Genomic DNA, 57,671 nt, shown 5'->3' with positions numbered 1-57,671 from the left:
TCCCAAGAATCAAGTATTAAAAATACATCCTTTTTTATACTTTCAGCCTTTTCTGTTGCCATAATGCTATATGCCCTTTTATCATCATCTCTTCTCATTCTTTTTTACATACCCATTATATTCCAATAATTTTATAGCTCTTGCTGTAGTTCCCTTATCAAAAAACATAGATGAAGCCAATTCCTCCTGAGTTATACCTGGATTATTATAGATTTTAACCAAAAAAAAAGCACTGACCAGAACCAATATTAAATTTACTAAAATGCTTTGATAAGTACATCATGCTCATTTTATGAATTCTAGCTATACTTTTTCCTATATACTCATACTCTTCAGATAACTTTCTCATATATTTCTCCTTAAAAATAGTATAGTTGCATCAGCAACTATACTACCACTATTTTCAATTATATTCAACTACTTTATTTTTTTCAAATTTTTATGAAAAATACACAAAAAAGAGTGTGGAAATTTATTGTAATTTCTACACTCTTTAAACAGCCCTTATATAATTTTTTTAAGATAAAATTATATTGTACTTTCTCTTTCTATTAGTTCGTGCTCTAATACAAAATGAGATTTATCTAATTCTTGCTTATTTAATAACTTAATAAGCATTCTCATAGCAACTGATCCCATATCATATGTTGGTTGTGATACAGTTGTTATCTTTGGATAGAATATTGATGCAGCAAAATTATCGTTAAATCCTATAACGCTTACATCTTTCGGTACTTGAATTCCATTATCTCTTAATGCATTTATAGCTCCCATTGCTATATCATCAGATGCACATACTACACCTTCAAATTTTTTTCCGTTCTTTATAAATTGGTTTATACCTTCATATCCAGTTTTAACTTTTACTGAATCAAAGAAAACTAAGTCTGGGTCAATATTCAAACCAGCTTCTCTCATAGCCTTTTCAAAACCTACGTATCTATCTCCCCATGCATTCATATTATCTTTATCAGTTCCTATAAATGCTATATTCTTTATTCCTTTATCAATTAAAAGTTTTGTACTATCATAGCATCCTTTAATATTATCTATAGTTACACTTGGTAAAACTCCATCTTTATCCTTAGTTTCAACTAATATTGTTTTTAAATCTAATTCGTTTATTAAATCTAAAATTTCATTACTTAGTGAACTACTTATGTAAATTACACCATCAACCATTTTTTCTTTAAGAACTCTTAAATACTCTTTTTCCTTATCTATATCTAAGTCAGAGTTACATAAGATGACATTATAATCATATATGTTTGAAACATCTTCAGCACCTCTTACTATTTCAGGGTACAATTGGTTAGATATGTCTGGAATTAAAATCCCTATTGTTTTTGTTCTTTGAGTTTTTAAACTTCTTGCTACTATATTAGGTCTGTATCCTAATTTTTTTATTGCATCTAATACCTTCTTCTTAGTATCTTCATTTACAACATCGATATCATTTAAAACTCTAGAAACGGTTGCAATTGACACTCCTGCTTCTCTTGCAACATCTTTAATAGAAGTAGCCATGTTTATTCCTCCTTTAAATTTCCTAGATAATTTTATTATACTAATATATTACATTATAAATCAATAATATATACATAATTAATTATTTCCATTGTAATTTATTACAACAATATCTTTTTACTAACAAAAAACAAACTAGGAATCTAAGCTTTTCTTAGATTCCTAGCCAGATATTAATACTATCTTACAACTACTACAGTCATATTTAATGTTTCACCATTAATAACTGTTTCAGTATAATCAGCATCTTCATTATAAAGAACTTCTTCAGTTAAAGTTTCCTTCTTTATAGTACTTTCAAATTTCTTTATAACTTCTAATAACATATCATTTCCTGATACATAAAGTTTAATTTTATCTGCAACTTCAAATCCCTTATCTTTTCTCATGTTTTGAATCTTAGAAATTAATTCTCTTACATGACCTTCTTCTTGAAGTTCTGGAGTAATAGTAGTATCTAATACAACTCCTAAATTACCTTCTCCAGCAAATGCATATCCTTCTAATCCTTGCATTGTAACTAAAAGATTTTCATTTGTAAGTTCTATTTCTGTTCCGTTAACATCTATTACTTCACTTCCACCATTTTGAATCTTTTGAGCTAATTCCATTTGATTCTTTTCTGAAATTGCTTTTCTGATTTGAGGAATTAATTTACCATATGCTTTACCTAACACAGGTAGATTTGGCTTAATTTCAAAGTTAACATATTGAGAAAGATCTGCTCCTAGTTCAACCTTCTTAATATTTAATTCTTCTTTAACTATATCTCCATAGTATTCTGGAAGAACGTTTGTTGAAATAAGCATTTCTGAAAGTGGCTGTCTGTTCTTAACATTAGCAGCGTTTCTTGCGCTTCTTCCAAGCTTAACAAGAGTATAAGCTAAATCCATTTCCCTTTCTAATTCAGAGTTTATTTCACTTTCATCAGCTACAGGCCATGTAGTTAAATGAACACTTTCTATTGCATTTTCATCTAAGTTAACAACTAAATTCTGATATATTTCTTCACTCATAAATGGTACGAATGGAGCGGCAACTTTAACTAAAGTAGTTAATACTCTATATAATGTTACGTAAGCAGCAATCTTATCATCAGTTAATTCTTGAGACCAGAATCTAGCTCTGTTTCTTCTTACATACCAGTTTGATAATTCATCTGTAAAATCTTCAATAGCTAAAGCTGCTTGAGTAATCTTATAGCCATCTAAGTTTTCTTCTACAGTCTTAATTAATGTATTTAATTTTGATGTTATCCATCTATCCATTACGTTATCTGATACAAAATCAGCATACTTAGTTGGATCAAATTTATCTATTTCAGCATATAAAACGTAGAATGAGTAAACATTCCATAATGTTCCTAAGAATTTTCTTTGAGTTTCTGCAACATCATCAATTGAGAATCTTGTTGGAAGCCATGGTGCACTTGCAGTATAGAAATGCCATCTTGTAGCATCTGCTCCTTGACTGTTTAATACTTCAAATGGATCTACAACATTTCCCTTAGACTTAGACATCTTAAGTCCTTTTTTATCTAATACATGACCTAATACAATACAGTTTTCGAATGGGTTTGTATCAAATAAACATGTTGAGATAGCCATTAATGTATAGAACCATCCTCTAGTCTGGTCAACAGCTTCTGATATAAATTGAGCTGGGAAGTTAGCTTCAAATTTTTCTTTGTTTTCAAATGGATAGTGCCATTGAGCAAAAGGCATTGATCCTGAATCAAACCAACAGTCAATAACTTCGCTAGTTCTAGTCATTTCCTTACCACAATCAGGGCATACCATCTTAATTGCATCTACATAAGGTTTGTGTAATTCGATTCCCTTACAATCTGTAGTAGATCTTGCTTCTAATTCTTCTCTGCTTCCAATGCATTCTTTGTGACCACACTCACATTGCCATATTGGAAGTGGAGTTCCCCAGTATCTATCTCTTGAGATACCCCAGTCAATAACATTTTCAAGGAACTTACCGAATCTACCTGTTCTAATGTTATCAGGATACCAGTTTACCTTATTGTTATTTTCAAGTAACTTATCTCTCATTTCAGTCATTCTTACGAACCAACTATCTTTTGGATAGTATAAAAGTGGTGTATCACATCTCCAGCAGTGTGGGTATGAGTGCATGTGTCTATGCTTATCAAATAATTGATTATGTTCTTCCAAGTAATTACAGATACTTTCATCGCACTTCTTAACAAATTTACCAGCCCATGGAGTAACTTCTGGTACAAATTTACCATTTGTATCTACCATATTAACAAAAGTGATTCCGTTCTTTTTAGCAACAAGACTATCGTCTTCACCGTAAGCAGGAGCGATATGAACTATACCAGTACCATCTGTTAATGTTACATAATCTCCATGAATTACTTCAAATGCTTTTCCTTCAACTTTAGCGAAAGGCATTAATTGTTCATATTTAACTCCAAGTAATTCTTCACCTTTAAATTCTTTGATTATTTCATATTCTCTTTCGCCCATAACTTTTTCAACTAAGTCTTTAGCTAAGATATATATTTCATCTCCAACTTTTACTTCACAGTATGTATATGCTTTGTTTATACATAATGCTAAGTTTGAAGGTAATGTCCAAGGAGTTGTTGTCCATGCTAAGAAATATTTATTTTCTTCTCCAGCAACCTTGAATTTAGCAGTTGCAGTTAAATCCTTAACATCTTTATATCCTTGAGCAACTTCGTGAGAAGATAAAGCAGTTCCACATCTTGGGCAGTAAGGCATTACCTTATGACCTTTGTATAAAAGCCCTTTATCCCATAATCTCTTTAATGCCCACCATTCTGATTCAATATAGTTATCATGATAAGTTACATATGGATCATCCATATCAACCCAGTATCCTATTTGTTCAGACATTTTTTCCCAAAGACTTACATATGAGAAAACACTTTCTTTACATTCTTTAGTGAATTTTTCTACACCGTAATCTTCGATTTGTTCTTTTCCTGAAATTCCAAGTTTCTTTTCGATTTCAAGTTCTACTGGTAGTCCATGAGTATCCCATCCAGCTTTTCTTAAAACTCTGTAACCTTTCATTACTTTATATCTTGGAATAATATCTTTCATAACTCTTGTTAAGATATGACCTACGTGTGGCTTACCGTTAGCTGTTGGAGGTCCATCAAAAAATGTGAAATGTTCTCCATCTTGATTAGAATCAAAACTCTTTTTGATAATATTTTTTTCATTCCAAAGTTTTGCAATATCTTTTTCCATGTTTACAGTGCCTCTTGAGGCATCTACTTTTTTATACATGTTTATAATTCCCCTTTCTTTTTTTTCTAATGTATACATTTTAATCATAATTTATAAAATGAGACCACTTAGTATCCATTATTTCCATTATGAGTACTTGCTAAAACATAAAAATGCTTTTAAACGTAAAAAAACTCCATCCCACAGGACGAAGTAATATTCGCAAACCACCTAAGGTTAACATTCAATTCATATTAAATGCTTCAATTCAAGTACATTCATACTCTATCCTTTAACGCAGGCTCATACGTGATAACTTAATAAGCTAAAAAAGCTTTTCGGCCTCCAACTCCTAGGTGATTTTCCTTTAAAATTACTACAGCTTTTCACCTTCCAGCTGCTCTCTGAAAAATAAAATTTAAAGTACTTTTCCTAATCATAGTCTTTTATTGTAATCATTATATAGTAACAAATTTTAAATGTCAATTAATGCTTTTATATTTTTCTGATTAATTGTATTTATGTATAAATATCCAAATATGTATATTTTATTTAAAGTATACATTGTATCATTCTTAATTGCATATAAATATTACACCTATAACAAAATATCTTATTTATAAAAAATAAATAATATCTATTTTTTTAGGAGGCATATATTATGACTTATAAGAATTATAGACAAGATACCGATGATAATTTTCTAGCTAACATTTATTCTAAACCTTCAGATTTAGAATGTTTTAAATCCCATATCTTATTTAAACTATTTTCTTTCTTGTTGCCTATATTAGGTTTCTTTTTATATTTATCATATAAACCCTACAATAGATACAATGCTTATTCTATATTAAGCTGGGCTATTTGTGGTATTATAATATGGATTATAATATATATTGCTGCTATATTTTTAGGAATATTATTATGCCTATAAAAAAATATCACAGTAAAAATAATTTGCTACTGTGATATTTTTTATTTAGTAGAATTTAATTGTGTAATACAATAGTTATAGTATGCATTAATTTATTAAATATACTACTTAGTTGACCATATTTATATATAGTGATTTAATTAAATAAAAAATTTAATTAATATACTAGGAGAATAATCATGAATAATAATTTAAATGAAGCTATTTTAGATAAATTAACAAAAACTTGTAGATGTAGAGCTATTTCAAGAGCTACAATTAAAGAAGCAATAAAAAATGGTGCTTCAACTTTTGAAGAAGTTTCAGAAGCTACTGGTGCAGGAAAGGGTTCTTGTAAAGGTGCAAATTGTAAGTACAAAATAGAAGAACTTTTAAAACAATATGAAGAAAATGGTTCTTTTTAATCTAACTTAAATTACATAAATATACAAAATGGATATTGCAAAATACAATATCCATTTGTTTTTCCTAAATTCTTATTCTGCCATCTTTATATTCTGGTACTATATCAATAATATCTTTCTTAATACAATAATTAATATCATCATCTAGTCCTAAAGATCTCATAACAGAATAATGAGTAGCTTCTTTTACATAACTTATAATATCCGTATTACTTTCATAAATCATATTTGCTGTTTTTGCAATATCAGTAAGCTCTACATTCTTTCTAATCTTTAATATTTCATTTATTATATATCCTGAACATATATAATCATCCATAGAGAAATTACCGTTTGTTCCTGCATTCACAATAACCACATCTTCATTTATTTCTGCTAATTTCTCTGCAACAGCTTTTCCATTTATCATTGCAGCTATAAAAATTCTTTTTGCCGCACCACACTTTGCTAATGTTCTAGTTCCATTAGTAGTAGTCATAAGTACGGATTTATCTTTTACTACTTCTTTTGTATATTCTAAAGGAGAATTAGATAAATCAAATCCTTCTATTTTAACAGCTTTTCTTTCTCCTCCTAAAATATACTCATCTCTATTAAGAGTATCTGCATATTCTTTAGATTCTTCTATTGTTAAAAATGGAATTACTTCTTTACATCCATTACTTAATGCTGTTGTAATTACAGATGTGGCTCTAAACATATCAATTACTATTGCAATTTTATTTTCTAACTTACTTTCATTAATATCATCAGCTGATATTATAATATCTATCTTCATAATATATTCTCCATTTCAGCACTAAAATTATTTAATATATTTATTTAAAGTTTTTTCCTTGCCATAAATTATTATCTTCAAATGCTTTATCAATAGCATTAAGGACTTCCCATTTTTTCAAACTCCACATAGGACCTATAAGTTCATTTCTTGGAGCATCTCCTGTAAGTCTATGTACTATCATTTCTTCTGGAAGCATTGATACACTCTTTGTAATTAAATCTATATAATCCTCTTGAGATAAAAATTCAAGATTACCATTTTCATATTCTTTTACAAGAGCTGTATGTTTCATTAAGTGAAGAAGATGAATCTTTATTCCCATAGCTCCACTGTGTGCTATATAGTCAATAGTATTAAACATATCTTCTTTAGTTTCACCTGGAAGTCCAAATATTGCATGTACTACAGTATCTATATTTCTTTTCTTTAAATCTGATATTGCTTTATCAAATGTTTCAAGCATATATCCTCTATTTATTCTCTTAGCTGTTTCATTATTAGAAGTTTGTAATCCTAATTCAACCCATACGTATAGCTTTTTATTCATTTCTTCTAATAAATCTAGAACCTCTTCATCTAAACAATCGGGCCTTGTTGCAATAGCTAAAGCTACTACACCTTCTTTTTCTATTGCCTCATTATATTTTCTTCTTAATTCATCAACCGGTGCATATGTATTTGTGTAAGCTTGAAAATATGCTATATATTTTCCACTTTTCCACTTATGAGCCATCATAGTTTTTACATCATCAAATTGCTTTGATATAGAAAAATCTCTATCTCCAGCAAAATCTCCAGATCCTCTTGCGCTACAAAATACGCATCCACCTTTACCTACTGTTCCATCTCTATTAGGACATGAAAATCCCCCATCTAATGAAATCTTAAATACTTTTTCACCAAATTTTTCTCTTAGAAAGTGATTTAATGTATGATATCTTTTTCCATTCCAATCTTTCTTATCCATGCTTTCTCCTTTCTTATATTTTTAATCTATAAACTAACTTCAATTATTTACTGATTAGTAACGTACAAATTAGAATTAAATTTAAAAATACAAATTATATAATTTTAATGATTATTTATATGCTACTATATTCCACTCAATCTCTTTGTTACAAATTAATTTTACCTTGTAACATAAAAAATGTACATTATGAAAAGAATCTATATATTGTTTTATACCTTATGAAAAACTATTTCAACCACAAAACTAACTAATAAATATATATTCTTATATATTTATTTAATAGAATAATTCTAAAGTAAAGCCTATATATTAATACATAGATATATTTCAAGGAGGAACACAAGTGAAAGATGAATTAACTCGAATATTTCAAGTAGCTACTGTTTTCATTGGTACAATAGTTGGTGCAGGGCTGGCCTCTGGAAAAGAAATAACTGAATTTTTCACCCAATATGGCTCAAAAAGCTTTTTAGGTATTATGGGATGTGGAATATTCTACATAATTATGAGCTCAATAATTTCAAAAATAAGTATAAATAACAACTTAAATTCTTATAGTGAGGTTATAAACTTAATAAGTCCAAATTTAATAGGAAAATGTACAGGCTTTATAACTACTCTATTTTTGATTTCAAGTGCCTCTATCATCCTTGCTGGAAGTGGTGCTTTAATCAATCAGTTTTTTGGTATTCCGAAAATACTCGGCTCATTGATAATGCTTTGTATAGCTGTATTTTTTTTACTTAGAGGTACAGATGGCCTTATAGAAGTTAATTCATTTATTGTACCTGGGCTTGTATGTACAATGACATTAATCACATTTTTATACTTCTTTTTCTGTAGGGATACACTATCACTAACTAATATAGCTAATTTTCCTGCACGAAAGGATGGACTTTTACTTTCTACAATTCTTTATGCTGGATATAATACTCTATCAGCTTCAGGTGTTATTGTACCTTTAAGTAATACTATGAAAAAATCCAAAACTATGATAACAGGAATAATATGTGGTGCTATAGGGCTTACACTTTTATGCTTTATGATAAATTTATTATTATACATCAACCAGCCTTATATATATAACTATGAAATACCCCTATTATTTGTTGCAAATAGATTTGGTAATATAATACAAGCAATACTTCTTATTATAATATGGCTTGAAATGTTCTCTACAGAAATATCTGATGTATATTCTATAAGCAAAACTATTGAGCAGGCTTTTAATATTGATTTTAAAAAAGCTATTTTCCCAGTTATAACAACTGCTCTTATAATATCTCAATTTGGTTTTGGAAATCTTATAACTAAATTATATCCTCTATTTGGCTTATTAAGTTTAATATTTATATCTCAATGTTTGTTTTTCTTTTTTAAAAACAATAAGAATATGACAAGAAAAAATATTTAAGCAATTAACAACATTTAATTTATGGTATGTTATACTTTTATTGAACATTATGATATGTGTTATATTAATTAATATTTTAAATAAATCAAAGGATTGAAATAAATGATTAGCTTAGATAGTTTAAACGAATGTACATTATGTCATAGAAATTGTAAAACTAATAGAAATGATAAAAAAATTGGATACTGCAAAGCATCAGATAAAGTCATGATTGCACGTGCTGCACTTCATATGTGGGAAGAACCTCCTATTTCTAGTGAAAATGGATCAGGTACAGTATTCTTTTCCCATTGTAATTTTAATTGTGTATTCTGCCAGAATCACGATATAAGCCAAGGTCATGATAAATCTAACTGCTCAGTTTCTGGAGTAGAAGTATCAATTGAAAGACTTTCAGATATATTTTTAGAACTTCAAGACCAAGGTGCAAATAACATTAATCTTGTAACTCCTACACACTATGTACCTCAAATAATTGAAGCATTAAAAATTGCTAAAGATAAAGGATTAAAGCTTCCTGTACTCTACAATACTAACAGTTATGATTCCCTTGATACAATTAAATCTTTAGAAGGATATATAGATGTATATCTTCCTGATTTTAAATATTTTAACGACAAATATGCCATTAAATATTCTAAAGCCCCAAACTATTCAGAAAATGCAGTAAAAGTAATTGACGAAATGGTAAGACAAACTGGTGAAGCAAAATTTGATGATAATGGTCATATAATAAAAGGTGTTATAGTAAGGCATCTTATGCTTCCAGGCCTTCTTTTTGATTCAAAAAAAGTTATAGATCTTCTTTATAATAGATATGGAGATAATATTTATATAAGTATTATGAATCAATATGTACCTATGTTTAATGCCTGTGATTATCCTGAAATAAATAAGAAATTAAATCCAAAACATTACGATTCACTAATTAGTTATGCAGCTGAAATTGGAGTTAAAAATGGATTTATACAAGAATCAGGTGCAAATACAGAAGAATTTGTTCCATCATTTAACCTTGAAGGAGTTTTACCTGTTAACAGTTAACAGTGTTCAGTTAGCAGTTATGGTGCAAATTCTCCTTAAACTATTAATTGTTAACTGATAACTAAAAATAAGAGGGGTTTCCCTCTTATTTTTTATTTAATAATAGAATTTTGGTACTTCTCTTTCATCTCCAAAATTAGGTATAACAGGTGGTATAAATACTGATTTTTCTACACTACATCTTAATTCAGCTATTTTGCTCACACCAACATATACATCTGATATTTTATACCATGTTGCATAATCAATACTTCCTGTTTGTGGTAAATTAAATACACTCTGAAATACTTTTATTGAATCAGCCATTTTTTGAGTAAAGTTACCATCTTGTGATACTTTAGGTATTAACGGATAATTTACAGATATTTTATTGATCTGTTCCTGAATCATTTTAACAGGCCGTCCCTGTGAACCTACTGTTAAATTATATCCTGGATAAGATTGTGGGCTACCTTGAACCTTCTGAGCTGTAGTAAGTTCAATATCATTTCCATAATAATACTGAAGTATTTCATATGGCAACCTACCTTGGCTCCCCAAATCCTTACTTCCCCACTGACTTAACCATTCTGGACAATTTACTTTCTTTCCATCACAATATTGTGTTAATAACGGTTGTTTCTTTCCAATTCTTCTTATATAAGTAGAAAATAATTCATCAACAATTTGACTTATACTCTCATATATATTTCTTCCATAATCAAATGCATGGTCATATGCAGTTGAACTTGTAATATCAAAATTTTTTCCCTTTCCTCTATACCATTCTGTGTAAATTCTATTTAACGTAAATGAAACTATACAAAATACATTGGCTCTTATAGTACTTTCAGGCCAAGTTGAATATATTTCACATGAAGCAACATTTTTTATATATTCTTTATATGGAACCTTATAATTTGGTGCTGAAGCATCATTAGGACTCCCCTGATGTACTACTATATATTCAGGAACAACAGGCTGTGCAAGTACAACTCCTGAAGTTGGTTTAGGTAATGGTTTATCTACTTCCTCTGGTATTTTAGGAGGAAAATTTCCATTCAACGTATTAGCTTGTATATCAACAACATCAGTAGTTGATGTTTGTCCATTGTTAATTAAATTACATCTCTGATAAGCTACTTGTTCTGAAAATATCTGGCATCCAAGAATATTGAGTGTTTCAAATCCACTTCTTTCAACTCTTATATCATACAAACTATAAGGAACTTGATTGCTATTTTCATTTAAAGAATATTCCACAGGTGGTGCATCTAATTCTATAATATCTGTTAATCCTATATTATTAGTTGTTAATTCAAAATTTTGTGTGGTTTGATTTGTACTATCAACTGAATCTACTGATTTTCTAACACTCACTTTACATTTATCTACAGGAATATAATCATCACCATTAAAACACTGAATTTTCAGTCTTCCCTTACTTGCCATACTAATCTCCTTAACAGTTATCCTCAAATATTATATGCCTTCATTTTTTTAATGTTTCCTAATAATTAATTAATTGTAAAACTAATCGAACAAAAATAAGAGGGAAATACCCTCTTATTTTTGTTTAGTAATAAAATTTTGGTACTTCTCCGTTATTATCTAAACCAGGTATAACAGGAGGTATAAATAATGATTTTTCTTCATCATATCTTAGTTCTGCTATTTTAGTTACACCAACATATACGTCTGATATTTTATACCACGTTGCATAATCAACAACTCCAGTTTTAGGAAGATTAAATATTCCCTGAAATACTTTTACTGAATTCGCTGTCTTAGGTCCCCATATACCATCTTGCGCTATCTTAGGTATCAAAGGATAATTTTTAGCTATTCTATTTAGCTGTTCCTGAATTGTTTTAACAGCCTGTCCTCTAGCTCCATACGATAAATTATACCCTGGATAAGATCTTGGACTACCTTGAACCTTCTGTGCAGTAGTAAGTTCAATATCATTTCCATAATAATATCGAAGTATTTCATATGGAACTCTTCCTTGATCGCCCAAATATTTACTTCCCCACTGACTTAGCCATTGAGGACAAGTTACATTCTTACCATCGCAATATTGTGTTAATAAAGGCTGTTTCTTTCCAATTCTTCTTACATAAGTAGAAAATATCTCATCAACTATTTTGCTTATACTTTCATAAATATTTCTTCCATAATTAAATGCATGGTCATAAGCAGTTGAACTTGTAATATCAAAATTCTTTCCTTTTCCCCTATACCATTCTGTATAAATTCTGTTTAATGTAAATGAAACTATACAAAATACATTTGCTCTTATTGTAGTTTCAGGCCAAGTTGAATATATTTCACTTGAAGCAACATTTTTTATATATTCTTTATATGGAACTTTATAATTTGGTGCTGAAGAATCATTAGGGCTTCCTTGATGTACTACTATATATTCAGGAACAACAGGCTGAGCAAGTACAACTCCTGAAGTTGGTTTAGGTAATGGTTTTTCTTCTGCTTCAGGTATCTTAGGTGGAAAATTACCATTTAAAGTATTTGCCGGTATGTCAATAACGTCTTCTCTTGAATTGTATATATCATTCCTATTAAAGCCACTTCTATTGCTCCTTAAATTGCATCTTTGATATGCTACTTGTTCAGGGAATATCTGACATCCACGTATTAAAAGAGGGTCAAATCCATTTCTTTCAACACTTATATCATATAAACTATATGGAACTTCATTGCTATTTATATTTAAAGAATATTCTATAGGAGGTGCATCTAATTCTATAACCCCAGTTAATCCTATATTATTAGTTATTAATTCGTAATTTTTTGTAGTTTCATTTGTATTATCAGGAGAGTCTACTGATTTTCTAACAATTACTCTACATTTATCTACAGGAATATAATCGTCTCCGTTAAAGCACTGAATTTTTAATCTTCCTTTACTTGCCATATTAGTCTCCTTAAAAGTTATCCTCAACTAATATATGATTTTATTTTTTTAATAGTTCCTAATAATTAATTTTAGGAATTCTAAAAAATAAATTTCCTTTATTTAATTCTAAATACTCATCTTCTTGCACATCTTGTATCAATTTATTGAATTCTGTATAAACATGATTTTTCTCTAGGTTAATATTATCTCTTATTTCATTCAGAACTTTTTCACTTCTTAAGGAATCAAAAATATTTCTTATATCCAGTATTCCGTATCCCCAATCAATATTAGGATAGATATCTCCCTGACGCATTTTAGCTCCTCTTATAATATAGCTAATAACTTTTCTAGCACTAATATCTGGATCATTTCCTTCTACTATTGCCCATTGAAGAATAATAGCGCAACATCCTGCAAGTACAGATGTTGCCACAGATGATCCACTTGCTGTTGTTGTTCCTCCTCCTGATTGTGGAACCAAAGCATTTACTCCTCCAGCTACAATATCTGGTTTTATTCGACCATCTCTAGTATATCCTCTTCCAGACTGTGTAACTGTTGAATTTAAATCCTGATTATAAAATGCTGTTGCTACAACTCCTCTTGCAGTTGCTGGAATTGTTAATGTAGTTCTTTGTATAGGATCAAAAAACCTTGTATCTTCATCTAATAGTTCTCTTTGTGGCATCCAAGCCCAATATCGTCCATCTACTATCTTTTCTCCATAAAGTCTTATCTGCCATGTACCTTCTCTTATATTTTTAAATCTTATTATTATAGTTTCATCTGAATTAGCTTCATCTGGAAATAAATATATAATGTCGACTGTTGTTCCTTCATATATAAATTTATAATTATTCAATTCTTTTATTCTTACATAAACTTCATTTAAAACTTCACCTGAAGGCGAAACAATTCCAATGTTCACTTTATCTGGTTTTTGACAATATATTTGTAGATTTAAATCATGTTGATTTTTTCCTACTTTTACTTGAATAGTTTTCATCTTCTCGTCAGTTTCAAATTTTCCTTGTATATGTGTCTGTGTGTCTCCTTGATTTCCTGTTCCTACAGTTGCTACAATTCCTACTCGTCTACCTTGAATCTCCAGCAAATTTTCAATAATACTAGTACCATCATGTGCACCAATATTAGTTCCAAATGGGAAATAAATAACCATAGGTCTTTTTAATCTTGCTGCCACTCTTGATAAATATCTTACTGCTAAAATTAATTCAACATTTCCATATGCAACTTTATCTAATGCCACTCCAGCATAATTTAATACAAAATCTCCTACAGGACTTACTTTTACAACCACAAAATCACAATTTGGAGCCGCTCCAATTAAATCCGGATCCATACCACGCCCACCAATAATACCAGCGCTCATAGTTCCATGATTCACTTCATCTCTTGAAGGCACTATAGTATATGGATCTCCACCTTCATTGAATAAGGTGATAGCTTGATTTATATCATCTTCAGTATACTCAGTTCCAAATCTTATTCCTTCAACTTCATCATTTCCATTAATAGTCTGATCCCATATTCTTAAGATTCTTGTCGTATCATCTTCTCTCATGAATTCTCTATTTAAATAATCTATCCCTGTATCTACTATTCCAACTAATACGTTAGTTCCATCTAATGATATATAAGGATTCTTATTAAATAATGCAACTCCACTTGCTTCAACTGGAGATAGAGCTGTTAATGTATATAATTCTGGATTAATAACTCTTTCAATTTTTTTAATATATTTAACCAAATTAGGTATCTGTCCAAGAGGTATCCGTACAACTGAATATGTTTCATTTATTGATACTGCAGACGTATTAGGCAGTTTCTTTATTTCTTGTAAATCTTCAAACGTAAATGTCTCTATCAGTAACCCAAGTATTTCATCTTTATTAACATCTTCAGCTTGAGTTAGCTTAAGTAAATCACTAGGTACTGAAGTTGTGCTTTTAAGTGAAACACCATTAACCATACTATTTTCTAAATTCATATTATTATTAATTAATCCTGTGTCTTGTACGTTATTTTCAAATTCTTCTCTGCTTTTAACTCCACTTATATCATTATTCAAAATCGAAAAGCTTTCTGAAGCACAAATAGTTCCATAGCCCCATAATGAATTTGGATAATTAATATCTGATCTATTTCTCTTTGCACCTTTAACCAAATAATATTTTAACCTTTGACCAAATAAATATGGATCATTGCCTTTTACAATTCCCCATTCAGTAAATAAAGCACAAATCCCTGCGACTTGTGGAGTTGCCATTGATGTACCAGTTTTAGTATCATATCCTCCACCTGGTAATGGCCCAAGAATTTCTTCTCCAGGAGCAGCAATATCTGGCCTTATTTGTTCTAAGCAAGGACTGTTACTTCCTCTTCCACTAAAAGTAGACAAAGTATCGGTTCTCGCATTATAACTTCCAACTGCAATTATATTGGAAACTGTAGCTGGTATACCTAATGTATTAAGCTGACTTGGGTTTAAAAATCTTGTTTTTGGATTGAGGCCTTCTGATATTGGAAGCCATATAGAATATTCACCTTGATAATTATTAGTTACACTTATTTCTATATTCCATGTTCCCTCTACCAAATACTCTGAAGAAATTGCTGAAAGTATAATCTGAGTCTCACTTTCTAATTCAAATGGTTGAGGTCCTGATACATATACGTCATATCTATCTTTTCCTATATTTCCACTAAAATAACCTTGTGTTAAGTTAATACTCCCACTTCTTTGACCTGTAGGTCCAATAATATTTATTGAAATTTCCGACAATATAGGTGTAAAAACATTCATAACTAATATTCTCTCATCACTAGCTACATTAAATGCTTCACTTTGAACTCTATTTAATTTTCCTCCTACATGGTGTCCTGAATCTCCTTCATTACCAGCTGCAATAACAATAGTAACCCTTTCTAAATTTGCCACAGCACTAATATACTGTTCTAATAAACTTTTACCATTATGAGCTCCATTATTTGTGCTTAAACTTATATTAATAACTATAGGCATATCTAGTTCTTTACTTTTATCTAATAAAAACTTTATACCTCTCATTATCTCAGTACTTAATACCCAACTTCCACGCCTACCTTTTACCATAATTATTGAAGCTTCAGGTGCTGCTCCTCTAAATCTATTAGCTACCTTTCCTCCTGAACATGCAATTCCAGCTACATGTGTTCCATGCCCTGTATCATCTCTCTCTGGAACTATGCTATATGGATCAGTTGACTTAATAGCATCATTAATTTCATTCTTATTATAGGTAGCATTATTAGAAGCATCATATATATATTCAATTCTTGTATCTCCATTTTCATCCATAAAAGAAGGATGAGTATAATCAATACCCGAATCAATAAACCCAATAATTACCCCTTTTCCAGTTACACCATAAATTGAACTAGCTTGTAGCACACACGTTTCTCTATTACTATCCAAATCATTTTCATAAAGACTTTTAGGTAATTCTATATATTGAATTTCATTACTGGTAGATAATTCCTGAAGCCTATCGGCTGGTATATTAACTAATGCAAAATTAAACTCTAAATCGTATAAATCACCACCTAGACTTTCAACCAATTTTTTAGCACTTTCTGATGTATATCTATATAAAATAATGATTTCTATTTTATTATCCCCATTATTTTCAATGTTAAGTTTATCAAGTAACCTATATACTAATATTTGAGGTACATTTGCTAAAAGCCCTATAGATGCATCTATTTTATTATTTGAATTATCATTTATTTCAGCTATAATACTCACCTTCTATATCTAACTTCACATACAAAAATATATTATGCTTAACTGAATATTTATGATACTTTTTTATATTTATAAAAAAAGATGATCCATTTAAGAATCATCTTTTAAAAACTATTATTTATAATTTTATTTCAACTCTTTCAAGTTTTGCTATTACATTAACTTCTTTCATTTCTTTTGTTTCAGTAACTAGGCTTCCACCATTACTAATTAAAAGTATCTTTGAATTTCCTAAAACTTTTACTTGTCTTATTTTTCTTTTACCATTGTATCCAAGTAAGAATATACCGTTATTACTTACTTCTTTTACAATATGAGCAAATGCTAAATCACCTTTTAGCATTCTAAATCCACTCATCTCATCATCTTCGATTTCAATATAAAAAACCTTATCTTGTTGGTATCCTTCTATTTTGTTTGAATGTATAGGTAATTCCTTAGTTCCTTTTTGGTTTGCTAATGAATAATTGTATATTGGTACATTTTTAAGTACTGATGAGAATGCCTCTGTCCATACTTCTGAAGTGTTTTGAGTATTTTTTTTAGGAAGTTCTTTAAATATTTTCTTTTCTTCCATTAATGCTTCATCAGTAACAACCATGCTTATATCATTTAAATCAACCTTTAATATTTTAGCAGCTTTATCTATAAATGATTCTGATGCAACTTTTCTTCCCATCTCAACTTCATTAATATATTTTTCGGCTACACCTAATTTTTTAGCTAATGCTTTAGCTGTAAGTCCGCTTTTTTCTCTAGCTTTTTTTATATTTTCTCCTACACGACTCATTTTTAATTGCCCCCTTGTTGAGCTTTATGCCATTCTCTTTCTTCTACTAAGTGCTCTAATAAATCTTTAAAAGTCCATTTTTTAGATTGTTCAGTAACTACAGCTAATACTCCGCCTTCTACAAATCTTCTTATAAACTTAATAGTTTCTCTGAGCTCTTTATCATTATACCCATTGAAAATTAGTGCCTTTTCATCTTTAGGTAACTCATCAAAAGTGTTTTCATTACTTCCACTTCCAAGGATATCAACAATTCTCATCAAAGCATGATCATTAGTAATTTCTTTAACTCTTAGTCTTCTTTTTTGTATTTTATCAAGTTCTTCTTCGGTTAATCCATATGCTAATATACACTTATAATTCATAACCTTTAGACACCTCTTTTCTATTTACAAGTAATTATACTCTACAAACATTTATGTATGAGAAATATATATTAGTCTTCTATTATTTCTGGTTCTTTAGCTTCATAACCTTGTAAATCAACAGTAACAGATTTTATAACTTGATCTTCATATGGTCTATCATACATATCTGTTTTTTGAGCTACTATTTTATCTGCTACTTCCATTCCTTCAATAACTTTACCAAATGAAGCATATTGTCCATCTAAGTGTGGAGCATCTGCTACCATTATAAAGAATTGACTTCCTGCTGAATCTGGATGCATAGCTCTAGCCATCGATAATACACCTTTTGTATGTTTTAAATCATTTTTGAATCCATTAGAAGTGAATTCACCCTTAATTGAATATCCTGGGCCTCCCATTCCTGTTCCTTCTGGACATCCACCTTGAATCATAAAACCAGGTATTACTCTGTGGAATATTAATCCATCATAAAATCCTCTATTTACTAAGTCAATAAAATTATTTACTGTATTTGGAGCTATTTCTGGATATAATTCAGCTTTAATAACTCCACCATTTTCCATTGTAATTGTAATAATTGGATTTTTCATTTTAATTTCTCCCTTCATTTGTCATCTAAATAATTATTTTATTTAAATACTTTACTTAAAACTTATATTATATTTTATACTAAAATAATACTATTTATCTATAAATTTTAAGCGTTAATTAGATTATAGCAGAAATCTATTACTTTATTATCATTAGTCGAATTATAAATTTCAATACTTCCTTTTTCTTTTGAATCAGTAAGCCAATTCTTCTCTCTTAATTTTCTTTCAAGTTCATGTGATGTTCCAAGACCTCCATCTATTAATGGGACATCAGCTCCTACAACTTTTGATAAAGCTTGCTTTACAAATGGGAAGTGTGTACATCCTAATACGACTGCTGCAATATCTTCATTAATATATGGTTCAAATTTTGATTTTAAATAATTTTCTAAATCTTCGCCTTCTAATACTTCATCTTCAACAAATTCAACAAGCTCTGGACAAGGCATTTTAATAATGCTGCACTCATCTTTATATATATCCATAAGTTCTACAAATTTATGCTCTCTTAAAGTCATAGGAGTTGCCATAATTATTATGTTACCTTTTCTATTTAACTTAACTGCTGGTTTAAGAGCTGGTTCTATTCCTATAATAGGAATATCTTTATATTTATCTCTTAAATCATGAATTGCTGCACTTGTAGCAGTATTACATGCAACAACAACAGCTTTTACATTTTTATTTACTAAAAATTCTACTGCTTTAAATGTTAATCTCTTTACATCTTCAACATCCCTAGTTCCATAAGGAGCATTTTTTGAGTCTCCGAAATAAATAAAATTTTCGTTAGGCATAGTGGAAATAGCTTCTCTTAATACACTTAACCCGCCGACCCCTGAGTCTAAAAATCCTATAGGATTATTTTTAATATCCAAAGTGTCCTCACTCCAATTTTTTAAGTTTATCTAATAAATATTTTATTACTTTATTAACAATAAATCCACATACAAATTATTTTAACATCTTTACCAATCGAATTTGCTTTTATAAATATTTATTAATTAAAAAAATTAAGTATCAAGCATGAATTTCTTTTGAAAAAATTTTTTCATCCATAATATATATAATATTATTAGGTTTAATTCAAAATCGTTGACATTATATAAACAAATATAATAAAATTTTTATATATTTTACGAATATTACCACATTTTTTAAAATATTTATTCGATATATAGGAAAGGATGTGAATGTTTTATTACAGTAATTACTGTAATAAACTAAATATGAACAATTTAATTTATACTATTTCTAAAGAAAATCACACTGTTGAATCCATAAAAGAAATTTTAAATAATCATCCTGAAATAAAGTTTGCTTCATTTGTTGGAATAGATCTATCAGGTAATGATACTGATGAAAAAATACCTATTAAACTATTCTTAGATGACATAGAGGCATTCTTAAATGGTGTTGCTGTTCAAACAGATGGTTCATCTGTAGTATTGCCAGGAATTGCAACTTTAGACAATGCAAAAGTTGATATGGTTACAGATTTAGATTGTAAATGGTTTGTAGATTACAATTATGATTTTATAGATCCAGAAACAAACAAACCTGTTGGTACACTTAGAATCCCTTGCTTCTTATATCATAACAATGTTGCAGTTGATTCTAGACATATTCTTACTTCTTCTATTTCTACATTTAAAGAAACTCTTATGAACATTTTCACTAACCATCCTGAAACATTAAAGTCTTTTAATATAACAGCTAATGATATCCAAGATATAGTTATTACTTCTGCTACCGAATTAGAATTTTGGGTTAAAACTCCTAATAATATTGCTCATGTAGATGAATTATCAACATCTCAAGTTTTACACGAACATTATTGGACAAGAACAAAAGGTTCTGTAAGAACTGCTTTAGAAGAAACTCTTATCTTAATGGAAAAATACGGATTTGAGCCAGAAATGGGACATAAAGAAGTTGGTGGAGTAAAAGCTAAATTAAATACATCAGGTGAATTTGATCATGTTATGGAACAATTAGAAGTTGACTGGAAATTCTCTGATGCAGTACAAGCTGCAGATAATGAACTATTTGTAAGAATTCTTGTTCAAGAAACATTCAGAAGAAATGGCCTTGACGTAACATTTATGGCAAAACCAATTGAAAATGTTGCTGGTTCTGGAATGCATACTCACCTTGGAGTAAGCTTAAAATTAAAAGATGGAAAAAGAATAAATATATTTAATGGTCCAAAAGATCATTTTTTAAGCGTAATAGGTTATGGTGCTATTATGGGATTATTAAAAAATTATGAAGTAATTAATCCATTTGTATCATCAACTAATAACTCATTAAAAAGATTAAAACCTGGATTTGAAGCTCCAATATGTACAGTAACATCACTTGGATTATCTCCTGAAAACCCATCAAGAAATAGAACTGTTCTGGCTGGATTAATAAGAGATTTTAATTCTCCAATGGCTACAAGATTTGAACTTAGATCACCAAATCCACACTCAAATACTTATCTTGTTATGGCTGCATCTTACATGGGTATGCTTGATGGTATTGTATACGCAGCAGAAAATAATAAGACTGAAGATGAACTTTTAGCAGAATTATCAAAGAAGGCTGGAGAATCTGCTGATTATCTTGAAAAATCAAGAGCTTATAGAGCTGAAGATAATATATTTGAAGATTTCACTGAAGCTGAAAGAAATAAGTATTTTGGAAAAGCACCTGCAACTGTATACGAAAACTTATCACAATTAGAAAGCAATCCTTCAAAGCTAAAATGCCTAAAGAAAAATGATGTATTTACAGATTCAATAATAAACAGCTTTAAATTGGCATTTATCGAAAGATGGACAACAGAAATAACTCATAGAGTTATTAAAAATTATATGAATGAAATAAGATCATTCAAACCTATTCATTCAGTAGACAAAGCTTTAGATTTAGATATTTCTAATTGGACAAAAATTAATAATTTAAGAATGTATTTAATGAAAGATACTTATAATAGTAAAAGCTTATTCACAAAAATTTCTCAAGCTTTTGAAAATGAAGACTATGCAGATGCTTCAAGATTATACTTAGAATTAGAAGATAAAATGAGCGAATTAAGATCTTTATATTCAATATACGAGAAAAATCTTCTAGATATCTAACTTATTTTGAAAAAATATAGATTATTTTGTATAAATAATCTATATTTTTTTAGGATTTATACTATACTATTTACTTTTATATTATAATTAACACAAATAGTAATATAAGTCCAGGAGAGATATAGTAATATGAGATTAGTTCCTTTAGAATGTATTAGAGAAAATTCACTTCTAGGAAAAGATATATATGATTCAGATGGTCGAATTCTTCTAAGAGCTGGTGTTAAACTTACTGGTATAAGAATTAAAAGAATTAAAGAATTAAAGATATTTTCAGTATATGTTATAGATGAATATAGCTCTGCTGAAATTGAAGATATTATTAAATGTTTTACAACATCACGAACGTTTTGATGGGAAAGGTTATCCAAATACATTTGAGGGAAATGATATAAGCTATTTGGCTAGAATAGTGACTATTGTTGATGTTTACGATTCATTGACTTCTAACCGTCCATATAAAAAAGCAATGTTCCCTAGCGATGCATTAGAGTATTTAATGTCTAATGCCGGCACATTATTTGATTTTGATATGGTTAGTGTTTTCTGTAAAATAATAATTCCATATCCTCAAGGCACTATCGTAAACCTTAGCAACGGAGATATCGGTATAGTAGAAAAAACTTATCCAAATTTTCCTTTAAGACCTTTAGTTAAAATAGTAAAAAGTGAGATTTCATCTAATATAGGATCTAAAATAAATTTAATTAATAATCTTTCAATTGTAATTTCAAGTGTTCAATGTCAAATTTAAAACAAACTATTTTCTATCCGAAATAGCTTGTTTGTATTATGTATATAAAATTAATTTATTCTCGATTGTTTATTTACAAAAGGATTTAAATTGGCAAGTTCTTCTGCCTCTTTAAATGTTTTTGCTCTAAAAACTAATGTCCAGCCATTCTTGTCGTACTTTCCTGCACACATTATGTATTTATCCTCTTTCTTTTTGTAACTTTCTTGCTTATCTATAATTAAACTTCGAATACTATCTACATTTTTACAGTTTACTTTCACAAAAAAATTTCCTGACTGATTCACAATACACATCTCCTTAGCAAACATTTGTTCTTAAATTTATTATACAGAACATATGTTCACTTGTCAATGATTCATTTCATAATTAGTTAAAATATAGAAAAAACCCCATTAAAATATCTTTAACAGGGTTTCTAACTATACTATTTAGCTATATTAAATACTTCTAAATCTTTATTTTGATCTAATTTTTCTAATTCTACTTCAGCTATTGCTCTTAAAGTATCTAATGCTGTTATTACACCTAAGTTTCTTTCTACTGCAGCTCTTCTTATTAGGAAACCATCTCTATTTGAATCATTACCTTTAGTTGGTGTATTTACTACTAAATCAACTTCTCTATTTTTAATAATATCTAATATATTTGGTTCTTCTTCATTTATCTTTCTTACTTCTTCTACATCAATTCCAGCATCTTTTAATAATTTACAAGTTCCTGCTGTTGCCATGAATTTATATCCAACCTTAGATAATTGTTTTGCTATTTCTAAGAATTCTGGTTTGTCATGTTTATTTATTGTAGCAAGTATTTTTCCCTTTTCATTTGAAGGATACATATTAGCTGCTACAAATCCTTTGTATAAAGCTTCTTTAATATTTCTTCCTACCCCTAAAACTTCTCCTGTAGATCTCATTTCTGGTCCTAAACATACTTCTACATTAGGAAGCTTTTGAGTTGAGAATACTGGAACCTTTACTGAAACTAATTCTGGTTCTGGATAAACATCTATTCCATACCCTAAATCTTTTAATTTTGATCCAAGCATTACCTGAGTAGCTAAATCAACTATAGGAACTCCACTTACTTTGCTTATATATGGAACAGTTCTTGATGCTCTTGGGTTAACTTCAATTACATATAAGTTTCCTTCAAATTCTATGAATTGAATATTTATCATACCTTTAATTCCAATTTCTAAAGCAAGCTTCTTAGTAAATTCTAATATCTTTTCTTTTATATTTTTACTTATATTTTGACTTGGATACATAGTAACACTATCCCCAGAATGAACTCCAGCTCTTTCTAAGTGTTCCATGATACCAGGTATTAATACATCTTCTCCATCTGAAATTGCATCTACTTCAATTTCTCTTCCCATTAAGTATTTATCAATAAGTATTGGGTTCTTCTTATCCTTAGCGAAAGCATTTTCTAAGTAGAATGCTAATTCTTCTTCATCATGAGTAATTTCCATACCCTGACCACCAATTACATACGAAGGTCTAACTAATACTGGATATCCTAATCTATTTGCTTCTTCAATTCCTTCTTCTAGAGACCAGATTCCTTTACCTTTTGGTCTAGCTATTCCTAACTTTTCTAGAAGTTCATCAAACTTTTCTCTATCTTCAGCCATATCGATTTGTTCTGCTGTTGTTCCTAGTGTTGGAATCTTCTTTTCACTTAAGAAGTTAGCAAGTTTGATTGCTGTTTGGCCACCAAATTGAAGGATAACTCCATCTGGATTTTCTTTTTCGATTATGCTTAAAACATCTTCTTCAGTTAATGGTTCAAAGTATAATTTATCTGATACATCAAAGTCTGTACTAACTGTTTCTGGATTGTTATTAACTATTATAGTTTCAATTCCTAATTTCTTTAACGCTTTTACACAGTGAACTGAAGCATAGTCAAATTCGATTCCTTGACCGATTCTTATTGGACCTGAACCTATAACTACAACCTTCTTATTATTTGATACTTCAACTTCATCATATTGTTCATAAGTTGAATAATAGTATGGTGATAATGCTTCAAATTCTCCACCACATGTATCAACCATCTTATATGAAGGTTTTATATTCCAAATGTCTCTTAATCTATAAACATCATCAGGGCTTACTTTAAGCATATCTGCTATAGCCTTATCAGAAAATCCTTTTTTCTTTAAGTTGTATAACCATTCTTTATCTAAATCTTCTATCTTACTTAATTTTAGTCTTTGTTCTTCTTCAACTATCCATTTAATTTTTTCTAAGAAGAATTTATCTATTCCTGTAATTTTATTTATTTTATCTATTCTGTAATCACGTCTTAGCATTTCAGCTAAAGCAAACATTCTTTCATCATCTGGTTTCATAACTAATTCTTTTAATTCAGCCATGCTGTATTCTTTGAATTTATTATGATCTAAAGAATATTTTCCGATCTCTAAACTTCTTATTCCTTTTAAGAATGCTTGTTCAAAGTTAGCTCCGATAGCCATAACTTCTCCAGTTGCCATCATCTTTGTTCCTAATTCTCTATCTGCGCCAAAGAATTTATCGAAAGGCCATTTTGGTATTTTAGCAACTACGTAGTCTAATGTTGGTTCAAAGCATGCATAAGTCTTTTGAGTTACTGCATTCTTAATTTCATCTAAACCATATCCAAGTGCAATCTTAGTAGCTAATTTGGCTATTGGATATCCTGTAGCCTTTGATGCTAATGCTGAACTTCTTGAAACTCTAGGGTTAATTTCAATAACTGCATATTCAAAAGTATTTGGATTTAATGAAAATTGTACGTTACATCCGCCTTCAATTCCTACAGCATTGATTATATTAATTGATGCTGTTCTAAGCATTTGATATTCTTTATCTGATAAAGTCTGTGATGGTGCAACTACTATACTATCTCCTGTATGTATACCTACTGGATCAATGTTTTCCATATTACATACTGTAATACAGTTTCCATAAGAATCTCTCATCACTTCGTATTCTATTTCTTTCCAGCCCTTAACTGATTTTTCAAGTAAAACTTGACCTATTGTACTTAATTGAAGTCCTGATTCTAAGATAGTTCTTAATTCTTCTTCATTTTCAGCGATTCCTCCGCCTGATCCTCCAAGAGTATATGCAGGTCTTACTATAACTGGATATCCTATTTTATTAGCAAATTCTATACCTGATTTTAAATCAGTTACTATTTCACTCTTTATAACAGGTTCCCCAATTCTATTCATCATATCTCTGAAAAGCTCTCTATCTTCACCTTCTTTGATAGATTTAATAGATGTACCTATTACTTTAACATTATATTTATCTAATATTCCAGCATCATATAATTCTACTGCAAGGTTAAGTCCTGTTTGTCCACCCATTCCAGCAAGTAAACTATCTGGTCTTTCTTCAGCTATTACTTTTTCAACAAATTCTAATGTTAATGGTTCTAAATAAACCTTATCTGCAACTTCTTTATCTGTCATGATTGTAGCTGGATTTGAGTTAACTAATATAACTTCAATTCCTTCAGATTTTAAAGCTTCACAAGCTTGTGTTCCAGAATAATCAAACTCTGCAGCCTGACCTATTACTATTGGACCTGATCCTATAACTAAAACTTTTTTGATATTCTTATTTAATGGCATTTCCGTAACCTCCTAAAGTGCATACTCTAAAAATTTATCAAATATATATTCACTATCCTTAGGACCTGCACTTGCCTCAGGATGGAATTGAACTGAATATATAGGTAAATCTTTATGCTTCATACCTTCAACTGTTCCATCATTTATATTTACATGTGTTACTTCCATATTATCTGGTAATGTTTCTACAACATATCCATGATTTTGAGAAGTAATATGAACTATATTAGCTTCTAAATCTTTAACAGGATGATTGCATCCTCTATGTCCAAATTTAAGCTTTGTAGTTTTTCCACCTAAAGCTAAAGCTAATAATTGATGACCTAAACAGATTCCTGTTATTGGAGTTTTACCAACCATCTTTTTAATATTTTCTATAACAAAATCTAAATCTTCTGGATCTCCAGGTCCATTCGATAAGAATACTAAATCTGGATTAACACTAAGAACTTCTTCAGCTGTTGCCGTTGCTGGAAATACAGTTAATCTGCATCCTCTCTTTTGAAAGTTTCTTATTATATTTGTCTTTATTCCAAAATCCATTATTGCAACATGTTTTCCTGCTCCATCAATAGTATAGGATTCCTTTGTAGTTACATTTTTAACTGCTTCTGTATTAGAAAATAAATTTAACTTTTCTTTTACTTCATCTTCCTCTAAATCTTCTAAAGTTATTATCCCCCTCATAGTTCCGTTATTTCTTAAAACTTTAGTTAATGCTCTAGTATCTATTCCTTCAATCCCCATTACTTTTCCTTGTTTTAAGAAATCTTCTAATTCTAATTCACATCTGAAGTTACTTGGTAAGCTACATTTTTCTCTTACAACAAATCCTCTTACCTTTACTCCATCTGATTCCATATCTTCAAGATTAATTCCATAGTTCCCTATTAAAGGATAAGTCATAGTTACTATTTGACCATAATACGATGGATCTGTGAGCACTTCTTGATATCCTGTCATACCAGTTGTAAATACTACTTCTCCAACACTTTCTTTTAGGTAACCAAAAGCTTTACCTTCAAAAACCATACCATTTTCTAATATAAGTTTTGCTTTCATGTGCAAGCCTCCTACAATTATTTATTGCTAAAACTACACCTTATGAAATCAGTATATATAAAAAACAGGATAACAAAGAAACTACAGTAAACTGCGCTCTTCACTATCCTGTGCTGTATATTATATAAATTTGACTTCAAAAAATAAGCTATGAAATTCACCTTTGAATTTATAAATATCATAGTTATAATCCCTTTTTGGCCTCACAGGACCAAGTTAAAGTGCATCTTAACTTTATATTAATTTTTCTCTTTTACTAATTCTAGTAAAATTAACACCCCATGTCAAGATTAATAAGGATAGTTTATATGATAATATAGTAAATAATTCTTTTACTTTTTATAGAATTCACTTTTTACTTATATATTTTAACGTATTTAGAATATTATATAAAGTATATTTATTCATTAAAAGGTATATTTATTCACCCTGAAATTTAAACCTTTTTATATTTTACTTTTCTTAATATTAATATAGATAACTAAGTTATATTTTGTTTTTTTATAAAATAATACTATAATCTATAAAAATACAGGGATATATAATTTAATAAAAAAATACCTTAGTTTTTACTAAGGCATTTTTTATTATGTACCACTTAAATATATAGTTTATTAAAATTGTTTAATTATATGTTCTGCAGTATTTACATTAGTTGCTACTGCTGTTTTATGTACATCACATACTCTTAACAATGCAGATACATCTGGTTCATGAGGTTGTGCTGTAAGTGGATCTCTAAAAAATATAACTAATCCAACTTTATTTTCTGCTATACGGCTTCCTATTTGCTGGTCACCACCATAAGGTCCTCCTAAATAGCACTTAACCTCTAAACCAGTAGCTTCTGCAACTAGTCTTCCAGTTTCACCAGTAGCTATTAGTTCATATTTGGCTAAAGTATCTTTATGCTTTTTAGCAAACTCAATCATTTCTGTTTTTTTCTCATCATGTGCAATTAACGCTATTTTCATATTAATCTCCTCTATGTTTACACAATTAATAATATACTCATATAGAATTATACTATATCTGAATATATTATTAAAACATTTTCATAGTTCCAAATAAAGGCATATAATATAATTATTCATTATACGTACTGAATAATCAAAAATATTTCTATTAAATAGCTTAATACTTTACTAAAAATAAAATATATGGTACAAAAAAGTACCATATATTTTTTTACCTTACCTGTCCATTACCATAAATAATATATTTTGTTGTTGTTAATTCTTTAAGTCCCATAGGTCCTCTTGCATGTAGCTTTTGTGTACTTATTCCTATTTCAGCACCAAATCCAAATTCTCCACCATCAGTAAATCTTGTTGATGCATTTATATAAACCGCTGCTGCATCAACTCTTTGAAGAAACTTTTGAGAATTCTTATAACTTTCAGTTACTATAGCTTCAGAATGCCCAGTCCCATATTTATTTATATGAGAAATGGCTTCATCAACATCTTTTACTATTTTTACAGCCATAATATAATCTAAATATTCTTTTCCCCAGTCATCAGCATTTGCTTTTTCAATATCATTTATTATAGCTTGTGACTTTTCATCACCTCTTAGCACTACCCCGTTTTCTCTTAAAGCTTTAACCACAATTGGCAAAAATTCTTCTGCTATCTTTTCATTTACTAATAATTTTTCTGCTGCATTACATACAGAAGGTCTTGAAGCTTTAGCATTTACTACTATATTTTTAGCCATATTAAAATCGCAGTTTTCATCAATATAAATATGACAGTTACCAGTTCCCGTTTCTATTACTGGTACAGTAGCATTTTTCACTACTGATTGAATTAATCCTGCACCACCTCTTGGTATAAGAACATCAATATATTCATTCATCTTCATCATTTCTGTAGCAGTTTCTCTACTTGTATCTTCTACTAATTGTACACTATATTTAGGTAATCCAGCTTTTTCAATTCCCTTAATTAATGCACTTACAATAGCTTTATTAGAGTTAATTGCATCACTGCCTCCTCTTAAAATAACAGCATTTCCAGTCTTTAAGCAAAGTCCTGCTGCATCACACGTTACATTAGGTCTTGCTTCATAAATTATTCCAATAACTCCAATTGGTACTCTCTTTTGTCCTATTTGTAATCCATTTGGTCGTTCCCACATAGCAATTACTTCACCTACTGGATCTTGAAGTTTAACTATATCTTTTAATCCATCTGCCATAGCATTTATTCTATCTTCATTTAATAATAGCCTATCAAGCATAGCATCCGATATTCCTTTTTCCTTGGCATTTTTTAAATCTATTTTATTTGCTTCTATAATGCTATCTTTAGATACTAATAGCTCTTCAGCCATACACATTAATGCGTCATTCTTTTCTCCGACTGTAGCTACTCCTAAATCATAAGATGCTCCTTTAGCCTTTTGCCCCATTAATTCTAATTCGCTCATAATATTGCCCCCTTATAATTGTGAAACAAACAATGTTCCTATATTTTCTCCATTTAAAATTTCTCTTATTATATATGGTTCACTTCCATTAGCTAAAATCATATCTACACCTGCTGCTGTAGCTGTTTTAGCTGCTGCAAGCTTTGTAATCATCCCACCAGTTCCTAAGTTAGAGCCTGCACCACCTGCACATTCTTCTAATTCTGGTGTTATTTCTGTAACAACACTTAATAACTTTGCATCATCATTGCTTCTTGGATCTGAATCATAGAATCCATCTATATCTGATAATATTATTAATAAATCAGCATTTATTAATGAAGCTACTATTGCTGATAAATTATCATTATCACCAAATCTAACTATATTCTCAATTTCATCTATAGAAACAGTATCATTTTCATTTACGATAGGTATAATTTTATTTTCTAATAAAGTTTCAAATGTATTACATACATTGTTTCTAATATGGTCATCTTCTATAACATCTCTTGTAAGTAATACCTGACCAACAATATGGCTGTATTCTCCAAATAACTTACTATATATGTGCATTAATTCACATTGTCCTACAGCTGCTACTGCTTGTTTTTCTCTTATACTTGAGGGTTTTTCTTTTAACTTCATCTTATTTACACCAACACCTATTGCACCTGAAGATACTAAAGTTACTTCTTTTCCTGCATTAACTATATCAGATAATATTCTTGTTAACTTTTCAATTCTTCCTAAATTTATATTTCCATTATCATAAGTTAATGTTGATGTTCCTACCTTAACAACTATTCTTTTGGCTTCTTTTATCCTTTCGCGAAAGCTCATTGTATTAATCCCCCTACAAGTTTATATTTTCTATGTTTTTATCTTACTATACCTAATTTCTCATATCAAGTTTGATAAATTTGAGTAAACTCTCCATATCGCATCTTTAGACTATATTCTTTCAAAAATACCTAGTTAATTATTGGTTTTTTTTATATTAATGAATAAATATTAAAATCTCTCTAAAAATAATACTATCTTTTTTTATTTTTATGTATTAAAATAATATTTACTTGCATATTTATAAGGAAAAAGGTGATAAAAATTAATAAAAATTCAAAATTAAATTTTAAATTATCTTCATTTTTAAAATTTATTATCCCATCACTACTAGGAATACTTTTATTTATGACACCTATTAAAATTGAGGGAAAGTTTACTATTCCAATAGCTTTCTTATCTAATTTTTTAGTTACTAGTGTTGGGGATACACTTCCTCTTATTGCTATAATACTTATTTGTATTTCTGCAATTGGAAGTATACTTATTAAAATATTTAAAACTAAAAATAAAACATTAAACTCATTTTTTAATGTAACTCCCGTATGGATGGTAGGACGTATAATTGGTGCAATTATTTCCATTCTAACTTATTTTACTTTGGGGCCTGAGTTTATATGGTCAGATAGTACAGGTGGAACAGTTTTATTCAGTCTTATTCCATTACTTGTTTCAGTATTTTTATTTGCTGGTATATTATTACCATTATTACTTAACTATGGATTATTAGAATTTGTAGGTGCATTATTTACAAAAATAATGAGACCTTTATTTGACCTTCCTGGAAGATCATCAATTGACTGTATCACTTCATGGCTTGGTGATGGTACTATAGGTATATTATTAACTGGAAAGCAATATGAAGATGGCTTTTATACTCAAAAGGAAGCTGCTATAGTAGGTACATCCTTTTCAGCTGTTTCAATTACATTCAGCTTAATGGTTATTACTCAAGTAGGACTTAGTGATATGTTTGTACCATTTTATTTAACAGTTACATTTGCAGGTATAGTTGCTGCTATTATTACGCCAAGAATACCTCCTTTATCAAGAAAGCCTAATACATATATAGATGGAAGTGCACCAAGAAAAGATGCTGAAACTACTCCTGAAGGTTATACACATTTAACTTATGGTTTAGAAAAAGCAATGATAAAGGCTGAAGAGAATTTTAGTGTAAAACAATTCTTTATTGATGGAATAAAAAATGTAATTGAAATGTGGCTTGGAGTGTTGCCTATAGTTATGGCTATGGGTGGAATTGCTCTAATGATTGCAGAGTATACTCCTGTATTCCAAATACTTGGAACACCATTTATTCCATTATTAAAACTTCTTAGAGTTCCTGAAGCCGCTGCCGCTTCTCAAACAATGATAGTAGGATTTGCAGATATGTTTATTCCTTCTGTTTTAGCTACTAATATTTCAAGTGCAATGACTCGTTTTATAGTTGCATGCGTATCAGTAACTCAGTTAATATACATGTCTGAAGTTGGAGGATTATTGATAGGTTCAAAGATACCTGTTAATTTGAAAGATTTAATATTAATCTTCCTTGAAAGAACTATAGTTACACTTCCAATTATAGTTTTATGTGCAAATATAATTTTTTAAATAAACATAAATAAAAAAATCTACTCAATTTCTATTGGGCAGATTTTTTTATTTACAAATTTTATTTAATACACAATAAATATCTATTATAGTATATAAAAAAATACACATATAAAATGACATAATGTTCCTGCTAGTATAAATAAGTGAAATATTTCGTGTGTACCAAATATTCCTATTTTAATCTTATCCTTTTTTAATGCATATATTACTCCACCAATTGTATACATTAATCCGCCTGTAATAAGCCATATTAATCCAGCTGTAGATAAAACTTGAGCCATTGGATATATTACAAATATAGCAAACCATCCTATTCCTATATACATAACACTACTTAACCATCTAGGGCATGTTACCCAACATATTTTAAATATTATCCCTAATAATGCACAAACTGTTACTGCTAGAAATAAACTCAATCCTATCTGTCCATGTAAAGCAATTAAACAAAATGGAGCATAAGACCCAGCAATTAATATAAATATCATAGAATGGTCTAATCTTTTTAATGCTTTTATCACTTTGTTATTGCCAATTACTGAATGATAAGCTGTGGATGCACTATATAAAAGTATCATGCTTATACCAAAAAATAAAACAGATAAAAATGTAGTAATTGATGTTCCCTTAACATATGACTTAATAATCATTGCTATTAATGCAAATATTGATAATATAGCACCGACAAAATGAGTTAAGCTATTAACTGGTTCCCTTAAATATTTCTCCATTATAATTACCTCCATTTAATTTATGTAGTTTTCAAAACTACATCTTATCATTTATTAAATTATTCCACCTATTTACAAATATATCAATATCCATTTATAGTTATTTACACTATTTATTATTAATTTTCATGTAAATACTTGAAATATCTCCCTGTTTCCATTAATATTGTAGTTATAATACAATACGTAGTTTTTATTACTATGTAAGGAGTGAATAGAATTATGAAAGATTTTAATATTGATCAATTTATAAAATTACAAAAGTCATCTAACAACATAAACTTAGATGATTTTCCTGAAATAGATCTATATATGGATCAAGTCATGCAGCTATTTGAAAGTAAATTAAACTATACAAAAAGAAATGACGATGATAAAGTTCTAACAAAAACAATGATTAATAATTATGCTAAGGCAAATCTTTTAATGAAAATAAAAAATAAAAAGTATACAAAAGATCACCTTATCTTAATGGGATTAATATATAACCTAAAAGGTGGATTATCGTTAACTGATATAAAAACTATGTTTACACCAATTATTGAAGCCTTCGATAAAAATGAAGACTATCCTTTATATGATGTGTACCAGTCATTCTTGGATGCATATGATTTTAATCTAGATGACTTAAATAACTCATCACATAAAATATCTGAAAACATAAAAAAATTAGTAGATTCAAATGAATCTTTAAACGATTTTGAGGAAAAATTCTTATTAGTATGTGCTTTTATTAGTATGAGCAATTTATACAGACGTATGTCTGAAAAATTAATCGATGAGTATTTTTCACCTTCTAAGGAGGATAAATAAATGAAAACTTCTAATGATTTAAAAAGTGAGCTCAAATCCATAAATGGAAAAAGCTATGGAGCTTATAAGAGCTTATCTGATAAATTTAAATTTAAAGACTATATTTTAAGTATAGACCATGTACAAGGAGATCCCTTTGCTTCTCCCTCTAAGGTAAGAGTAATTATGGATCAAAAAGTATCTAAATTCCCCCAAAATTTATTTGATACCTCTTACAAAAAAATAGCTCTTGAAGATTATCTAATACGTTTATTTCATTCGAATATAAACAAATATAGCTCAAGAGTATTTGGTTCAGGAAAAAGTGGACTTATTTCTATAAGTAAATGTGGTCAAGAAATTATTGAAAGAACAGCTATAATAATTTCAGATGAAAAAATTGAAGTAAGATTTGAAATAGGATTCCCAGCTAGAGGTAGAAGTGTTCTTTCAAATGAATTAGAAAAAATTTTATTTAATTTCTTACCTCAAATTATAGATAATACTTTAAAGTACGAAAATTTAAATAGAAGTAATATTCAAAAAAGAATTGAACTTAGTGAAGACCAATATTATATAAGATGTTGTCTTAAAGAATTAAATATTGTGGCATTTATTGCTAATGGTTCAATTCTTCCAAGAGAAAGTGGCGTTTCAAATAGACCATTAAAGAATGGTACTCCTTTTATATCTCCTAAATCACTTGAAGTAGAATTGAATTTACCTAATAAGGGAAAAATTAAAGGTATGGGAATACAAAAGGGTATTACACTTATAGTAGGTGGCGGATATCACGGAAAATCAACTTTATTAAAAGCTCTTGAACTTGGTGTGTATAATCATATAGAAGGTGATGGACGTGAGTACGTAATTACTGACTCAAGTGCATTGAAGGTCAGAGCTGAAGATGGAAGATTTATCAAAAATACTGATATATCATTATTTATAAATAACCTTCCTAATGGAAAAGATACAAAAAAATTCTGTAGCGACAATGCTAGTGGAAGTACATCTCAAGCAGCTAATATAATTGAGGGAATAGAAAGTAATACAAAAGTATTTCTAGTAGATGAGGATACATCTGCAACTAATTTTATGATTAGAGATGATATAATGCAGAAACTTGTAAGTAAAGAACAAGAACCAATTACCCCATTTATAGAAGTAGCAAAAGCCCTTTATGATAAACTTGGAATTTCAACTATTTTAGTAGTTGGAAGTTCAGGTGACTATTTTGATATAGCTCATAAAGTAATACAAATGGATTCATATGAACCAAAAGATGTTACAGAACAAGCCAAATCATTAAGTCGGGGAGTTGTACTAGATAGAATAAATAATTCTAGTTTAAATCTTTCTATTAATTTTGATAGAAAAATAAAAAAAAGTTCTATTGAAAAAGGTCCTAAAGGTGTGAAGATAAAAACTTTAAGTAAAGATGGCCTTTCAATAAATAAAGAAACTATAGAACTTAGATGTGTAGAGCAAATAGCAGACCCTGAGCAGGTTTCTTCTTTAGGATATATAATGAAATATGCTGAAGATAATATAATAAATAATTCAAAAACATTACAAGAAATTGTAATGGAAATTAAAGATTCTATTTCTAAAAAAGGACTTATTTCTATGAGTCCAGTAAACTATGGACTTGGATGCCTTGCTATGCCTAGAGAACAAGAAATAGTTGCATGCTTTAATAGATATAGAAATTTAAAAATGTAAACTCTAACAATATTTTAAAATGCAATTTCAATAGATTGTATGATATAATAAGCAACATAACGTTAAATTTGCTTAATATATACATAAATAAGTTATATTTTTAAATTTAAGGCTCTTAAGCCCTATTATTTAAAATAATCATAGATTTATGTATTAAAAATATTACATATTTAGAAATGAGGTAGAAATATATTGATAAACGTTTCAAATGTTAGTTTAAGATTCGGTGGCCGTAAACTATTTGAGGATGTAAATATAAAGTTCACTGCTGGTAACTGTTATGGTGTTATCGGTGCAAATGGAGCTGGTAAATCAACATTCCTTAAAATATTATCTGGCGATGTAGAACCTAATACTGGTGAAGTAATTATTGCTCCTAACGTAAGAATGTCAGTTTTAGAACAAGATCACTATAAATATGATGAATTCCAAGTTCTTGAAACTGTAATCATGGGTAATAAAAGATTATATGAAATAATGAAAGAAAAAGATGAAATATATGCTAAACCTGATTTTTCTGATGAAGATGGTATAAGAGCTTCTGAACTTGAAGGTGAATTTGCAGAACTTAATGGTTGGGAAGCAGAATCAGAAGCTTCGACAATATTACAAGGTTTAGGAATAGGTACTGACTATCATTTTAAAATGATGTCTGAATTAAAGGAAGCTGAAAAAGTTAAAGTTCTTTTAGCTCAAGCTTTATTCGGTAACCCAGGAATCCTTATCCTAGACGAACCTACTAACGGTCTTGACTTAAAGGCTGTTAACTGGTTAGAAGATTTCCTTGGTGATTTTGAAGGAACTGTTATAGTTGTATCCCATGACAGACACTTCTTAAACTCAGTATGTACTCAAATGGCTGATGTTGACTTTGGAAAGATAAAACTTTATGTTGGTAACTATGATTTCTGGTATGAATCAAGCCAATTAGCTCTTCAAATGGCTAAAGACCAAAATAAGAAGAAAGAAGAAAAGATTAAGGAACTTCAAGACTTTATCGCAAGATTCAGTGCGAATGCTTCTAAATCAAAACAAGCTACTTCTAGAAAGAAATTATTAGAAAAAATCACTTTAGATGATATCCAACCATCAAGCAGAAGATATCCATTCGTTGGATTCAAACCTGAAAGAGAAGTTGGTAATGATATATTAACAGTTAAAGATTTATCTAAGACTGTAGATGGTGTTAAAGTATTAGACAATGTTAACTTCATGGTTAATAAAGGTGATAAGATTGCCCTAATCGGTAACGAAATTGCTGTAACTACTTTATTCAAAATATTAGCTGGTGAAATGGAACCAGATAGTGGTGAATATAAATGGGGAATAACTATTACTAATGCTTACTTCCCAACAGATAACACTGAATACTTCGAAAACTGTCACCTTTCATTAGTTGACTGGTTAAGACAATACTCAGATGAAAAATCTGAAAGCTACATCAGAGGCTTCTTAGGAAGAATGTTATTCTCTGGAGAAGAAGCATTGAAAGAAGCTAATGTACTTTCAGGGGGAGAAAAAGTTAGATGTATGTTATCTAAGATGATGCTTTCTAATGCAAATGTATTAATGTTAGATCAACCTACTAATCACCTTGATCTTGAATCTATCACAGCTGTAAATAACGGCTTAAAAGATTACAACAGCAATATTATATTCGCTTCTCATGACCATCAATTCGTTCAAACTATAGCTAACAGAATTATCGATATTAAAGATGATGGAACTATAGTAGATAGAACTATGACATTTGATGAATACTTAGAATTTGCAAATAAAAATTAATTGTATGAGATATAGCTCTTATGGGCTATATCTTTTTTATTATAAACATTAAATAATAACAGATAAAAATAAGCTATATCTAAATAATTTTAAATTATTTAGATATAGCTTGTCTTTAAATTAACTATTTCTATTTAGTATATTTTATGTGTAATAATTCATGAGCCTTTCCATGTCCTGGTACACCCATATAAGTATCATACATTTTTAATATTGCTGTATTTTTATGAGATTTTCTCTTAGTTGCATTTTTATCTTGATTATATAATACAGAAGCTCTTACTGTTTTAATATTAACTTTTTCTCTTTCTTTAGAGTTTACATGTGGTTGCCCACCACCATTTACACATCCACCTTCACAAGCCATAACTTCAATAAAGTGGTATTGTTTTTCATTTAATCTACCACTCTTTAAGAATTCAGTTAAGTTTTTAGAGCCATTAATAACTGCGATATTGTAGTTTTCTCCACCAATTTCAACAGTTGCTTCTTTAATTCCTTCTAATCCTCTTACTTGTGTATATTCAACATATTCTAAATCTTTATCTTCTATAAAATCTTTTGCTGTTCTAAGTGCAGCTTCCATAACTCCACCTGTAGCACCAAATATAACAGCAGCACCAGTATATTCACCCATAGCTAGATCAGCTTGTTCATCTTCTAAGTCTGCAAATTTAATCTTAGCATCCTTTATCATCTTAGCCAGTTCTCTTGTAGTTAGTACAGCATCAATATTTCTCAAACCTTCAAATTCCATTTCTGGTCTATCAGCTTCAAACTTTTTAGCAGTACAAGGCATTATCGTAACTGTGAACACATCCTGTGGATTTAATCCAGATATATGTGGATAATATGTCTTACTAGCTGTCCCAAATATTTGTTGAGGAGACTTAGCTGAGGATAAATTATTCAAAAATTGTGGATAATAGTTTTCAACTTGCCTAATCCATCCTGGACAGCATGATGTAAACATTGGGAATGGTCCATTTTCCTTAATCCTTTCTATAAACTCAGTTGCTTCTTCCATTATTGTCATATCAGCTCCAAAGTTTATATCAAATACTTTATTAAATCCTAATTGTCTCAATGAAGCATATAATTTTCCAGTTACATCTACTCCATATCCCATTTTAAACAACTCACCCATAGCTGCTCTAACTGCTGGTGCCATAGCAACTATAACATGTTTATCTGTATCTTCTAAAGCCTCTTTAACTCTTTCAATATGAGACTTTTCTTTTAAAGCTCCAACTGGACATACAGCAACACATTGTCCACATAGTAAACAGTTTGTTTCATCAAAACATTTATCTTCTATAGCTTGCACTTTTCTTTCTGAACCCTTACCTGCAATTTCTATATTACCTGTACCAGTTTTTGTTTTACAAGCAGCAACACATCTTCCACATAATACACATTTAGCTCTATCAATTACTATTGATTTACTTCTTTCATCAACATATTCAGTCTTATCTGCAACAACAAAAGGTATATTAGCTTTAGCTTTTGATTTAATAACTAATTTTAAAAATTCACAATTTTCTCTTCTTGGGCAAAGTCCACATTTAAATTCATGCTTATCTAATAAAGATGCTACTCTCATTTTAACTCTTTCCTGAGTTTTCTCAGTATTAGTTCTAACAACCATACCTTCTTCAACCTTAGTTAAACATGCAAGTGCCAAGTTATTTTTTCCTTCTATTTCAACAGCACAAACACCACATTTCCCCACATTTGAACATTCTTTTAAATAACATAATGAAGGCACATCTATACCATTTTCTAATGCAGCATTAATAATAGTTTTTCCTTCTTCAACTTGGATATTTTTGTCGTCGATTATTAAATTTATCATCAGCTAAAATCCCCCATATACTACTTTTTTATATTTATGTAACAACATTATATATTTTAACACAACAACCAACCCAATATATACACTTTTTCATATTTTTTGAAAATAAATATTTAATATATTGGGTATTTACTAATGTTATTCAATAAATTTTTATATCCCCTTTTTTATTTCATTTCTATTCCTAATCCTTTTAATGTGAACTTTACTGTAGATTCTATAATTTTTTCAAGTTCAACCTTATCAATATGAATTGATTCATAAACAGCTGCACTACACAATGTCCCAAAGAATTCATATGACATAAATTCTGAATCACCCTGCTCTATTTCATTCATTTCCATTGCTTTCTTTATATTTACTTCTATTTCTTTTATATAATTTCTTATTTTTTCACGTAACTCATCTTGTCTTTTTTCATGTCCCCATAACTGACTCATAACAACTTTAAAGAAATCTGTGTATCCATAAAAAAAACTAAGCTGAGTTCTACTTATTTTTATTAATTTATCTATAGGATTAATATCCTGTTTTTGAATATCCATAACTTGATTTTGAAGTATTTGAATTCCCTCTTCAACTATAAAGTTAAATATTTCTTCTTTACTTACAAAATGATAATATAATGTTCCTTTAGCTAAACCTGCATTTGCAGCTATATCATCCATAGTTGCTCCTCTATATCCTGATTCAGAAAAAATCTTAATTGCAGATTCAAATATTAATTTTTTTGTCTTATTCACATTTATCTCCTCATTTTCTATAGTATATTTCCCTAGCCTATTAGTAATATTATACCATTTAGCATAAAAGTTAACCATCTTTCTATACGAAATAGTCTAATTTTTTGAAATTTAAAGTATGTATGATAGAATTAATGTAAATTATATATTTATATGTTAACTATAAATATACTTTTTGAGAATTTTAATAAAAACGTTATTTAAGAAAGGGAGGATACTTGCTTTAACTAATATTTAGGATTAAGCAAAAGCATATATGATTCAAGTATATAATAGAAAAACCAAATCCTACGAAACTGAGCTTGTTGCAGGAAAAAAATATATTGAATGGACATATGAGTCACCTATGGGGAAAGGTATTACTGAGCTGATTGCTAAAAGAAAAGTTTTTTCAAAAATTTACGGTAAATATTGCGATACAAAATTAAGCTCAAAAAAAATATCATCCTTTGTTGAAGAATTCAATATTGATATGAATCTTTCTCAAAAAAAAATTGAAGACTTTACTTCTTTTAATGACTTTTTTACTAGAGAATTAACTTCTGATGCAAGACCAATAACTAATGATCCAAACACACTAATTTCACCTGGAGATGGTAGACTAAGTGCTTATGAAAATATAAATTTAAATAGTCTTGTTCAAGTAAAAGGACTTACTTATAGCCTTCGTGAACTAATTAAAGATGATTCTATTGCATCAAAGTACGAAAATGGTATATGTTTAATATTACGATTATGCCCAACTGATTACCATCGTTTCCACTTCGTTGATTCCGGTGTAATTGGTCCTAACCACAAAATAAAAGGATCTTACTATTCAGTTAATCCTATTGCATTAAAAAATATTCCTAAACTTTTCTGTGAGAACAAAAGAGAATGGTCTATTCTAAAGTCTGATAATTTTGGAGATATTTTAACTATAGAAGTAGGAGCTACATGTGTTGGTTCTATCATACAAACTTATTCGCCAAATTCTCGTGTAAATAGAGGTGATGAAAAAGGATACTTCAAATTTGGAGGGTCAACAACTATATTATTCCTGGAAAAAGGTAAAGTTAAAATTGATGAAGATATTATACATCAAACACAACTTGGATTTGAATGCGCTGTTAAGATGGGAGAACATATAGGACATAAATAGCTAAAAAAAATGAGTTTATCAAGTTTTGATAAACTCATTTTTTATTAATTACCCTTGTCAATTCCTCTTTGAAATTATCTATATCTTTATCTAAAACTATTAAATTTATATCCATAGCCTTGGCTCTTTCAGCTACACATTCTTTTAATGGTTTTTTAGTAGCAACAAGTATCTTTTTTACTGTATTTCCACCAATCCTCTTACTATATACATCAAGTTCATTTAATGCATTCTCATCATATTTTTGACTATCTTTACATGATATACATATTAATATTGAGTCTTTTACAGCGACTACATCAAGTTCATTTCGTATTTTTTGGTGACCTTCATTCCACATAAATACTACTCCACTTTTTGCTTCATCAACTTCAGTAATTTCCTTGATAACTATATTAGTAAGTACTTCAAGCCACGTTCCACTTTTAAATATAAAACTTTTTACATAGTTCTTAATAAATATAACTTTAATGGTATTTTCAATTTGATTATATTTAATACAATCTATACCCTTTAAATAATTTAATGATTTTATCAGAACTGTTAACTCACGGTCAGTTATATTTTCTAAATTTATTATTATAGTTTTTGGATTCATTGGATCGTGTACAAAAATATTTCCATCATACAATTTAGATTTATATTTATACCACAACTCTAAGTTTCTATAGATATTCTTAGTTATTTCAATAATTTCTTTTTTCTCGCTTAATTCTGAAGAATCCATAACTACATCAGCTCCAGAAAGATTAATAAGATCATCTATCATAATATCCTTAAATTCTTCTTCACTTACATTTATATTTTCACCTAAGCTATACCATTTTTTATTAAGAACATCAACATAAATTATCTTAAAATGTAACTTTATAGCTTGATTTAAAAGTATAAGACTATTAATTCTTTTACCACCAGTAATATTAATAACAGAGTTTTCTAAATGTATTGAATATATTATTCTATTTATAGCTTCAATATCTCCAGTCTTTATTACATAAGATTCAAATTTTATATTTTTAAAATTATCTGCGTAATATTGAAAAACTTTTTTATATACCTCTGAAAACTCTTCATCAATAATAAAAATAACTCTATCTGGTTTTAATTTATCTATAGTTAATAAGGCAGCTTCATTATGAATATCAAATAAATTTACCAATATACTTACATCCATAGATATTATACTCCACTAATCTATATTATTATTTCTGTGTTTAACTTAACCTACTGATAAATAAATATACGCTAAAAACTTTTTTAATTATACATCAAAGCTTTTTTAACCAAAAAATATATTTAAAGGTATTATTTTAAAAATTGAAGATAACAAAAAATGACTTAATCTTAAGATTAAGTCATTTTCATAAACTGGCAGAGCGTGAAGGAATCGAACCCTCAATGTACCGTCCGTAGCGGTAAGTTATATCCGTTTAACTAACGCTCCATATTTTTTACCAACACTCATATATTATCACAAGCTTACATAATAATCAAGTTTATAAATAAATATTATAAGTTTATTAACAAACAAATATTAAAGCTGATATACAATAAAACATATCCCCTTAATATTTATCTAATGACTATTCCATCAGCATTTAAAAAAATTCTATTGACTAAAACTATAATATAATGGTATATTTGTACTTGTAAAGTGTACATTTGTTTTTCATACAAACACACTTTAAAAAGGGGGCTTTTGACTATGAAACAATTTTCACTTATAAAACGTATTTTTTTAGCACTTATACTTGGAATAGGATTAGGGTTGATTTGTAAATCAACCAATATTAATTTTCCAGTAAGAATATTATCTACTTTCAGTACTTTATTTGGTAATTTTCTCTCATTTGTAATTCCACTTATAATAATTGCATTTATAGTTCCAGGTATAGCTACATTGGGAAAAAACTCTGGTAAAGTTCTTTTAGGAACTACAATCTTAGCCTATACATCTACTATAATTGCAGGTACAGCAGCTTTCTTTTTAGGATCTGCTCTTCTACCAAAATTAATTACAAATTCGACCTTATCGGCTGAATCTAATATAAATGTAGACCCATATTTTACAATTAGTATTCCACCTATGCTAAATATAATGTCTGCATTAGTTTTTGCTTTCATCTTTGGAATAGGTCTTTCAAAAATTAAAAATAGTTCATTATTAAAGGGATTTGATGAATTTAGTAAGATAGTTTCAATGATTATCAACAATATATTAATTCCACTAGTTCCTGTTTACATTGGTGCCATATTTGCAAAACTTAGCTTAACAGGTGAAATTTTTACTACACTAAAATCATTTGCTACTGTATATATTGTATTATTTTCACTACAAATATGCTATTTAGTTTGCCAATATTTAATTGCAGGAGCATTAAGAAAAGAAAATCCATTTAAACTATTAAAATCAATGATACCTGCATATCTTACAGCTGCTGGTACTCAATCTTCTGCTGCAACTATTCCTGTTACTTTAGAATGTGCAAAAGAAAATAAAGTTTCAGAAGAAGTTGCTGATTTAGTTATTCCACTTTGTGCTACTATTCATCTAGCAGGAGATACTATAACTATTGTATTAACATCAATTGGTGTTATGCTAATGAAAGGACAGATTCCTACTTTTCAACTAATGATGCCATTCATATTTATGCTTGGTATTACAATGGTTGCTGCACCTGGTGTACCAGGCGGTGGAGTTATGGCTGCTTTAGGTATGCTTGAAGGTATGCTTGGATTTGGAGATTTAGAAAAGCCTATAATGATAGCTCTTCATTCAGCTCAAGATAGTTTTGGTACTGCTACAAATGTTACTGGTGATGGTGCAATAGCATTAATTGTAGATTACTTCATTCAAAAAAAATCAAAAAGTAATAGTGTTTCTAAAGATATTATTCTAGAAACTAATTAATTATATTATCCACAAAAGTACAGCATAAAAAATATTTCATTTATATTTATTATATAAATGAAATATTTTTTACTTTATAATTCCTTTTTAATAAAGCGTGCTATTATTTCAGCCTTTATACTTTTAAATATTATAATCATATAAGTTAAGGTACCAATTATAAATGTTGTTTCAAAATCAACATCTGGTCTTATTATCTCTAATATAGTTACTATTATAAGTGGCAAGGTTGAGGCATATATAACAAGTGACCATAAAGCTCCATATTTAACTACCATTTTCATAAACAAAGCAATAAGAGAAGCTATTGTCACAATAATCAAATAATCTACTAATAAATTTACTAGCATAATTAAAATTTTACTTATAATAAATATAATTGGAAAAATAAAATTTAATTTTTTTATATATGACTGTAGTTCAATATTATTAATACTTTTTCCATTTAAAAATGTACTATATTTTACTGTATATGTATTATCAATATTTTTATAAATAATTCCATCTTTTAATATTAAAAGATTACTATTATCATATGCAGTTTCATTAATATTATCTAATTTATCTGTCACTGTTTTTTTATCATCAATATATAATGATAATTTATCTATATCTTTGAACATAATTGGAGAATTATCTGTATTTAATTCATTATTATAAATATATATATTATAATAATTTTTTTGAAGTATATAGCTTATTTTAGAAACCTGTTTATAATAATTTCTTCCTAAAAAAATGCCTTTTATTCCTCCTAATATTATTGTTAGTAATAACATATACATTACAGCTCTTTTAAATCCACGTTTTGCTGACACAGAAAAAGAACTTACATCATAAATAGATCTAATAAATGTATTAAATATATTAGTTTTTCCTTTCATTTTTTCCTCCAATAATATTCTTTAGTTATATAAACCATGTTTCATTATATCATAATTAAAATACTTGAAATATCAAGGTTTATTATTTGCTTTTATTGTTAATATTATAAATATATTTAAAATTAGTTGTACCTAATTTAAATATATTTACAATATTGCCAAATATTCTTTATTAAGCTCAGTTAATTTCGGGGAGGAATTCTTTTGAATACATGCAAATATTTATTTAAATTTACAATAAAAAAAATACATATAATATATCTAAGTTTATTAATAATATTCCTAGGCATTAGTGGTTACGGTTTTTATAGATATAATTTAACTTTTGCTAATTTTAAAACTCAATTTGATAGTTTTAATTATTCACAAGCAAACAATATCTTATTAACCCAAGAAAATATTAACCCTTTTAAACCGCTTTTTATAAATAGAGACTTAAAAAATTATTTTTCTTATAAAGTAAATGAATTATATGATTCCATATCCAATGGTAATCTTTCTGACGAAGATATATTACTGCAAATTAAAGAGATTGATAGATATAATATCTTATCTCATGAAGAATTGACTACACTTTCATATTCCTTAAATTCAATGAAAAATTCTTCTTCTAAATATACCGAAGGAATCTCTTATTTTAATAATGAAGACTATACAAATGCTCTTAATTGTTTAAAAAAGGTTTCATATTTAGATTTGAATTATAATTATGCAGTGAAATATATAAATGAATCAAAGAAAAAAATAAAAGAAAATATTTTAGCTTACTGTGATGAATTAGCTTCTAAAGACTATTATAGTAAAGCAATTTCAATACTTACAGAAAATGAAACACTTTCAAGTAATGATCCAGATATAAAAAATAAAATAGCTCAATTAAAATCTATGCAACAGGCATACTATGACAAAAATTCTTCTATAGCTGAAGCCACTTCTAATGCTCTAACTTCTACAATAACACCTAGCAATATCAATACATTAAACATAACAAGTAATACGTCCTATTTGATAAATGTAAATTTAGATAATCAAAAAACCTATATATATAAAAGAAAGGATGGTAACTGGAATCTTATAAGAACCTGTCCTTGTTCTACAGGTATTTCTGGAGAAGATACTCCTTGTGGATCATTTAGTGTCCAAGAAAAAGGAGATTGGTTCTTTTCTGAAAAATTTGAACAGGGTGGTAAGTATTGGACTCAAATAACAGGAGATATATTATTTCATTCTGTTCCATTTGCAAGAGATAAAAAAACTATTTTAGATTATACCCTAAATTCACCTGCATCTCATGGTTGTATAAGGCTATCTGTTGACGATGCAAAATGGATCTATTCTAATGTTCCTAGAGGAAGTAAAATACTAATAAAATAATATACTATAATTAAAAAGGAGCTAAATTTTTAGCTCCTTTTTATATTATCTTATTTTGAGTATTTATAATTCAATTATTTTTTCTAAATAGAATGAGTATAAATATCTTTTAGATACTTTTTTATTAGTCATCTTATATAAAGCTTCGCTATAATAATCTAACTGTTTATTATATTTATCTTTAAGTTCATCTTCTTTTCCCTTTTCTACATAATCAGTTTTATAATCTAATAATATTAACTCATTTTTATCTTCGAAGAAGCAGTCAATAATCCCTTGAAGTCTTACCATTTCATCTTTATATCTGTCGTCAAGTTCATTATTTATTTCTCTACTGCTTATTTCAGTATAGAAAGGTATTTCCCTATATATTTTCTTTCCTTCTTTATGAAGTTTTAATATTTCTCTACCTATATTAGATTTAAAGAAACTTAATATCTTATATGGATTTACTGCTTTAACTTCTTCTTCAAGTAGAAATTCATTTTCATACATTTCTTGTATTTGTTCTTTAATTTGGCTTACATTTTCTACTTTATCATAATTAATTTTTCTCATTACAAAATGGACTGCTGTACCTTTTTCAGCTGCTGTAAGACCCTTTTCCTCTTGAAGAAACTTAGGCGTCATTATAGTTCTTTCCATAGGTTTTGCCTCAGTAAACATTTCTTCTAAATCATAATTCATTTCTTCATTTCTTCTCTTTAATTCAGAAACTGATACATTACTCTTTAATGTTGTTGATTCTTTAAATGGATATTCATAAGCAAGTCTTCTACTTACTTCATCATATATTTCTTCATTCAATTTTTCTGAATTCACTATTTGAGACTCTTTGTTGTCTTCCTCTTCTTCAGTATCATCTCTATTAATAAGTTCAGCTCTTGTATATATATTTACTTCCCATTTTGAACTATCATCCTTAGATATTTCATCATTCATAGCAATAGCTTCTCTTAATATCTTTCCATCATTGTGCTGACATAATGCCATTCCAATCCAGTCTAAATAACTTTTTCCCTTAAGAACTTCAGCAGGAAGTATAGCTTTTTTATCTAATGAAGCTGAACTATACCATTTTTCAATAGACTTTTGAATATTATTTACTGAACCTGTAATTATGAGCTTTTCTTTTGCTCTAGTTAATGCAACATATAAAATTCTAACTTCTTCTGATAATGTTTCAAGCTTCATCTTTTTCTTTATAGCTTCCTTTGCTATAGTGCCTATGCCAAATCTTTTTTCAATATCTATATAATCTGGACCTATTCCAAGTTCATCATGATATAATATGCTCTTATTTAAGTCCATCAAATTAAACTGTTTTCCTGTACCACATAAAAATACTACTGGAAATTCAAGACCTTTACTTTTATGAATACTCATTATTCTAACAACATCTTCATTTTCGCCTAATATCTTTGCACTTCCCATATCTCCTGAAGATTTTGTAAGCTTATTTACAAAATTAATAAAATTAAATAATCCCTTAAAGCTAGTTTGTTCAAATTGTTTTGCTCTTTGGAATAATATTTTTAAATTAGCCTGCCTAAGAACTCCATTAGGCATAGCTCCCACATACCCGTAATAAGCAGTATCCATATATAAATACCATATGAATTCATCAATAGCCATATATAAAGATTTATCTCTCCACTCATTCAATCTTTCTAAAAACTTATTACATTTTCTTATTAATCCTTCTGAAAATAAAGTTGAATCTATTTCTTCATCATCTGATACTATTTTTAAAATATTATTATAAAAGTAATCATCCTTGTTAAATAATCTTATATCACTTAATTCCTCTGCTGAAAAAGCCATAATAGGAGATCTTAATAACGCTATCATAGGTACATCCTGCATTGGATTATCTATAACTTTTAATAATGACATTATTGTTCTTATTTCAATAGACTCAAAATATCCTGAACCTGTATCTGCATAAGCTGGTATTCCTTCTTCTCCTAATTCATCAAGTAGATTATCTGCCCAATTCTTAGTAGCTCTTAATAAAATAACTATATCCTTATACTTTAAGTTTCTATATTCACCAGTTTCCTTATCTAAAACTTTAAATGTCTTATCACCACTATTTGACATAAGTTCTTTAATTCTTCTAGCAATTACCCTGCCTTCTAGATTAACATTTTCAAGCTCTTCTTCATCACTTTCCTCTAAAGAATTTCCATCTTCCTTAATAGCATTCTCATAATTCTTATCCACTATATTAACTTCTATAGCTCCACCTAAAATAGTATCTTCATCAGCTTCACATTCATAACTTGCTCCTAGATTTAATGCTTCATCATCAGTATATTCAAGTTCTCCAACAGTTTCAGACATGATTTCTTTGAATATATAGTTTACTCCATCTATTACTTCTTGCCTGCTTCTGAAATTCTTGTAAAGTTGAATTTTTCTATTTAATCCTTCGCCTGAAAGATAACTATTATATTTTTCTATAAATAATTCAGGTTTTGCCTGTCTAAATCTATATATACTCTGCTTAACATCTCCAACCATAAACACATTAGGATCATCACTATTTCTTCTTGAAACTAATCCTATTATTGTTTCTTGAACATTATTAGAATCCTGATATTCATCTACAAGAACTTCATCAAAATAATCTCTAAAGTTTTCAGCAACTTTTGATAGTTTTATATTATGCTCTTCATCTTCTTCACTCAAAATCTTTAAACATAAATGCTCAAGATCATTAAAATCTAATAAATTTCTCTCCCTCTTCTTCTTTGTAAATCTATCACTAAATTCTAATACAAGTTCTGTAAGCTTTTTAATGTATGGATATGCACCTTGAATATTTAAAAGCATATCTTCTGGTGTGACAGCAAATGTGTTATCAATTAAATCATTTATTTTCTTCTTTATATCATCTCTAATTTTCTTAACAACATTTTGAGCATTTTCATCTGATACAGAATTCTTCTTAACAGCCTTTAAACGTCCAAAGGTTATTTTTATTAGTGCTTCATATGTTTCATTTAATCCTAAATCAGATGCTTCATATGCTTTTTTTATACTAAATAATTCATCACTAAAATTATCAAGATAAACTTCAAGACCTTCTGTATCATTGATTATATCTATTGCTTTTTCAAGCATTTTCATATATCCTTCAAGCTCTACTTTTATACTTTCACATAATATCTTGACCCAAGTACTCTCATTAAGCTCTTCAATCGAATTTATATTAAAAGCTTCAGCACTATTCTTAAGCCATTTTTCTGGCCACGGTCCCGACATGGTGAAATTATATAGATCTAAGATAATATCTCTTAATTTATCATCATTTTTATATGAACTAAATGCTTCTACAAGTTTAGTAAAATCTTCATCATCATTATCATATTTATCTTCAAATAACTCTTCTATAACTTCAGCTTTAATTAATATACCTTCCGTTTGATCTCCAATTCTAAAAGATGGATCAAGGTCAATTTTATGAAAATTATTCTTTATGACATCTAAACAAAATGAATGCATAGTCGTAATATTAGCTCTATTTAATAAAGTAAGATGCTTTTGCAGATTTCTTGAATTAGGATTCTTATCTAATGCTTTAGATATTGCAGCCGCTATTCTTTCTCTCATTTCTGCAGCTGCAGCATTTGTAAATGTAACAACAAGTAATCTATCGATATCTACTGGATTTTCTTCATTTGTGATTATTCTTATAATCCTTTCAACTAAAACTGCTGTTTTACCAGAACCAGCAGCCGCAGCCACCAATAAATTGCAATTCCTTGTTTCAATTGCACTTAACTGCTCTTTTGTCCACTTAGGTCCTCCGCTCATTCTTTTCCTCCTTCCTTGTCTTTATGACTTTCAACTTCTTTACGTATGTTATCCCATATTTCATTTTGAGATTTATTAATTATAGTTTTATACTTATTATCTTTTATCCCAGTATCAAACTGACATATTGAAGAAAAATCGCAGTATTCACATTGAGTTCTATTAGCATGTTTTATTGGTTCTATTTTTATCTCTCCACTAAGCATATCTTCACATAATGAAATCATCTTATCATTAACATACTCTCTTAATAAATCAAATTCCTCTTCTGTAACAACACTGCTGTTAGCCTTAAAGTCTCCATCTTTTTTAAATGCTGCTGGAATAACTAATGAATATCCATCTATATCTTTATCCATAGCTCTCACAACTCTGGCATCTTTTAAAACAAGACCTTTCATCTTTAAGTTCTCAAGAACTTCTCTTTCAACTTCTTCTGTTGTCATTTCCTTTTTACTCTTGATAATAGGGTCATCAATTTTAAAGTATAAAACAGCACCTGGTTTTACTTGCTTCTCTAAAATATACTTAGAATTTCTAATAAGCGCATCTAAATAAACAAGTAACTGCATCTGAAGCCCATAATATAATTCATTTAAATCAAATTTCTTAGCTCCTGTTTTATAATCTACAACTCTTACATAAGTCTGTCCGTCTAAATCAAGAGTATCAATTCTATCAATTCTTCCTTGTAGATAAATCTTTTCATTATCTTCTAAATCAAGTGCAATAGCCTCTCCTGTATTTCTATTACCAAAATTAAATTCAGTTTTGAATACTTCAAATTCTCCTTTACTTATCTGCTCTGCAATTACAGAAACAGATTTAGTTATTACTCTCTTAAATCTTTTTGAAAGATATTTAAATCTTTTACTACTATTCAAAATAGAATTAGTTTCTTCTTTCAATTTTTTATCTATTAATTCATCTACAATCTGCTTACATCTATTGCTATTTAATTCACTCCATAATACTCCTTCATCTTTTACCTTTACAGTAAATGAGTCTAAAACATCATGTACAAATGAACCTAAATCTGGTGGTGTAAATTCATATACTTTTCTATTTTTAGCTTTAAGTCCATACTGAATAAAATATGAAAATGGACATTCTGCATATCTTTCTAATCTTGATACACTAAATACGAGTTTCCCCATATCATCTTGATATAACTTTCTTAATTTCTTTTTAGCTACCATATCTCCTATATTAGAATAATTTAATCCCTTAAATATGTTTTGAACTTTATCATCATAGCTAATATTATTTTTAAACCAGTTATATACTTCTGGCCAATACTCTTCTATATCTTCCTTATCAAAATCTCTTCTTATAGCAAGTATAAGTTCATTAAATGCAGGAATAGGTGCAATAATTCTACTTAATTTATCCTTTTTAACGCTTAAGTCATATATGGCACTCTGCTCCTGAAGATATGGAAAAATTTTTTTTATTTTTGAAATTACAATAGATGGCCTTAATGATTTTCCTTCAAAATCAGCCATTGGATATGAAAGTCTAAGATAATCACAACTCATAGTAAGTGCAGTATATATTAAAAATTGTTCTTCAAATACTTTACTTCTAGTAGTTGAAGCTAGTTCTATCCCTACTTCGCTTAATATATCTCTGTCTCTATCCGATAACACACCTTCATCTTTTTTACCACTAGGAAATACTCCATCATTAATTCCTACAATATATAAAACTTTAACTTCTCTCCCCTTAATTCTTGCTACATCACCTATATTAACTTGATCTAATGCGACAGGAATGACTCCAATTTCCTCATTTGTAAATCCTGAATTAAGAATTTTAAAGAATTCATATGAATCTATAACTTCATCTCCCATTACATCTACAGCCTGGTCAAGTATATTAACTACAAATTCTTCAACTTGGCTGTATTCTCTTACCTTATCTTCTAATCCTAGTTCTTCGAAATTATCAATCCATTCATTTATTCTTTTAAGAACATCTATATCTATTAAAAATTCATATATTGCTTTACATATATCTCTTACTTTAGTTTCTTTATTTATTTTCTTATGGAACTTTAATAATGGTGCTCTTACTTCTTCCATAAGTTCTGATATTTCAACTTTTTCAGTTGTAAGTTCTTCATTATTTCCGTTAAACCATTCTTCACTAATTATTTCTTTTCCAGTCCATTTATAACCCTTTACTCCATATTCAAGTACAAAGTTCTCCAGTTTATCTATTTCAGCTCTTCCCATACCTGTTAAGCCTGTTTTTAAATATTTAAATACACTCTCATATGACCAATTTTTAAATAATATTTCAAAAGCCGATGTTATAAGAATTATTAATGGATTACTTAACAGCTGTATTTTTTTATCTAAGAAATAAGGAATATCATAATCTTTAAATATAACAGAAGTTATCTTCTCATAATCCTCTATATTTCTACATACTACAGAAATATCCCTATATCTGTATTTCTTGTCTCTAACTAACGAAACTATACTTTTAGCAACTCTATCAATTTCATCATATACATTATTGGCCTTATATAAACTAAGTCTATTACATTTTTTCTTATATTCATTAAAAGGATAAGTGAAAAAATATTTTTCAACATGCTCAAGCTCTTTACTATTTTTAAATCTATATGGAGTATCTTTATTTAAATCAATAGGTTTATCATAAGCAATATTATTTTCCTTCATCATTTTCAATATTTTATTTTCAGTATTCTTTATGGAATCGAATATATCAGGATTATCCTTATCAAATTCTCTATTTTCCATACATAAAGTTATATTTACTCTTTTACATCTCTTTGCTAGTAAACGAATAGTTTCCATCTGCTGAGGAGTAAATGTAGTAAATTCATCTATCCATACTTCTGCACCCTTGTATATATCACATTCAATTAACTTTTTATTTAATAATGTTAATTCATCATCACCATCGATATATCTTTCATGCATTTTTAAATTAAATGCTTCATAAATAACTGAAAGCTCTTGTAACTTTTGAACTAATTCTGAATCCTCTATTTTCGTATTAATACTATGAAGTGTTTCTGTATCTACATTATATTTCTTAAATTCTTTTATTACCTCTGATACTATTTCATTGAATCCTTGTTCTCTCGATATTTTTTTAAAATAGTCTAAATCATCAATATTTTCGTTAAGTACCTTATGAATAAGCATATTCTTTCCAGATTCCCTTATTATCTCTTTAACACGCCCACCACACTCATCAAATACTTCACGAGCCATCTTCTTAAAGCTTAATACTTGAGTCCTAAGTAATGCTTTTTCACCTATATGCTTTAAAATCTTATTTTCTGTAACAAAGGTATATTGCTCAGGAACTATTAATATAAGCTTATTATCTTCATCCTGCATTAATCTTTGTTCTATTGAATTTATACAAAATTCACTTTTTCCAGTACCAGCTCTTCCATAAATAAATCTTATACTCACTATCATCACCTCTAATTCTTGTAAAACTTTATAATCTATTTTATAACTTCATCTCTAAGTATTCCCATTACTATGATATCTAAATACTTTCCATTTATTTCTCTTAATTCCTTCTTCAATAAATCCACACTTCTTATAACATGAAATAGCTCTTATATTACATTTGATTTTTCAAATAAATATTTATTTAGTGTATTAATAGAGCCTTGTCCATATACTCTATTACAAAATTAGCTCTCTATAGTTAATCTTATAAAATAACCATTACAATATAATTATATTATTATTTTTTATAATAAAAAAACATCTAACAGTTTTGTTAGATGTTTTTTGGCGGAGAATCCGGGATTTGAACCCGGGCGCCAGTTGCCCGACCTACGCCCTTAGCAGGGGCGCCTCTTCAGCCACTTGAGTAATTCTCCATGTGCCTTCTAAATAATTTAATTATTTTAAATGGCGGAGAGATAGGGATTCGAACCCTAGGTACCCGTGAAGGTACGCCGGTTTTCAAGACCGGTGCCTTAAACCAACTCGACCATCTCTCCATGTCTCACGACAAGATTAATTATAGCAATCATATTTATTTATGTCAACATTTTTATTTAAATTTATTTAAATTTTTTTAATATTTCTAGAAATATTAAATTTATATATAGTCTACTAACTAACACAGCCATTTATCAATATATTTTCTTTTATTTACGCTTACTATTTTTTATTAAAATATTGTTATACTTTTAGTTTTCTCTATAGCTAATAAATATTTTCTAGAAAATTTAAAACCTTATTATATATCTTTTGTTTTAAAATTAAATTATATAATCGTATATAAATAAAAACATCTAACAGTTTTGTTAGATGTTTTTTGGCGGAGAATCCGGGATTTGAACCCGGGCGCCAGTTACCCGACCTACGCCCTTAGCAGGGGCGCCTCTTCAGCCACTTGAGTAATTCTCCAAAGACTATATTTTACCAAATTATTTTTAGATAAAAAAAATGGCGGAGAGATAGGGATTCGAACCCTAGGTACCCGTGAAGGTACGCCGGTTTTCAAGACCGGTGCCTTAAACCAACTCGACCATCTCTCCGTGTCTCACGACAATATTAATTATAGCAATCATATTTGCTTATGTCAACACTTTTATTACAATTTTTTATAAAATTTATTATATTCTATGATTATATGCTATTTAGTATATTTATCCTCCTATTTTTTTACATTTTAATCTTTCTAAAATAAAAACTAGAGCTAATTTGTAAACTCTAGTCTCTCTATAATATAATTATTAAATATTATTTTTAATCAATCTTTCTAGTAGATATTATATCAATACCAGTATTCATTATATTCTTACATATAGTATCACCAATATCTATAGGCGTACTTATATAAATTCTACTAAGTACCTTTGAGAATTCTCTCCATAAAACTTTTTCAATAGGCTTAGTACTTTTAACAGAAATTACTTTATGATTAGGATCTCCTTTTACTCTTACTAAGCTTGTAAAGATATCTTTTTTTTTCATAATAGCATACCTCTTTATTATATTTCTTTAAATTCTTTTATTCTTCCAACTAAGACTTTTGAATTCATAGAATCATCAACTATGTTTAAAACGCTTTTTCCCATTTCTCTAGCTAATATTTTAATAACTTTCATGCTACAATAAGCACCATTACAGCTTCCTAATCCTATGCCTGTACGTCTCTTCACACCTTCAACTGTTCTTGCCCCTAAAGGCCTTCTTATACAGTCTACAATTTCTCCCTCAGTTATATTATTACAACTACAAATAATATGACCATATCTACTATCTAAACTTATAATTTCGTTCTTTTGTTCCTTGGTAAGATTTTTAAATATATATACATCTCTCTTTTTATCAATATAACCTCTCTTCTTAGTTATATTCATACTTGCCTTTAGAGTTTCTTCTATTTTGCATGCAATTGCTGGAGCAATTGTTATCTTTGCATAATGACTTCCTCTTACTTTAATATATCCATCTTCTAATTTTGTTTCATCAATAAATACATTATCTTTACTATATGTTTCAGTAAAAATATTTGTAATATCCTCTTTGCTTATATCTTTTATTATTTTTTTACATAATTCTAAACCTTTATCCAAATCAAGTGAATTATATCCTTTTATTCCTATTAAATTTCCATTGGAGCTAGTAGGTATATTTATTATGAATGCATTTTCATCTAAATCTCGTGTAACTATATTATTCATATAATTATCTGATTTCTCATTAAATAATATATAATTCATCTTTTTGCTTATTATTTCACTTTGTATTTCATCACATATATCTTCATCTTCATCATTGTATATTTCATTTGGTATAGTATTAACAACAAACTTACAAGTAAATTTATTTTTACTAGTAGTAACTTTAAAACCTTTAGAAATTTTTCTTATATCGATAACTTTTTCTTCTAATCTAAAATTAACACCATTATCAGCAGCTACTTCTGCATAAGATATAGCTAAATTATAAGGAGAAATAACTGCTGTATTTTCACAATATAATGCTTTATTAGCTTTAACCTTTAAATTAGGTTCAATATCATAAATATCACTTTCGTTAATTATATGTACTCCTGAAATCCCTCTTTCTTTAGCTCTTTCATAAATATTATTAATTCTATTATCATTAATATTAGATGAAGATATTCTCAAAGCACCAACTTTTCTATAATCAACATTAAATTTCTTACAATGTTGCTCAATTAATTTGCTTCCTTCTTTTTCTAACAAAGCCATCTTATCATCAAATGCTTCTGACCCATCATAAACTACAGCTGTATTTACAAATGATATATCATTAGCAACATCATAATCTTTCTCTATAAGTGCAATATTTATATTGTACTTTGATAATTCATAAGCTACTGCACACCCTATTATTCCTCCACCTAATATCAGTACATCATAATCCATAATATATCCTCCTAATCAGAAACTATAAAGTTCTTATCTTTTAATTCTTGAATAATCAGTTCAAGATTTTCCTGACTATCTGCTGAAATAGTATGAATATGCACACCATTTGTTAATACAGATAACAATTTCGCCTTTTGATTATTATACTTAATCATAAATTTATTTAATTCATTTAAATTTCTTATCATAAGCATGCCTCTTATTTCACCATATAATGGATGTTCTACAATAACATCTTCAATTGTTCCTCCATATTTAATTACACTATTCATTTCATCAAACATTTCATCTTCTGTATGGCTGACAGCAATTATAGCTTTTATATTTTTATCTTTTCTATTAATTATATATCCATCTGGAGTTGCTATTATATTTTTACCTGTTGCTCTAAGTATAGCTATATCCTTTACAATTATCTGCCTAGTAACTCCATATTTTTCAGCTATTGTTGTCCCTTTAATTGGCTTATTACTTTTAACTAATAATTCAACAATATTATCTCTTCTTTCAATAGAATTCACTTTCTACCCTCCCATATACAAATAATATTGCAGCATATTATAACCTAATACTACTTTTTTCTAATAATATTATCCTAAATTAATTATAGTATAAATAATGCATAAACGCATTATTTATACTATATAATTATATAAAAAAAAAGTTATGAATTACTTCATAACTTTTACTTAATGGTGGAGATAAAGAGATTCGAACTCTTGACCCCCTGCGTGCAAGGCAGGTGCTCTCCCAACTGAGCTATACCCCCATAAATGGTGGACCTTCAGGGACTCGAACCCCGGACCTACCGGTTATGAGCCGGTTGCTCTAACCAACTGAGCTAAAGATCCTTTTTGTGTTTTACCTGGCAACGTCCTACTCTTCCACACGGTCTCCCATGCAGTACCATCGGCGCTATAGACCTTAACTGTCCTGTTCGGAATGGGAAGGAGTGTTACCTCTATGCCATCATCACCAAATCTACACATTTATTATACATCACTCAACATAACATGTCAAGCTTTTTTTGAAAGTTTTTATTCTTTCAAAATTGCACATAAGTGAGAGCCAAAATTTTATATTTTGTTACTCGAAGTTAAGTGAAAGTCTAAATCTTTGATTTAGTCAACTGAACTTACTCTATGAGAACTCAGCGAATGCATGTGAGTCGAGTTTCCTCTCTATTAATGTATTTACAACTTTTATTTGGTCAAGCCCTCGACCTATTAGTATCAGTCAGCTAAATACGTTACCGCACTTACACCTCTGACCTATCAA

41 protein-coding genes, 7 tRNA genes, 2 rRNA genes, 1 pseudogene and 1 other annotated feature (1 of these 52 running past the window's edge) are annotated in these 57,671 nt (G+C 28.7%); of the genes and pseudogenes, 12 read left to right on the top strand and 39 right to left on the bottom strand.

Going from position 1 to position 57,671, the window contains the following annotated elements:
* The 5 genes from HF850_RS16000 to ileS form a co-directional block, all read right to left on the bottom strand.
* Positions 1-98 carry the 5' portion of a hypothetical protein gene (locus HF850_RS16000; RefSeq protein ID WP_279285829.1) on the bottom strand. It extends 25 nt beyond the left edge of the window, so the window shows 98 of its 123 coding nt (coding positions 1-98); the start codon lies at positions 96-98; its stop codon lies off the left edge, out of view.
* Positions 85-180 carry a hypothetical protein gene (locus HF850_RS15655; protein WP_243159398.1) on the bottom strand — a complete coding sequence of 32 codons (96 nt, stop codon included), beginning with the start codon at positions 178-180 and terminating at the stop codon, positions 85-87. Before HF850_RS15655 ends, HF850_RS16000 begins: the two co-directional genes overlap by 14 nt.
* 34 nt (positions 181-214) lie before the next feature.
* A complete protein-coding gene (locus tag HF850_RS15995) occupies positions 215-349 on the bottom strand; it encodes a hypothetical protein (protein ID WP_279285828.1) in 135 nt (44 codons plus the stop codon).
* Between the two features lie 179 nt (positions 350-528).
* Positions 529-1,527: a LacI family DNA-binding transcriptional regulator gene (locus tag HF850_RS04105; protein WP_169104210.1), complete on the bottom strand. Its 999-nt coding sequence runs from the start codon at positions 1,525-1,527 to the stop codon at positions 529-531.
* Between the two features lie 179 nt (positions 1,528-1,706).
* Positions 1,707-4,820: an isoleucine--tRNA ligase gene (ileS, locus tag HF850_RS04100; protein ID WP_169104209.1), complete on the bottom strand. Its 3,114-nt coding sequence runs from the start codon at positions 4,818-4,820 to the stop codon at positions 1,707-1,709.
* 141 nt (positions 4,821-4,961) lie between these two features.
* Positions 4,962-5,209: a binding site (T-box leader), on the bottom strand.
* Positions 5,210-5,873: 664 nt separating this feature from the next.
* On the opposite strand from ileS, the gene HF850_RS04095 reads away from it, so the two are divergent.
* On the top strand, positions 5,874-6,098 hold the full coding sequence (locus HF850_RS04095) for a (2Fe-2S)-binding protein (protein WP_169104208.1): 225 nt from the start codon (positions 5,874-5,876) through the stop codon (positions 6,096-6,098).
* Between the two features lie 64 nt (positions 6,099-6,162).
* On the opposite strand, the gene HF850_RS04090 is transcribed toward HF850_RS04095, so the two are convergent.
* Both HF850_RS04090 and HF850_RS04085 read right to left on the bottom strand, forming a co-directional pair.
* Positions 6,163-6,876 carry a 2-phosphosulfolactate phosphatase family protein gene (locus HF850_RS04090; RefSeq protein WP_169104207.1) on the bottom strand — a complete coding sequence of 238 codons (714 nt, stop codon included), beginning with the start codon at positions 6,874-6,876 and terminating at the stop codon, positions 6,163-6,165.
* 40 nt (positions 6,877-6,916) lie between these two features.
* The gene (locus HF850_RS04085; RefSeq protein ID WP_169104206.1) at positions 6,917-7,846 is read right to left on the bottom strand and encodes a TIGR01212 family radical SAM protein; all 930 of its coding nucleotides are present in this window, start codon (positions 7,844-7,846) and stop codon (positions 6,917-6,919) included.
* Positions 7,847-8,192: 346 nt separating this feature from the next.
* Between HF850_RS04085 and HF850_RS04080 the strand changes: the two genes are divergently transcribed.
* Positions 8,193-9,263: a transporter gene (locus HF850_RS04080; protein WP_169104205.1), complete on the top strand. Its 1,071-nt coding sequence runs from the start codon at positions 8,193-8,195 to the stop codon at positions 9,261-9,263.
* Between the two features lie 102 nt (positions 9,264-9,365).
* A complete protein-coding gene (locus HF850_RS04075) occupies positions 9,366-10,307 on the top strand; it encodes a radical SAM protein (RefSeq protein ID WP_169104204.1) in 942 nt (313 codons plus the stop codon).
* Positions 10,308-10,403: 96 nt separating this feature from the next.
* Here HF850_RS04075 and HF850_RS04070 read toward each other — a convergent pair whose 3' ends face one another.
* From HF850_RS04070 to murI, 7 genes are all read right to left on the bottom strand, one after another.
* On the bottom strand, positions 10,404-11,738 hold the full coding sequence (locus HF850_RS04070) for a peptidoglycan-binding domain-containing protein (RefSeq protein WP_169104203.1): 1,335 nt from the start codon (positions 11,736-11,738) through the stop codon (positions 10,404-10,406).
* A gap of 124 nt (positions 11,739-11,862) precedes the next feature.
* Entirely contained in the window at positions 11,863-13,221 is a 1,359-nt protein-coding gene (locus HF850_RS04065) for a peptidoglycan-binding domain-containing protein (RefSeq protein WP_169104202.1), read from the bottom strand.
* A 58-nt stretch (positions 13,222-13,279) separates the two neighbouring features.
* Entirely contained in the window at positions 13,280-17,005 is a 3,726-nt protein-coding gene (locus HF850_RS04060; protein WP_169104258.1) for a S8 family serine peptidase, read from the bottom strand.
* A gap of 127 nt (positions 17,006-17,132) precedes the next feature.
* Positions 17,133-17,804: a helix-turn-helix transcriptional regulator gene (locus HF850_RS04055; RefSeq protein ID WP_169104201.1), complete on the bottom strand. Its 672-nt coding sequence runs from the start codon at positions 17,802-17,804 to the stop codon at positions 17,133-17,135.
* A gap of 2 nt (positions 17,805-17,806) precedes the next feature.
* Complete coding sequence (locus HF850_RS04050) at positions 17,807-18,169, bottom strand: DUF3783 domain-containing protein (RefSeq protein WP_169104200.1); 363 nt, start codon at positions 18,167-18,169, stop codon at positions 17,807-17,809.
* 71 nt (positions 18,170-18,240) lie between these two features.
* The gene (locus HF850_RS04045; protein WP_169104199.1) at positions 18,241-18,765 is read right to left on the bottom strand and encodes a peptidylprolyl isomerase; all 525 of its coding nucleotides are present in this window, start codon (positions 18,763-18,765) and stop codon (positions 18,241-18,243) included.
* Positions 18,766-18,872: 107 nt separating this feature from the next.
* Complete coding sequence (murI, locus tag HF850_RS04040; RefSeq protein ID WP_169104198.1) at positions 18,873-19,646, bottom strand: glutamate racemase; 774 nt, start codon at positions 19,644-19,646, stop codon at positions 18,873-18,875.
* A gap of 351 nt (positions 19,647-19,997) precedes the next feature.
* Between murI and HF850_RS04035 the strand changes: the two genes are divergently transcribed.
* Positions 19,998-21,896, top strand: a complete 1,899-nt coding sequence (locus HF850_RS04035; protein ID WP_169104197.1) for a glutamine synthetase — start codon at positions 19,998-20,000, stop codon at positions 21,894-21,896.
* A gap of 129 nt (positions 21,897-22,025) precedes the next feature.
* A pseudogene (locus HF850_RS04030) lies at positions 22,026-22,650 on the top strand (HD domain-containing phosphohydrolase).
* A 50-nt stretch (positions 22,651-22,700) separates the two neighbouring features.
* Here HF850_RS04030 and HF850_RS04025 read toward each other — a convergent pair.
* The 6 genes from HF850_RS04025 to proB all read right to left on the bottom strand — a co-directional run bounded on the left by HF850_RS04025 (position 22,701) and on the right by proB (position 30,604).
* Positions 22,701-22,937, bottom strand: a complete 237-nt coding sequence (locus HF850_RS04025; RefSeq protein ID WP_169104196.1) for a hypothetical protein — start codon at positions 22,935-22,937, stop codon at positions 22,701-22,703.
* Between the two features lie 140 nt (positions 22,938-23,077).
* Complete coding sequence (gene carB, locus HF850_RS04020; protein WP_169104195.1) at positions 23,078-26,287, bottom strand: carbamoyl-phosphate synthase large subunit; 3,210 nt, start codon at positions 26,285-26,287, stop codon at positions 23,078-23,080.
* Positions 26,288-26,299: 12 nt separating this feature from the next.
* Positions 26,300-27,349, bottom strand: coding sequence for a glutamine-hydrolyzing carbamoyl-phosphate synthase small subunit (gene carA / locus HF850_RS04015; RefSeq protein WP_169104194.1), 1,050 nt, complete (start codon positions 27,347-27,349; stop codon positions 26,300-26,302).
* 614 nt (positions 27,350-27,963) lie between these two features.
* Complete coding sequence (gene mgsA, locus HF850_RS04010) at positions 27,964-28,323, bottom strand: methylglyoxal synthase (RefSeq protein WP_169104193.1); 360 nt, start codon at positions 28,321-28,323, stop codon at positions 27,964-27,966.
* Between the two features lie 214 nt (positions 28,324-28,537).
* A complete protein-coding gene (locus tag HF850_RS04005; RefSeq protein ID WP_169104192.1) occupies positions 28,538-29,782 on the bottom strand; it encodes a glutamate-5-semialdehyde dehydrogenase in 1,245 nt (414 codons plus the stop codon).
* Positions 29,783-29,794: 12 nt separating this feature from the next.
* Positions 29,795-30,604, bottom strand: coding sequence for a glutamate 5-kinase (proB, locus tag HF850_RS04000; RefSeq protein WP_169104191.1), 810 nt, complete (start codon positions 30,602-30,604; stop codon positions 29,795-29,797).
* A gap of 264 nt (positions 30,605-30,868) precedes the next feature.
* Here proB and HF850_RS03995 point away from each other — a divergent pair, with 264 nt between their 5' ends.
* Positions 30,869-32,218: a YjiH family protein gene (locus HF850_RS03995; protein WP_169104257.1), complete on the top strand. Its 1,350-nt coding sequence runs from the start codon at positions 30,869-30,871 to the stop codon at positions 32,216-32,218.
* Between the two features lie 86 nt (positions 32,219-32,304).
* Here HF850_RS03995 and HF850_RS03990 read toward each other — a convergent pair whose 3' ends face one another.
* On the bottom strand, positions 32,305-32,952 hold the full coding sequence (locus tag HF850_RS03990; RefSeq protein ID WP_169104190.1) for a hemolysin III family protein: 648 nt from the start codon (positions 32,950-32,952) through the stop codon (positions 32,305-32,307).
* Positions 32,953-33,174: 222 nt separating this feature from the next.
* Here HF850_RS03990 and HF850_RS03985 point away from each other — a divergent pair, with 222 nt between their 5' ends.
* The 3 genes from HF850_RS03985 (at position 33,175) to HF850_RS03975 (ending at position 37,251) form a co-directional block, all read left to right on the top strand.
* Positions 33,175-33,765: a DUF1836 domain-containing protein gene (locus HF850_RS03985; protein ID WP_169104189.1), complete on the top strand. Its 591-nt coding sequence runs from the start codon at positions 33,175-33,177 to the stop codon at positions 33,763-33,765.
* On the top strand, positions 33,766-35,466 hold the full coding sequence (locus HF850_RS03980; RefSeq protein ID WP_169104188.1) for an ABC-ATPase domain-containing protein: 1,701 nt from the start codon (positions 33,766-33,768) through the stop codon (positions 35,464-35,466). It abuts the gene before it with no gap.
* Positions 35,467-35,658: 192 nt separating this feature from the next.
* Positions 35,659-37,251, top strand: coding sequence for an ATP-binding cassette domain-containing protein (locus HF850_RS03975; RefSeq protein ID WP_169104187.1), 1,593 nt, complete (start codon positions 35,659-35,661; stop codon positions 37,249-37,251).
* Between the two features lie 130 nt (positions 37,252-37,381).
* Here the strand turns inward: HF850_RS03975 and HF850_RS03970 are convergent, their stop codons facing one another.
* Positions 37,382-39,106 (bottom strand): ferredoxin hydrogenase, encoded by a 1,725-nt coding sequence (locus tag HF850_RS03970; RefSeq protein WP_169104186.1) that lies wholly within the window; start codon positions 39,104-39,106, stop codon positions 37,382-37,384.
* Between the two features lie 167 nt (positions 39,107-39,273).
* Positions 39,274-39,849: a TetR/AcrR family transcriptional regulator gene (locus HF850_RS03965; protein ID WP_169104185.1), complete on the bottom strand. Its 576-nt coding sequence runs from the start codon at positions 39,847-39,849 to the stop codon at positions 39,274-39,276.
* A gap of 256 nt (positions 39,850-40,105) precedes the next feature.
* Here HF850_RS03965 and HF850_RS03960 point away from each other — a divergent pair, with 256 nt between their 5' ends.
* Positions 40,106-40,990 carry a phosphatidylserine decarboxylase gene (locus HF850_RS03960; RefSeq protein WP_169104184.1) on the top strand — a complete coding sequence of 295 codons (885 nt, stop codon included), beginning with the start codon at positions 40,106-40,108 and terminating at the stop codon, positions 40,988-40,990.
* Positions 40,991-41,024: 34 nt separating this feature from the next.
* Here HF850_RS03960 and HF850_RS03955 read toward each other — a convergent pair whose 3' ends face one another.
* Both HF850_RS03955 and HF850_RS03950 read right to left on the bottom strand, forming a co-directional pair.
* Positions 41,025-42,164, bottom strand: a complete 1,140-nt coding sequence (locus HF850_RS03955; protein ID WP_169104183.1) for a DUF1887 family CARF protein — start codon at positions 42,162-42,164, stop codon at positions 41,025-41,027.
* A 195-nt stretch (positions 42,165-42,359) separates the two neighbouring features.
* Positions 42,360-42,434, bottom strand: a tRNA-Arg gene (locus HF850_RS03950).
* 261 nt (positions 42,435-42,695) lie between these two features.
* On the opposite strand from HF850_RS03950, the gene HF850_RS03945 reads away from it, so the two are divergent.
* Positions 42,696-43,901 (top strand): dicarboxylate/amino acid:cation symporter, encoded by a 1,206-nt coding sequence (locus tag HF850_RS03945; protein WP_169104182.1) that lies wholly within the window; start codon positions 42,696-42,698, stop codon positions 43,899-43,901.
* Between the two features lie 74 nt (positions 43,902-43,975).
* Here the strand turns inward: HF850_RS03945 and HF850_RS03940 are convergent, their stop codons facing one another.
* Positions 43,976-44,785: a DUF1189 family protein gene (locus tag HF850_RS03940; protein WP_169104181.1), complete on the bottom strand. Its 810-nt coding sequence runs from the start codon at positions 44,783-44,785 to the stop codon at positions 43,976-43,978.
* 204 nt (positions 44,786-44,989) lie between these two features.
* Between HF850_RS03940 and HF850_RS03935 the strand changes: the two genes are divergently transcribed.
* The gene (locus tag HF850_RS03935) at positions 44,990-46,159 is read left to right on the top strand and encodes a L,D-transpeptidase (RefSeq protein ID WP_169104180.1); all 1,170 of its coding nucleotides are present in this window, start codon (positions 44,990-44,992) and stop codon (positions 46,157-46,159) included.
* A 63-nt stretch (positions 46,160-46,222) separates the two neighbouring features.
* On the opposite strand, the gene addA is transcribed toward HF850_RS03935, so the two are convergent.
* The 13 genes from addA to HF850_RS03870 all read right to left on the bottom strand — a co-directional run.
* On the bottom strand, positions 46,223-49,981 hold the full coding sequence (gene addA, locus HF850_RS03930) for a helicase-exonuclease AddAB subunit AddA (RefSeq protein WP_169104179.1): 3,759 nt from the start codon (positions 49,979-49,981) through the stop codon (positions 46,223-46,225).
* Entirely contained in the window at positions 49,978-53,439 is a 3,462-nt protein-coding gene (addB, locus tag HF850_RS03925) for a helicase-exonuclease AddAB subunit AddB (RefSeq protein ID WP_169104178.1), read from the bottom strand. Before addB ends, addA begins: the two co-directional genes overlap by 4 nt.
* A 331-nt stretch (positions 53,440-53,770) precedes the next feature.
* A tRNA-Ser gene (locus HF850_RS03920) sits at positions 53,771-53,861 on the bottom strand.
* A gap of 32 nt (positions 53,862-53,893) precedes the next feature.
* Positions 53,894-53,984 (bottom strand) — tRNA-Ser (locus HF850_RS03915).
* Between the two features lie 321 nt (positions 53,985-54,305).
* Positions 54,306-54,396: transfer RNA gene (locus tag HF850_RS03910), tRNA-Ser, on the bottom strand.
* A 40-nt stretch (positions 54,397-54,436) separates the two neighbouring features.
* Positions 54,437-54,527, bottom strand: a tRNA-Ser gene (locus tag HF850_RS03905).
* A 211-nt stretch (positions 54,528-54,738) separates the two neighbouring features.
* Positions 54,739-54,966: a DUF1667 domain-containing protein gene (locus tag HF850_RS03900; protein WP_169104177.1), complete on the bottom strand. Its 228-nt coding sequence runs from the start codon at positions 54,964-54,966 to the stop codon at positions 54,739-54,741.
* 17 nt (positions 54,967-54,983) lie between these two features.
* Complete coding sequence (locus HF850_RS03895) at positions 54,984-56,390, bottom strand: FAD-dependent oxidoreductase (RefSeq protein WP_169104176.1); 1,407 nt, start codon at positions 56,388-56,390, stop codon at positions 54,984-54,986.
* 11 nt (positions 56,391-56,401) lie between these two features.
* Positions 56,402-56,914, bottom strand: a complete 513-nt coding sequence (locus HF850_RS03890) for a transcription repressor NadR (protein WP_169104175.1) — start codon at positions 56,912-56,914, stop codon at positions 56,402-56,404.
* Positions 56,915-57,086: 172 nt separating this feature from the next.
* A tRNA-Ala gene (locus tag HF850_RS03885) sits at positions 57,087-57,162 on the bottom strand.
* A gap of 5 nt (positions 57,163-57,167) precedes the next feature.
* Positions 57,168-57,244 (bottom strand) — tRNA-Ile (locus HF850_RS03880).
* Between the two features lie 12 nt (positions 57,245-57,256).
* Positions 57,257-57,373 (bottom strand): 5S ribosomal RNA (rrf, locus tag HF850_RS03875).
* Positions 57,374-57,599: 226 nt separating this feature from the next.
* Positions 57,600-57,671, bottom strand: a 23S ribosomal RNA gene (locus tag HF850_RS03870); the annotation flags it as partial.

It is taken from the genome of Clostridium sp. SM-530-WT-3G (assembly GCF_012843905.1).
Classification (GTDB): Bacteria; Bacillota; Clostridia; order Clostridiales; family Clostridiaceae; genus Clostridium.
The sequence above is the reverse complement of the archived record's forward strand: the minus strand, read 5'-3'. Positions and strand labels throughout refer to the sequence as shown.

Bases quoted from the DNA above. Each gene is read 5' to 3' on its own strand.
- HF850_RS15995 (WP_279285828.1), bottom strand. From the start codon at position 349: ATGAGAAAGTTATCTGAAGAGTATGAGTATATAGGAAAAAGTATAGCT.
- HF850_RS04105 (WP_169104210.1), bottom strand. From the start codon at position 1,527: ATGGCTACTTCTATTAAAGATGTTGCAAGAGAAGCAGGAGTGTCAATT.
- ileS (WP_169104209.1), bottom strand. From the start codon at position 4,820: ATGTATAAAAAAGTAGATGCCTCAAGAGGCACTGTAAACATGGAAAAA.
- HF850_RS04095 (WP_169104208.1), top strand. From the start codon at position 5,874: ATGAATAATAATTTAAATGAAGCTATTTTAGATAAATTAACAAAAACT.
- HF850_RS04090 (WP_169104207.1), bottom strand. From the start codon at position 6,876: ATGAAGATAGATATTATAATATCAGCTGATGATATTAATGAAAGTAAG.
- HF850_RS04085 (WP_169104206.1), bottom strand. From the start codon at position 7,846: ATGGATAAGAAAGATTGGAATGGAAAAAGATATCATACATTAAATCAC.
- HF850_RS04075 (WP_169104204.1), top strand. From the start codon at position 9,366: ATGATTAGCTTAGATAGTTTAAACGAATGTACATTATGTCATAGAAAT.
- HF850_RS04070 (WP_169104203.1), bottom strand. From the start codon at position 11,738: ATGGCAAGTAAGGGAAGACTGAAAATTCAGTGTTTTAATGGTGATGAT.
- HF850_RS04065 (WP_169104202.1), bottom strand. From the start codon at position 13,221: ATGGCAAGTAAAGGAAGATTAAAAATTCAGTGCTTTAACGGAGACGAT.
- HF850_RS04055 (WP_169104201.1), bottom strand. From the start codon at position 17,804: ATGAGTCGTGTAGGAGAAAATATAAAAAAAGCTAGAGAAAAAAGCGGA.
- HF850_RS04050 (WP_169104200.1), bottom strand. From the start codon at position 18,169: ATGAATTATAAGTGTATATTAGCATATGGATTAACCGAAGAAGAACTT.
- HF850_RS04045 (WP_169104199.1), bottom strand. From the start codon at position 18,765: ATGAAAAATCCAATTATTACAATTACAATGGAAAATGGTGGAGTTATT.
- HF850_RS04035 (WP_169104197.1), top strand. From the start codon at position 19,998: ATGAACAATTTAATTTATACTATTTCTAAAGAAAATCACACTGTTGAA.
- carB (WP_169104195.1), bottom strand. From the start codon at position 26,287: ATGCCATTAAATAAGAATATCAAAAAAGTTTTAGTTATAGGATCAGGT.
- carA (WP_169104194.1), bottom strand. From the start codon at position 27,349: ATGAAAGCAAAACTTATATTAGAAAATGGTATGGTTTTTGAAGGTAAA.
- mgsA (WP_169104193.1), bottom strand. From the start codon at position 28,323: ATGAAAATAGCGTTAATTGCACATGATGAGAAAAAAACAGAAATGATT.
- HF850_RS04005 (WP_169104192.1), bottom strand. From the start codon at position 29,782: ATGAGCGAATTAGAATTAATGGGGCAAAAGGCTAAAGGAGCATCTTAT.
- proB (WP_169104191.1), bottom strand. From the start codon at position 30,604: ATGAGCTTTCGCGAAAGGATAAAAGAAGCCAAAAGAATAGTTGTTAAG.
- HF850_RS03990 (WP_169104190.1), bottom strand. From the start codon at position 32,952: ATGGAGAAATATTTAAGGGAACCAGTTAATAGCTTAACTCATTTTGTC.
- HF850_RS03985 (WP_169104189.1), top strand. From the start codon at position 33,175: ATGAAAGATTTTAATATTGATCAATTTATAAAATTACAAAAGTCATCT.
- HF850_RS03980 (WP_169104188.1), top strand. From the start codon at position 33,766: ATGAAAACTTCTAATGATTTAAAAAGTGAGCTCAAATCCATAAATGGA.
- HF850_RS03970 (WP_169104186.1), bottom strand. From the start codon at position 39,106: ATGATAAATTTAATAATCGACGACAAAAATATCCAAGTTGAAGAAGGA.
- HF850_RS03960 (WP_169104184.1), top strand. From the start codon at position 40,106: ATGATTCAAGTATATAATAGAAAAACCAAATCCTACGAAACTGAGCTT.
- HF850_RS03955 (WP_169104183.1), bottom strand. From the start codon at position 42,164: ATGGATGTAAGTATATTGGTAAATTTATTTGATATTCATAATGAAGCT.
- HF850_RS03945 (WP_169104182.1), top strand. From the start codon at position 42,696: ATGAAACAATTTTCACTTATAAAACGTATTTTTTTAGCACTTATACTT.
- HF850_RS03940 (WP_169104181.1), bottom strand. From the start codon at position 44,785: ATGAAAGGAAAAACTAATATATTTAATACATTTATTAGATCTATTTAT.
- addA (WP_169104179.1), bottom strand. From the start codon at position 49,981: ATGAGCGGAGGACCTAAGTGGACAAAAGAGCAGTTAAGTGCAATTGAA.
- HF850_RS03900 (WP_169104177.1), bottom strand. From the start codon at position 54,966: ATGAAAAAAAAAGATATCTTTACAAGCTTAGTAAGAGTAAAAGGAGAT.
- HF850_RS03895 (WP_169104176.1), bottom strand. From the start codon at position 56,390: ATGGATTATGATGTACTGATATTAGGTGGAGGAATAATAGGGTGTGCA.